Genomic DNA, 56,495 nt, shown 5'->3' on the forward strand with positions numbered 1-56,495 from the left:
CCCTTTTGTGTTCCCCCCCCCCGCCGGTGACGCGGATCAGGCGCTCAGGTCGACGTCCTTGCTCTCCTTGACGAACCGGGCGAGGACCACGGCACTCAGGGCGCAGCCGGCGACCAGGTACACGATCACGCTGCCGATGGTGCCGGAGCCGGCGTACAGCGAGGCCACGATGACCGGGGTGAAGCCGGCACCGAGGAGGCTGCCGATCTGGTAGCCGAGGGAGGCGCCGGTGTAGCGGGCGCGGGTGCCGAACTGCTCGGCGAGGAACGCCGGCATGGGGCCGAACGTCAGCGACTGCAGGACCGAGCAGGCGATCACGAAGGCCAGCACGACCAGCAGGAAGTTGCCGGACGACGCGAGCTGGAACAGCGGCCACGCCAGGACGACCATGCCGACGAAGCCGGTCATCATGACGGGCTTGCGCCCGTAGGTGTCCGACAGCCGGGCGGCGCCGAGGATGCCGAAGATCGCGACGAACTGGCAGATCGCGAAGGCGGTGAGGCCCTGCGACCGGGACACGCCGTTCCCGGCGGCGTAGGTGATCACGAACGTCGAGAACAGGGCCTGGATCACGAACGGCGCGGTGCACACCAGTCCGGCGAGGATCAGGGTGCGCGGCGCGCGCAGGATCGTCACCAGCGGGATGGTCTCCTTGGTCCGGTCCTTCTTCGCCTCGGCGGCGCGCAGCGCCTCCTCGAAGACGGGGCTCTCGGCGATGCGGGCCCGCACGAACAGGCCGACGGCAAGCAGGACGGCCGAGAACAGGAACGGGACGCGCCAGCCCCACGAGAGGAAGTCGTCCTCCGGCAGGAGGGCGGCGAGCGAGAGGGCGACGGTGCCGAGCACGGCGCCGGTGGGGCCACCGGCGTTGGTGAACGCCGCCGCGAAGCCACGGTTGCGGCCCTTGACGTGCTCGAGCGACATCAGGGCCGCCCCGCCCCACTCGCCGCCGATCGCGACGCCCTGCACCGCACGCAGCAGGATCAGCATCACGGCGCCCCAGGTGGGTATCGCCGGGACGAGGCCGATCAGGAAGGACGCCACCCCCATGATCGTCATCGACAGCATGAGCATCTTCTTGCGGCCGATGCGATCGCCGAAGTGACCGAAGACGATGCCGCCGAGCGGGCGGGAGATGTAGCCGATGGCGAAGGTCGCGTAGGAGGCGATCAGCGCGAGGCCGGGGCTGAGGTTTGCGAAGAACACGGGGCCGAACACGAGCGAGGAGGCGGTCGCGTACAGGATGAAGTCGTAGAACTCGACGGTGCTCCCGAGGTAGCTCGAGAACACGACGCGACGGATGTCCTTGTTCCGCTGCGCCGGCGCGACGATGGCGGCGTGCTCTGGGTCTGCGAGGGTCATGGTGGGTCCTTACTCTGCGAGGACGATGCTAGATCCGGTCGGCGGGGCCGCTCAGAAGGGGTAGACGGGCACGTCGCGGCTGACGGTGATCCAGCGCGACTCGGTGAACGCCTCGATGCTGTTGGCGGCACCGCCGAATCGGGCGCCGTTGCCCGAGGCGCCGAGGCCGCCGAACGGGATGTTCGCCTCGTCGCCGACGGTCTGGTCGTTGATGTGGGCGATGCCGGTGGGGATCCGCTCGGCGAGGGCGAGGCCCTTGCCGACGTCGCGGGTGAAGATGCCGAGCGACAGCCCGTACTCGGTGTCGGTGGCCAGGGCCACGGCCTCGTCGAGGGTCGAGAACTTCACGACGGGAGCGACGGGCCCGAACACCTCCCGGGCGTAGGCGGGGGCGCCGGCGGGGACGTCGGCGAGGACGGTGGGCCGGTAGAACAGACCCTCGTAGGTGCCGCCCGCCACGAGGCGGGCGCCGGCGTCCACGGACGCGGTGACCAGAGCGTGGATCTTCTCGAGCTGACCGTGGTCGATGATCGGTCCGAGGGCGACCTGCTCGGTGACCGGGTCGCCGACGGGCAGCGCCTCGGCCTTGGCGGCGAGCTGCGCGACGTACTCGTCGTAGACGGACTCGTGCACGATGTGCCGGCCGGTGGTCATGCACACCTGGCCCTGGTGCAGGAAGGAACCGGCGGCACCGGCGGCCACCGTGGCGGCGAGGTCGGCGTCGTCGAGGACGACGATCGCGGAGTTGCCGCCGAGTTCGAGGTGGACCTTCTTGAGGTTGCGGGACGCGGCGGCGCCGACGGCGCGGCCGGCCGGGGTGGAGCCGGTGAAGGAGATGACCGGTACCCGCGGGTCGTCGACGAGGGCGGCGCCGACGTCGGCGCCGGCGGGCAGCACGGACAGTACTCCGGCGGGCAGGCCGGCCTGCTCGAAGATGCGGGCGAGGGCCACGCCGCCGCAGACGGCGGTACGCGGGTCGGGCTTGAGGATCACGGCGTTGCCGAGGGCGAGCGCCGGCGCGACGGATCGGATGGCGAGGATCAGCGGGAAGTTGAACGGCGCGATGACACCGACGACACCGACGGGCACCCGCTTCGACATGCTCAGGCGCGGCGCCTCGCTGGGCAGGATCTCGCCGAGCGCGTGCGAGGGCAGGGCCGCGCCCTCGAAGCACTCCTGCGCCGCGACGTGCGTCTCGAGCTGTGCCTTGGGGCGCAGGGAGCCGGACTCGCGCATGATCCAGTGCTCGACCTCGTCGGCGTGCTGCTGCCACAGGTCGCCGGCGCGGCGCAGCACGGCGGCGCGTTCGGTGTGCGGGCGGGCCGCCCAATCGCGCTGGGCCGCGACGGCACGGTCGACGGCGCGTTCGAGGTCGCCCTCGTCGGCGAGGCCGACGCTGCCGAGCGTCGCGCCGGTCGCCGGTTCGACGACCTTGCTCTCACCGGCGCCGCCGGGGATCCAGTCTCCGGCGAAGATCTTTCCCTGCCAGATGGATTCGTCGAGAAGTGCCATCACGAACTCCTTGTGTACGGGTGCCGGACCGGCCGGCGGGCGAAGCGGGGGCACGCGGCGGTCGCGGCCGTGAATGAGGGGACCGCCGAGGCGGCCGTGGGTGAGGGGACCGCCGAGGCGGCCGGACGAGGCGGGCTGGACGCTCGCTCGGTGTCGGGGAGCGAGCCCTCCGTTGGCCCCTGAAGTATGGGTCACGTCACAATGGCGTGAAAAGCAGAATTAGCCGGTGATATTCCACAGGTCTGCTCAACAATGGTGGCATGCGGGACCGCGGGCGGCACCGAAGCCGGTCGCCACCCGCGGATCCGGTGAACCTGCAGGTCAGGGGGTCGGCACGACGGCGTCGAGAATGCCCCACGTGCGCAGGATCTCGGACGGGTCGTCCTGTCCGGGCACGGGAGGTGCCGTCGGCACGCCCGCCGGGGTGCGCGAGAAGCGGGGCGCGGGTGCAGGTTCGGGGTGACCGTCCCGGTACAGGAAGGTGCCCCGTGCGGTGAGGTGCGCGTCGGCGGGCGCCTCGGTCATCGAAAGGATCGGGGCGACACAGGCATCCGTGTCCCGGAAGACCGCCGACCACGCGTCGCGCGGGCGGGTGGCGAACGCGGCGGCGATCCGCTCGCGCAGCTCCGGCCAGCGCCGGCGGTCCCACTGCCCCGGTAGCTCGCCGTCCGTATCGAGGCCGAGCCCCGCGAGAAGCTGGGCGTAGAAGGGTGGTTCGAGGGCCGCGACCGCGACGTGCCGGCCGTCGGAGGTCTCGTACACGTCGACGAACGGGGCGCCGGAGTCGATGAGGTTGGTGCCGCGCTCGTCGTGCCACGCGCCCCCGGCGAGCATCGAATACGGGTTGGCCATCAGGTGCGCGACGCCGTCGACGATCGCGGCATCGACGACCTGACCACACCCGGAGCGCTGCGCCTCCCACAGCGCGGCGAGGATGCCCGACACGAGATACATTGCACCGCCTCCGAAGTCGCCGACCAGGCTGAGCGGCAGCTGCGGGGGCCCGCCGGCCCGGCCGATCGCGTGCAGCGATCCGACCAGGGCCTGATAGGTGGGGTCGTGCCCGGCGCGCTGCGCGAGCGGCCCGTCCTGACCCCAGCCGGTCATCCGGCCGTACACCAGCTTCGGGTTGCGCGCCCAGCAGTCCTCGGGGCCCAGGCCCAGGCGTTCGGTGACGCCGGGCCGGTAGCCCTCGATCAGCACGTCGGCCTTCTCGACCAGCGCGAGCACCGTCGCGAGCCCGTCCGGGTCCTTCAGGTCGGCACCGATCATCCGCTTGCCGCGCTGGAGGGTGTCCAGCCGCGGATCGATCGGCATGGTGAACCCGGCGCCGGCGCGCTCGACGCGCACGACGTCGGCGCCCTGATCGGCGAGGAACATCGCGGCGAACGGCGCCGGTCCCAGCCCGGCCAGTTCCACGACCTTCAGGCCGGCCAGCGGGCCCGTCCGGTGTTCGGTCATCGTGATCTTCTCCTGCAGGTTCTCGGCGTCGCTAGACGCCGACGAGCTCGCCGACGGTGACGGTCTGCTTGCCCTCGGTGATGTGCGAGGCGATGAACTCCTCGTTCAGTTCGATGCCGAAGCCCGGGCCCTCGTTCGGGTAGAGCTTGCCGTCGGCGAAGATCGGCACGTTCAGGGCGATGTCCTGCGTGATCTTCTGCTCGGCGTTCTCCCACTGGTTGTTGATGATCAGCGGACCGAGGTTCTCGTGGGTGAACTGCGACGCCCAGTTGTTGGCGATCATCAGGTGCGCCGAGGGGCTGGCCTCGAGGCCCGAGCCGATCATGCAGCCACTCATGACGGCCATGTCGGCGAGGCGGGCCATCGTCAGCCAGCGCTGCGCCTTGAGCAGGCCACCGGCCTTCTGCATCTTGATGAACAGGCCGTCGGCGGCGCGACGTTCGATGATCTCCCGGATGTTGTGCAGCTCCTGCGCCGACTCGTCGGCGAAGATCGGCGTGTCGATGCGGCTGCGCAGGCGCGCCATGCCTTCGATGTCCCAGTGCGGGACGGGCTGCTCGATGCACTCCATGCCGTACCGGTCGAGCCGGCGCATCGTCTTCAGCGCCTGGTCGTAGTTCCAGAAGCCGTTGGCGTCGACCACGATCCGGGCGGAGTCACCCAGCGCGGCACGGACCTCGCGGACGTTGTCCACGTCGTGGTCGGAGTTGCCGTCGGACTTGAGTTTGATCAGGCAGAAGCCCTTCTCGTGGGCCTGCACGGCCTCGGCGACCACCTGGTCGACCGGGCCGGCGGAGGCGACCCAGCCCTGCACGGAGGCATCGGCGTTCTTCCCGCCGAGCAGCTGGTACACCGGCACGCCCAGGGCCTTGCCCTTGAGGTCGTGCAGCGCGAAGTCGACGAGAGCCTTGGCCTGGTTGTTGTCGCGGACGAAGGTGTCCATCTGCCCGACGATCTTCTCGATGTTGAGCGGATCCTGGCCGATCAGGAACGCCGGGGCGATGTGGTTCGCGATCATCGCCGTCATCGATTCCTGGGTCTCGCCCCGGTACCAGGTGGAGGTGTCGCCGCTGTCGCCGTAGCCGACGATCCCCTCGTCGGTGTGCAGCTTCAGCACGACGGAATGGATGTGGGTGATCCTGGTCCCCGGCATGAGGAACGGCTTGACCAGCGGTGTGGAGACCGGGATCAGTTCGACCTTGGTGATGATCATGCGACGTGCTCCTGAGCGGAAGAAGGGATGACGGTGGCGCCGGCGTCGGCCAGGGCCGTGAGTTCGGCGGTGTCGAGGCCGGCCTCCCGGAGGATCTCGACGGTGTGCTCGCCGATGAGCGGGGCGCGGCGCTCGACCGCGCCCGGGGTGCGGGAGAGCTTGGCGGGGATGCCGGGGACGGTGACGGCACGGCCGTTGTGCGGGTGCGTGACGGTCGGCAGCATGTCGCGGGCCCGGAAGTGGGGGTCCGCGAAGATGTCCGCGGCGTCGAGGATCGGGCCGAGCGGCACCTTGCCCCCGAGCAGCTCGATGAGTTCGGCGACGGTGCGGGTGCGGGTCCAGGCGTTGACCACCTCGTAGACGGCGTCGCGGTTGAGCCACCGGTCGTGGTCGGTGGCGAACCGCGGGTCGTCGACGAGTTCCGGCTGCCCCATGACGGCGGCGAGCTTGGCCCACTGCGGGTTGTGCGGGGCGCCGAGCGCGACGACGCCGTCCTTTGCCTGCACCGTGTCGAACGGCGCGAAACCCTGCAGCTGGTTGCCGAGCGGGCCGGGGACCTGCCCGGTGTGGCCGTAGGTGTTGACCACGACCTCGGAGATCGCGAGGACGGCGTCGGCCATGGCGACGTCGACGTACTGGCCCTGCCCGGTGCGCTCGGCGTCGCGCAGGGCGGTGAGGATCCCGAAGGCGGCGAACAGGCCCGGAACCGTGTCGCCGACACCGGAACCCACCCGGACGGGGTGCTCGGCGTCGGTACCGGTGATGGACATGAGCCCACCCATGGCCTGCGCGACGATGTCGAACGCCGGCCAGTCCCGGTAGGGGCTGTGCCCGCCGGTCTTGTCGCCGAATCCGCGGATCGAGGCGTACACCAGGCGGGGATTGCGCGCGGCGAGGGTGTCGTAGTCGAGGCCGAAGCGGTCCATGACGCCGGCGCTGAAGTTCTCGACGAGGATGTCGGCGTCGTCGATCAGGCGCAGCAGCACGTCGCGGGCGTCGGGCTTCTTCAGGTCCAGCACGATCGACCGCTTGTTGCGGTTGGCCGACTGGAACACTCCGCCGTAGTCGCGCGGCTCGTCGTCGGAGGCGAACGGGCCGGTGTAGCGGAGGAAGTCGCCGCGCGGCGGCTCCACCTTGATCACGTCGGCCCCCTGGTCGGCGAGCAGCGACGTGCAGAACGGCCCGGCGAGGGCCTGGGTCAGGTCGATGACCCGCACCCCGTCGAGGGCGCGGCGCCGGCTGGTGCTCATGCGGTGGCCTCCCGTCCGAGCAGCGCGCGGCCGATGACGACCTTCTGGATCTGCGGGGTGCCCTCGCCGATCTCGAGTCCGGAGACGTCGCGCAGCATGGCCTGCAGCGGCAGTTCCTCGGCGAAGCCGCTGTGACCGTGGGCGACGATGCAGTCGCGGATGGTCTGCAGCGAGACGTCGGTGGCGTAGAGCTTGGTCATCGCGGCCTCCTTCGTGAAGGGTCTGCCGGCGTCGGCGAGAGAGAGGGCGCGGTAGGTGAGCCAGCGGGCCGCCTCGAGCTTGGTGGCGTTCTCGGCGATCGGGAAGGACACGCCCTGGAACGAGGCGACCGGCTTGCCGAACGCCTTGCGGGACTTGACGTAGTCGATGGTGATGTCGAGGGCCTTGCGGGCGACTCCGGTCGACATCAGGCCGATGACCGAACGGGTGTAGTCGAATTCGCTCATGACGAGCCGGAATCCGTTGCCGACGCCACCGATGACGTACTCGTCCGGGACGAAGACGTCGTCGAGGAACACGCCGGCCCGGCCGAGCGGCTTCCAGCCGGCGTCGGGGAACTTCTGCATGCTCACGCCCTCGGAGTCGAGGGGCACGAGGAAGGCGGTGACGCCGGATTCCTCCGGGGTGGCGCCGCGGGCCTTGACGAAGGTGATCATCGCCTTGGCGTGCGGGGCGAAGGTGATGGACGTCTTCTCGCCGTTGAGCTTCCAGCCGCCGTCGACCTTCTCGGCCTTGGCGCGCATGGCCATCGCGTCCGAGCCGCTGCCCGGCTCGGTCAGGCCGAGGGCGACGACGTGGCGGCCCTCGACGATGCCGCGCACCCAGTCCTTGGCGACATCGGGGGCGAGGAAGCGCTCGAGCAGCGGGCCGGTGAGGTTGTTCGTGTAGGCGAGCTGGCTGAGGTAGAAGTTCGCGTAGGCCAGTTCCTCGTGGGCGATGCCGAGGTGCGTCTTGGTGAGCACCTCACCGATGCGACCCTGGCCGCCGTTCTCCTCGGAGACGCCGAGGCCGAGGAGGCCCTGTGCGGCCATCTTCTCGGCGAGGTCCCACGGGAACTCCTCGCGGTGGGCGCGTTCGAGATAGCTCTCGGCGTGCGGTGCCGCGAACTCGCGGACCCACTGGGCGAACTCCTCGTGTTCTGGCGCGAAGAGGACCGGCGGATGCAGGGCGTCCGTGGCAGACATTATCGATCTCCTCGAAGTGGTTGTGAATCAGCGCTTCTCATCGGCGCCGGGAACGGAACCCGGACCGCGCGCTGCCGATCAGCGCGTCGGAACCCAGTATGTCCGCAGTCACAACCTCAGAAAAGAACAGGAATCTGCTGATTGATATGAGAAATACTCAAGAATGGTCGGCAAGCGCCGCTCACAGCGCGCCCACGCGGGCCGTTGCGAACGAAATGAACTCGCGCACCACCCGGCTGAGCACCACGTCGGGTCGCCAGGCGATGACCAGCCGCACCGGATCGAGCTCGGGGACGTCGATCGGCAACAGCACGATCTTCAGTCCGCCGTAGGTGCGGTTGAGCTGCGGCTGGTGCAGCATGATCGTCCAGCCCAGGCCCCGGCCGACGTACGCCCGCACGGTCTCGTAGTTCGCCGACCGGTACTCGATCCGGGGCGTGAACCCGGCCCGCGCACACACCTGCATCGCGTGTGTCGAGGCCGGCGCCGCGTCAAGTAACACCATCGGTTCGTCCCGCACCGAGGCCAGCTCCACCGGGCCGGGCGTGGCCGCCAGCCGGTGCCCCGCCGGCACGACCAGCGCCGGCCGCCTCGTCATCAGCGTGGCGGTGCGCCATGCGGGTGGCAGCTCCAGGTCGTAGGTGATCACCGCGTCCAGCGCCCCGCCCTCGAGTCGCTCGGCCAGCTCGTCGGCCATCGCCTCCCGGAACTCGAGCGACACCCGCGGGTGAAGCTCGGTGAACTCGGACAGCAGCGGCGGCAGGATCGTCGGCCCGACCGTCGTGTAACAGCCGACGGCGAGCCGGCCGGCGAGCTCGCCGCCTGCCCCGAGCATCTCGTCCTCGATCTCGCTCGCCTGCTGCAGCAGGGCCCGCGCCCGGGCCAGCAGCGACTCCCCCGCCGGCGTGAGGTGCACGCCGTGGGCACGGCGGCGTACGCACAGCTGCGCCGACAGCGCCTTCTCGAGTTCGGTGACAGCCAGCGACACCGCCGACTGCGACACCAGCAGCCGGTCGGCCGCCGCGCTGATCGTCCCGGTCTCGGCGACGGCGACGAAGGCGACCAGTTGCCGCATGGTGAAGGCCGGCGCCCGGTCGCTGCTCATGAATCGATCATATGGGCGGTCCGCGCCGCGCCCGTCGCGGCGGTCAGGCGTCGGGGGCGGTCGTCAGCGGCACGTCGCCGCCCGGCCGCCGGCGGGGCTCCGCGACCCGGTGCAGCCCCCGGCCCAGCTTGCCGACCCCGGTGCTGCCCGCCCCGACGGCCCGGCCGCCGAGGGTGCGGGCGCTGTCGCCGAGGGTGCGGGCGCTGTCGCCGAGGGCACCGCCGACGGCCCGGACCGGTTTGCCCAGCTCCGCCAGGTTCTCGGCCACCGACGGATCCTCGGCCTCGAGGGCGCGCTCCGCGGCGCTGCCGAGCGCCGCCGCGACGTCGTCCAGGTCCGCCCGGAGCCGGGCGATGTCCTTCTTCACCCGGGCGGTCGACAGCCACCGCACCAGCTCGAACGGCGTGAGCGCCGCGTAGCTCGCCAGCCGTGCGCGGGCGCGCAGCAGCAGCCCGACGTCCCGCTCGACGCGCCCGGCGAGCGTCGTGCCGACCGCCGCGCGTTCGTGCCCGAGCCGGTCCGGTTCGGTGGTGCGGATCCGTTCGAGCCGCAGCCGCTGCCACAGGTTCAGCGAGTCCTCGACGAGGACGAGCAGCTGCAACGTCTCGCCGAGCCGGTCGGTCTCCACGGCCTGCTGAAGGCAGGCCACCCGGTCCTGCGCCGGCGCGTCGACGGCGAGCCCGTCGAGCACTTCTCCGGTGTGGGCACGCAGCCGCCCGGCCCGATCGGCGAGTACGTCGCCGAGGCCGCGCACGGATTCCCAGTCGGTGGCGCGCAGCTGCCCGGTGGCGTCCAGGAGCCCCGCCACCCGGGTCAGCGCGTTGTGGTGGTCGACGGCGTCCCCGCCTTCGGGCGCGCCGACCAGCTCGAAGATCTCCTCGGAGAACTCGTGCACCCGCGCGACGGCGGCCTCGACCGAGACGATCGCGTCCCGCAGCGCGCGGGCGACGGCTTCGTCGGCGGGACCCGGTTCCTCGATGTGCGCGTCGTCGGCCATGGCTCCATGGTGCTACGCGCGCACGACGGGCGCAGCAGGATGCCCCGTGCCGAGCAGGTGACGGATGCCGAAGCCGGTGACCAGGGCGGTCACGAACGCCATCAGCAGGCCGCCGAGCGCGCCGATCGCCACGGTGAGCCACAGCGGCTGGCCGGGCTGCCACAGCGGCGTGCACACCACGAGGAACAGCGTGAGACCGGCCAGCCACGCACCGGCCGTCCACACGATCCAGCGCCCGGCGCGCGGGAGGTGCCGGCGCAGCTCGAGCCACTGCGCGACCCCGATCGAACCCAGCAACGCCACGCCGAAGACGACACCGAGCGCGATCGGGATCGCCACCGGCCACGCGGACCACGTCTCGTAGAACGTCGAGGGCGACATCCCCAGCAGGTAGGCGCACGCGGCGGCGACACCCGTGCCCAGCACCCAGCGCCGGACCGACATCGCGGGCAGCCGGTGCCGCAGCACCCGCGCCTGCGACCAGCCCAGCACCGATCCCTCGACGACACCGGCCGCCATCAGCGCCGGCAACGCCGCGGCACTGTCGAACAGCAGGGCTCCGACGACCGCGGGAACGAGGAATCCGACGAACTCCCCCGCCGTCGCCGACACCGTCCAGTCCCGCAGCAGGCTCATCGGCCGAGCCCCAGCCGTGCCGCCAGCTCCGGACCGCCGACCTGCCGGACGAAGTCCGGGTCCCCGCACACCACCAGCTGGTCGCGGGCCCGGGACAACCCCACGTACAGGCGCTCGCGCGAGCGCTCCTGGGGCAGCGTCTCGTTCACCGCGAGCACCACCGCCCGGCGCTCGAGTCCCTTGAAGCCGAGGACATGCCCGTAGAAGACCTGTTCGGTGTCCCAGAAGCTGTCCCAGTACGCCGAGTTGCCCTCGGACTGGCGCGCCACCTGCTCCGGGTGCCGGCTGCCCGTCGCGAGCAGCGCGACGTCGCCGGGCCGCCAGCCCTCCTCGAGCAGGGCGTCGATCCGGTCGTCGGCCACGGCGAGCGCCTCGTCGCCGCGGCACGCGACGAACTGCACGTCGGGGCCGTCGCCGCCGAGCAGCCGCATCCGCTGCCCGACGAGCGGGCCGAAGGTCCCCGCGATCTGCCGGGTGTTGCGCAGGTTGTGGTCGAGCACCAGCGGAACCAGCGGCACCGGGGGCCGGCCCTCCCGGTCGAACACCCGCTGCGCCTCGTCGGTGAACACGTAGATGCCGCTGGTCTCCTCGTCGCGCAGGGCGGCCATGATCGGATCCCACCAGGCGTCGGCGAAGTCCTGCGCCTCGTCGACGACGACCGCGTCGAAGCGTTGTCCCTCCGGCAGGGACCGGGCCAGCTCGGTCATCTGGACGGGCAGGTCGTGTTCCCAGAAGCGCACGGTGTCGGCGGTGCGCAGGGCCTCGTCGGGCCCCTCGGCGGCCCCCCACCGCCGGCCGAGGGCGTGGAACTCGCCGACGTATGCGGGCCGCTTCTTCCGGTTCCACGTCGCGGTGATCCGCTGCAGGTACGACGCGAGGCCGTGCGAATAGCAGATCAACGCGACCCGCTGGTGCTGCTCGGCGAGGCGCCGGGCCTGCTCGAGGGCGAGGAACGTCTTGCCGGTGCCGGCGCCGCCGCGCACCTCGACGCGGGTCAGCAGGCGGGTCGCGTCGAGGATGACGGCCTGCTGCTCGGTGAGCCGGTCCGCGGCGTCCTCGTTGGCGACGGCACGCGACACCACGTCGCGCTGCGGCAGGCCACGGCCCGCGAGCACCTCGGCGAACTGGTCGACGCCGTCGGCGACGAGGGCCGGCCGGTCGAGTTCCTGCTTGTCGAGCACCGCGCGCAGCCGTTCGGCGATGCTGCCGAGGTCGTTGCGGTCGATCACCTTCCAGCGGGGGCACTCGGGCAGGGCGAAGTCGGCGCGGACCTCGGTGTTGGGCAGGACGACGAAGTGGTCCCAGCGCAGCCGGCCCTGCGTCCAGCGGGGGTCGGCCTCGACGTAGCGGCGCAGCGCGTAGCAGGACTGCATCACCTGCCGGACCGGATCGATCGACCGGTCCTTGCCCTGCCGGGCCTGCACCCACTGGAAGCCGTCGTGCCACACCTGGCCGCCCTTGACCTCGAGGCACACGATGCCGTGGCCCTCGAGGGCTACGACGAAGTCGATCTCGTGGTCCTTGAGATGGTCGGTGACGCGCAGGCCCGCGGCGACGAGATCACCGTCGCCGAGCTGCCGGCCGAGCGCCTCCCAGACGACGCGTTCGGCGTCGTTCGCCAACAGCGGATGCTCGGGTCTGCGGATCGGCATGCGCTCAGCTTGGCACGCGCACCCATGCCTGCTCGAGCAATGCGGTCACCTCGGCCTCGTGCCGCGCCCGGTAGGCGCTGAGCACCCGACGCGGCCGGGTCTCGTCGCCCAGGCCGACGGCGGCGGCGAAGGCCGGCGCGACGCCCTCGTCCGGCACGATCTCCGGGGCCGAGTGGCCGATGAGGGCGAGCGCCTTGCGCAGCGGTTCCGCGTTGTCGGCGACGGTGCGCAGCGGCAGCACGTCGAACCGGCCGCCGGGGTGGAACTCGAGGAACATCTCGTTGCCCTCCTCCACCCCGAGGTCCTCGAGGAACCGTCGCACGCTGCCGAGATGGGGGGACGCGCCCGTCCAGCGCACGACCTGGGTGCCCAGCCGGGACGACAGGGAGACCTCGCGTCCCGGGGCGCAGCCGATGATCCCCGCGACCGCGGACGGCACCGGGAAGTCGGCACCGCGCAGGTGGTCACGCGTGGCGGTGACCCGCAGCCGCCACACGTCGCCGAGGCGGTAGAGGCGGCGGGTGCGGTGCGGCGGCTTGATGCTCACGTGGGTACGGCGGCGCCGGCGCACCCGGCCGTCGACGATCTCGAAGTCACCGCTGCCGGCGAAGATGCGGGCGCTGGTCGGCGACACCCCGAAACGCTCGACCAGCCGGTCGACGACGCGGTCCAGGTCGGCGGATCCGCCGTCGGCGTCGACGATCCGGGCGATGCGGCCGCGCACCGCGCCCGCCTCGTCGGTCTCCCATTCGCTGAGTGACCACCTGCCGTCCTCGGAGAGCGTGAACCGTTCGTCGGCGCCGATCGCGTCGATCACGGCGGCGGGACCGGCGGGGGTGCCCATGCGGTCGACGAGCTCCGCGGCCGGCAGCGGATCCCCGATCACCTCGAGAACCGCCGCGGCATGATCGGCGAACGCGGACCGCCGGGTCAGAGCGCGGCCCTCGAACATCGGTACACCGCACCGGCGCAGCCACGCGGCGAACTCCGCGGCGGGCAGGTCCCACACGACAGCGACGGCCGCGGGTTCGACGACCCCGTTCGGGGATTCGAACTCGGCGAGCAGCGCGTGGGTGCGCCGCTCGGCCTCGGCGAGACCGGGCACGGCGACCCACCCGTCGACCACCTCGAAGCGGTCGTCGAGGCGGGCGAGAGCCCGCCACAGCGGCACGTCGAGTCCCGGGACGGGCTGGGCCAGCTCCGGCCGCAGCCCCAGCATCCGGTCGAGGGCGGCGACGGGGCGCACGTCCACGCGCAGCGCCGCGAGCAGGTCGCCGACGGCGGTACCGAACGCGAAGGTCGACGGGGCGCCCGGGTCGGGCGGCTCGTCGCCGAGGACGCGGCGGCGGATCGCGTCGCGCTCGGGCGCGGACAGCCCGGCGACGTACGCGGCGAGTTCGTCGAGTGCGCGGTGGGGCGCCGGCACGGGCAGGTCACGTGCGGTCAGGGCGGCGATGCGCGCGGCGACCTGCTGGATCTCCTCGGGGGTGCCGTCCTCGAGCTCGACCCGCACCAACGGCCGGTCGGGGTCGGCGCGCAGCCCGCGCCACCGCGCGAGCGCGACGAGGTCGTCGATCAGCAGCGACAGCGCAGGCGGGAGCGTGGGGGCGTCGGTCGCCCCCCGCAGCGACGCCGGGTCCCGCAGGATCGCGAGGACGAGGACGGCCTGCACGATCTGGTGCACGGTCTCCGGGCCCGCACCGCGCACGGAGAACAGGGCGGCGGGCGTGTAGCCGAGCAGGCCGGCGGTGGTCGCCGCGCGGGGCAGCCGCGCGACGGTGGCGGCGGCACGGGTGCCGAGCCCGAGCGCCGCGACGGGGACGTCGACGGTGTCGGCGATTCCCGTGGAGAACGCGAGATCGGGGTGCTCGGTGACGTAGATGCGGGCCAGTTCCCCACAGATCGCCACGACGTCGGCGGAGGCGGCGGTCTCTGCCGGGGACCGGCGTTCCCACCAGCGCTCGTCGGGCACGAGGGCGGCCAGTTGCGCGTTGCGGGCCGAGCCGTACCGGTCGAGCCACGGCATCAGGTCGAGCCAGACGTACTCGCTGAGCATCCCGGGGGACAGTGCAGTCGACCACAGCGACACGACCCGGTGCTCCTCTTCGATGCGCGACAGGCGACCGCGGTCTCGTGCGGGACGCCCGTCGGGGACTCTACCGGCCGGGGGTCCGGCCGACGTACGACGACCGGATCAGCCGAGTTCGTCGGCGCGCCGGACCAGCATGTCCCGCAGGCGGGCCGTGTCCCGGTCGTCGAACCCGATGTCGGCGACGCGGTCGAGGCCGCCGGCGATCCCGCGCCGGATCCCGTCGAGCATCCGGACGACGGCGCGTTCGGGCACGCCGAGCCGGCCGCCGGACTCGACGAAGTGGCGGCGGGTGAGCTTGTTGGCCTTGCCGTACAGGTCGAGGGCCATCGGGTCGCGCCAACCGAGGTAGGGCTGGGTGCACAGGAGGTCGTAGGCCGGGGTGACGGCCCACAGCCCGGCCTCGGTCAGGTGGATGGAGAAGTTCTTCCCGTGCAGGTCACCGTTGCCGACGGCGTACGAGTAGGCCACGAGCCGCAGCAGTTCGAGGGTGGCGACGCGGGCCGATCCGCCGCCGCGCTCGCACGCGGCGGCCAGCGCCTCGACGACGCGTTCGGTCTTCAGCCGGTACTTGGCCGCCGGGTAGACACCGAGGACCTGGCAGGCGTCCTCCTGCGCGGTGCGGTGGACGGTGTGGCCGGGACCGATCCAGCGGTCGAAGCGGGCGACGAGCAGTCCCGCGTTGCCCCTGCGGTCGTAGACGAGCTGATGCCCGGCGACGGCGAGGCCGCAGGCGGTCGCGAGACCCATGAAGAAGTGCTCGTTCTCGACCAGGCGGGGATAGCCGCGGGGTGGTGCGAGTTTGAGGATGGCGGGGCCCTGCACCGTCGCGACGGGGGCGGAGTACATCTGGGCCGACACCTTCGCCTGCACTCCCGGCAGGGAGGTCGGGTCGAGGACGACGGACTCGTGGCCGGAGATCCGGTCGAACAGCTCGTGCAGGTCCTCACGCCGGACGGCATCCGGGTCGAGCAGGAGCGTCGACGTCGGTGGCCGGGCGCCGGCGGGGAGCACCCGCACATCGCCGATGGTGTCCGCGCCGACCGCCATGAGGATGGTGAGGTGGTCGTCTTCGGAGGTCTTGGTGGCGGCGACGGCGCCGCGGAGCCGGATGCCCTCCGGCAGCAGGCCGGCGAAGAACGGGGGCACGCTGCCGCCGCCGGCGCGGACCTCCTCCCCGGTCTTCGGCACCGTCCACGCGAGGGCGGGAGCGGCCGGATCGTCGAGGTAGTCCTGCACGTACCGGAACACGACATCGTGGCCGTCCCGGCTGAGGTGCCCGGCCAGGCGGTCGCCCTTGTACACGTCGGCGCTGTCGACGGCGACCAGACGTTCGACCACCGCGCTCACCCGGCCCGGTCGCCGCGCGTCGTGAGGGTCAGGTCGCAGCCCAGCGCGTCGGCGATCGCCACGACGAGGTCGAGTTGCACGGTGGCGCGACCGGACTCGAGCGACTGGACGCTCGAGCGCGACACACCGGCGAGGTCGGCGAGCTCGGACTGGGTGAGGCCGAGCCGGTGCCGCCGGTCCACGAAGTGGTCACCGAGACCGCCGCGTCCCGTGCGGGTGCGACGACGAGGCGTGGCCACGGCACCTCCTCTCTGTGCTTGCGACGGCATGCTTTGCATCGAGTGTGCCGTCGTCACGCCCCGTTGTCCAGGCTTGTGCCTGCTATTGCAAGCTCAACAGGGGTGAGGCGCCTCGAGTGCCTTGGGTACGGGGCTTCGGCAGGCTCTCGCAAGCCCAAGGGACCCGACCTGTCAGTGCGCGGCCTGTCAGTGCGCGAGGCGATCCGGCTCGACCTCCAGCTGCGCCGCGGGCCGAAGCCGCAGCAGCACCAGGCCCGCGACCGACGCCACGATCAGTGAGCCGACGGCACCGTGCACGTGCAGCGCGTTGACGGCGATCCCGGCGCCGACCAGACCCACCAGCAGCGCACACCACAGAACGACTTTCGCGACCACCATGACCCAAGCACCTTCCCGAGGCCCCCGTCCGACAGTGAAGAATAGTGCGCTGGGTCACACGATCGCGGGAGGGGCGCGGCGTGTCCGCTCGCCGTCGGCACAGGGCACACGCCGCGCCGCGGCACAGGGCACACGCCGCGCCGCGGCACAGGGCACACGCCGCGCCGCGGCACAGGGCACACGCCGCGCCGCGGCACAGGGCACACGCCGCGCCGCGGCACAGGGCACACTGTTGCGCATGAACTCGGAGGAGATCCTGCGCCCTCTCGAGGGCATCCGCGTCCTCGAACTCGGCAACTACATCGCCGCACCCACCGCGGGCCGGCTGCTCGCCGACTTCGGCGCCGAGGTCATCAAGGTCGAACGTCCCCGCACCGGCGACGAACTGCGCAATTGGCGCCTGTACGCCGGGGACACGTCGATGCTGTACCGCACGGTGAACCGCAACAAGAAGTCCATCGTGGTGGACCTGCGTACCGACGCCGGCCGGGCCGTGATCCTCGATCTGGTGCGCCACTGCGACGTGCTGCTCGAGAACTTCCGGCCGGGCACACTGGAGAAGTGGGGCATGGGCCCCGAGGTGCTGTCGGAGATCAAGCCCGACCTGGTGATCACCCGGATCTCCGCGTTCGGCCAGACGGGTCCCCTCGCGGATCGCCCCGGATTCGCGGCCGTCGCCGAGGCCGTGGGCGGGTTCCGCGAACTCGTCGGGGATCCGGACCGGCCGCCGGTGCGGGTGGGGGTGTCGATCGGCGACTCCATCGCCGGGCTGTACGCGGCCTTCGGCTCGGTCACGGCGCTGCTGCAGCGGCAGCTGATCGGGTCGCTGCCGATGGTGAACCGGGTCGTCGACGTCGCACTGAACGAGTCGATGCTGTCGATGATGGAATCGCTGATTCCCGACTACCTCGCCTACGGCGTCCGGCGCGAACGGGTCGGCGGCCGCATGGAGGGCATCGCCCCCTCGAACGCCTACCCCTGCTCGGACGGCACCTCCGTGATCATCGCCGGCAACGCGGACGCCATCTTCCAGCGCTACATGCGCACCATCGAGCGGCCCGACCTCGCCGACGATCCCGGCCTGACCACCAACCACGGGCGGTGGGCCCGGCGGGAGGAACTCGACGCCGCGATCGCCGACTGGACGCGGCGCCGGCCGCGCGACGACGTGCTCGGGATCCTCGAGGCCGCGGGGGTGCCGTGCGGGCCGATCTACACGGCGGCCGACATCGTCGACGACGAGCAGTACCGGGCCCGGAACATGATCCAGCACTTCGCCGTCGACGTCGGCGAGGACGAGCCGAAGCAGGTCGGGTTCCCGGGCATCGTGCCCGTGCTCGGCGGCCGGTCGCTGCCCATCCGCAACGTCGGGCCGGACCTGGGCGAACACACCCGCGAGATCCTCGGCGGCCTGCTCGGCCGGACCGAGGCCGAGATCGACGAGCTCCTGGAGGTGGTGTCGTGAGCGGTGGTGTCGTGAGGGCCGGGGCACCGCAACTGCGCGACGTGACCCTGCGCGACGGGCTGCAACTGACCGGCAAGGTGCTGCCCACCGAGCGCCGGGCACAGATCGTCCGTGCCCTGCTGAGCGCCGGCGTGCCGCAGCTCGAGATCGGCTCGATGGCCCGACCCGATCTGGTGCCCCCGATGGCCGGCACCGTCGAACTGATCGGGATGCTCACCCCCGAGGAACTCGACCGCTGCTACATCTGGGTGGCCACGCCGCGGCACGTGGAGAAGGCGGCCGCCGCCGGCGCCCGGCACTTCCAGTACTGCCTGTCGGTGTCGGACGCACACAACCGCGCCAACATCGGCCGGGACACCGACGCGAGCCTCGCCGCGATGCCCACCGCGGTGGAGCACGCCCACGCTGCCGGCGGCAGCATCCAGCTCTGTCTGGCCACGGCGTTCACCTGCCCGTTCGACGGGCCTGTCGACCCCGACCGGGTGCTCGAGATCGCGTGCGACCCCCGCGCCGACGGCGCCGCCGACATCGTCCTGGCGGACACCCTCGGCCAGGCCGTGCCGGCGCAGGTCGCGGCGCTGGTGTCCCGGGTGCGCGACGACTCCCCCGCCCGCCGCATCGTCTTCCACGGCCACGACACCTGGGGTCTGGGCGTCGCCAACAGCCTCGCGGCGATCGGGGCGGGCGCCGCGGTGGTGGACGGTTCGCTCGGCGGCCTCGGCGGCTGCCCGTTCGCCCCCGGCGCGAGCGGCAACACCGCGAGCGAGGACCTGCTCTTCGCCACCCGGCCCCCCTGGCTGACCCCGGCGGTGTTCGCCGACCTGGTCCGGCTCGGGGAAACCGTCGTCGCCGAACTGGGCGAGCCGAACCGCTCCCGCGCTGCGCAGGGGGCCCGATCCGAGGCCGCGGCGTTCGAATGGGTGGTGAACCGGTGAGGGTGCTGATCGCCCCGGACAGTTTCAAGGGCACGTACCGGGCTGCGGAGGTCGCCGAGGAGGTGGCGGCCGGCGCGGAATCCGCCGGGCTCGAGGCGATCCGGATGCCGGTGGCCGACGGCGGCGACGGCACCCTCGAAGTGCTCACCGGCCCGCTCGGCCTCGAGCTGATCGAGATGGAATCCGTGAACCCCTGGCGCGCACCGTGCTCGGGATCGTTCGGACTCGGCGAGGACGGCACCGCGGTCGTCGAACTCGCCACCTTCAGCGGAATCACCACACCGCACAAGGGCTTCCGTGATCCGATGACGGCGGACACCTACGGCACCGGGCTGGCGATGGTCGAGGCACTGCGGCGCGGCGCCACGCACATCGTCGTCGCGGCCGGCGGGTCGGCCACGACCGACGGCGGGCTCGGCGCGATCACCGCCATCATGGAGGCCGGCGGCCTGGGCACCGCCACCGTCACGGTGCTGACGGACGTGACCACCCGCTACGCCGACGCCGCCGTGGTGTTCGGCCCGCAGAAGGGCGCCGACGAGACGGCCGTGGAGCGGCTCACGCGGCGCCTCGAGGACGCGGCCGTGACGCTTCCGCGTGATCCGCGCGAGGTCGACGGCACCGGCGCGGCCGGCGGTTTCGCCGGCGGCATGTGGGCGCAGTTCGCCGCGGACCTGCGCTCGGGAGCCGAATTCGTGCTCGACGCCGTCGGTTTCGAGGCGGCCCTCGCCGGCGCCGACCTCGTCGTCATCGGCGAGGGCCGCCTCGACGGACAGTCCCGCGCCGGAAAGATCGTCTCGGCGATCCTCGCCCGGGTCCACACGGTTCCGGTCGTGGCGGTGGTGGGATCCGTCGGCGACGACCTCGGTGACTACCGTGACCGATTCGCGGAGATCATGGTCGCCACCGATCTCGACGCCATGCGCGCGGCCGGCGCCCGGCTCGCACGCCTCGCCTGAATCGAACGATATTCCCGGGGAACGTCATTCGCACGGCGGTGCGGTGACGGTCGTCGTCGGCGGCGTCGGGCCGGGGCGGGGGCCGAGATCGGGGTCGGACGCCCGCACCGACCAGCCCGCGGGACGGACCTCGGGCGCCTGCGCGGCCGGAGTGTCGCGCCCCGGGCACGGAACCGCGGACGGCGTCCCGGTCTCCGGCGAGAGACTGGTCTGCGGTGCGGGCACGGACCGGACGGCGTCGGCCGGGCGCGGCGGCTCGGACGGTCCGGCCCCACCGATGGCGACGGCCAGCCCGCCGCCGAGCAGCACGGCCAGCGCGACGAGGGCCGACACCAGCACCGCCACCCGGCGGCCCGGAGAAGGCGCCGGGGCCGGCGGCCGATCGGTGTGTGCGGCCACGAGCGCGGCTCCGGTGGCCCGGTGCCACGGCACGCCGTGCGGGGTCACGAACGGCACCCCGAGGACCGCGGACAACTCCCGGGCGACCGCGGCGTCGCCGGGTCGCAGGTCCAGGAAGGCCAGCGCCTCCGGCGCCACCCCGGCCCGCGCCACGGCCTCGTCCGCGGCCTCCGGCAAGGCCGGGGCGATCCCACCGAAGTCGTCCTCCGCCACGGCGACCGACGCGAGGACCGCCCCCGAACGGATGTCGGCGACCGACGCGGTCGTGGCCGCATCGTCGCGGCCGATCAGTGCCACCACCCGTACACCCTCGAGTTCCGGGGTCGCGGCGAGGAAGGCCAGCCGGGCCTCGTCGACCCCCACGGACTGCACCGGCACAGCGGTCTCCCCGGAGTCCGGCACGACCGCCTCGGACGCCACCAGTCCGGCCCGGGCGAACGGCACCCCGGCCCGCGCGGCGCGCTCGGTCATCACCGCGAGCGCCCGGCGCACCGCCTCGGCGTCCGTGCGTTCGCCGGCGGCCCACCGCTGCGTGTCGAACGGGCCGAGCGCCGGAACGTCGGCATCCACGAGCACCGCACAGACCTCACCGGCATCGATCGCAACGCCGAGCACCGCACGCATCACTGCCCTTCCGCCGACGGGACGATGCCCGAGCGTAACGCACCGTGGCGGAAGGACGTGGCGTCCGAAACCGCTGCCGCTACTCCTTCTCCCCCGCCGTGCGCGTCGTGAACGGCAGCACGAGCCGGGACCGGTGGGCGGCGTCCCGGTAGATCTTGTGGGTGACCGGGCGGCCCACCGGCAGGTGGAACGCATCCGGCGGGAGCAGCGCGTTGTGCTCGTCGGCCAGCGGCTCCCCGTTGGACAGCTCCACGGTCAGCTTGTGACCCGGCTGGAAGGTGTTCGCGAACGGGTAGAGGCGCAGCACGTACTCCTCGATCTTCCCGGGCTCGACCGGCACAGCGCGGGTGTGCGGGTGGTACGGGTTGCCCTCGGTGGTGCGCTCGTCCAGCTCGCGGTGCGAGGCCTTCAGGTAGCCGGTGGTGATCAGCTGGCGCTTGCCGCCCGGGGCGTAGTCCCACAGGCGCAGGATGAAGTTCGAGTCCGGCTGGTCGATTTCCGCGAAGATGTGCGCGGCACCGGTGCCGATCATTTCCGTGGGCTCCTCGAACACCGGGGTCTCCCACTTCAGGATCTCGACCTTGTCGGTGACGGTCAGCGGGGCCTGATAGAAGCCGTCCGGGGCGGCGTACTGCGCACCCATCGGCTCCGGCTCGGTGGACAGCTTGCCGCGCGGACGCAGGTACAGGGACTTGTACTCGATGGCCTTCGGCGGCCACTGGCTGCCGGTCACCCGCTCACGCGAGCCCTCCACGAAGACGTTCACGGCGGGCTCGTCCATGATCCCGTTGTCGATGCCCTTGATCCAGTAGTCGTACCAGCGGAACATCTTGTCGTGCTCCTCGATGAAGGGGCGCGACTGCATGGGCGGGTACGGGCCGATGTCCAGCTTCTTCGGACCCTTCAGCGCGTCGAAGAGTTCGATCGTGCCGTCCATCGTCCAGCCGCGGCCCTGGTCGATCTGCAGATAGACCGGGATGTCGATGTTCGGGGCCAGCGTGATGGGGTTGCGCTCCTCGTACCACTCGCCGTCCAGCTCGTTCATCACGATGTCGAACCAGGCCTCGTGGTGCTTCGGGTAGTTCAGCACGTGGACCAGGTTCGGCCAGGCGGCCACATCCGGATCCTCGAGGCGCGTGGCGACGCGCTCCCTGATCTCCTCCGGGGAGTACGTCTCGAGCATGCGGGACTTGACGTTGTCGGTGAAGGCCCAGCCGGAGTCGCCGCCGCGGCCCTCGCGGGCGGCACGCGGCATGAACCACATGATGCCGCCGTGGTAGGTGGTCTCGTAGAAGTCGTAGTGGCCGCCGCTGACGAAGATCGCCTTCAGATGCGGCGGACGCTCCGCGGCGGCGAGCACCTGCATCGACCCGAAATAGGAGATGCCGATCATGCCGACGTTGCCGTCGCACCACGGCTGCTCGGCGACCCACTCGATGAAGTCGTAGGCGTCCTGCCCCAGCGGCACGCCACCGGCGTTGTAGTTGCCGATGTGTTCGCCCTCGGAGGCGCCGGAGCCGCGCAGGTCGCCGATCACGTGGACGTAGCCCTCCGCGACGACGCGGGCGATGTCCCCGGCTTCGATGCAGCCGTCCCACATCGGGCTGGGGCGACGCTGCGGCGGCGTCGTGAGGGCGAGTGCCTGCAGCTCCTTGCCGTAGGGGCTCAGCGCGACCAGTGCCGGTCGAGGCTTGTCGTCGACACCCTGGTAGGCGTCTGCCGCCAGCTCGATCCCATCCCGCATCGGGACCCGGAGATCCTTGTGGATGTGGATGGTCTGCCCACCCGCGTCGAATTCTTCGAAATCGGCCATGAGTCTGCGACTCCTATCCTCTGTCAAGACTTCTGGGTGAACTGTGTGCGGTAGCCGTGCAGCGACGTGAAGAACGGGGACGGTTCGAGCGTCGGGTCCCCCTCGTAGCCGAGTTCCTCCGCCACCGGTGCGAACGGCGAGTACGCCGAGTCCGTCTCCTGCAGACCGCCGCACAGGCACCGATGGGCCGCGCCGCGGACGCCGCCCTCGATGTCCACACTCTCGCGGAGTGCCTCGGCAGCCTGGTCCCGATCGAGTTCGACGCCGTACGCGACACCGTCCGCCCGACGGTACGGATGCCCCAGGTACAGGTGGTTCGGGCGGATCTCGTCCCGCAGGTACTGCAGGCTCGACCGGTACGCGTCCGGATCCTCGTAGCCGGGGAAGCCGTTGGCCGCTCCGTGGACCTGCACGGCGTCGCCGACGAACACGGAGTTCTGCCCCTCGACGACGTACGCGACCGATCCGGCGGTGTGCCCGGGGATGGAATGCACCGAGACGGTGACGACGCCGCCGAGGGACAGCTTTTCGCCGCCCCGCACCAGCATCGTCGGCTCCATCTCCCCGGAGATGACGGCTTCCGCGGTGGCGGCCTGCTTCGCAGCGCCCTCGGGGTCGTGCAGGTACTGCCCACGTGCCGACAGGTACTCGTCGACGTGGGCCTGCCGCGAGCGCAACAGGTGCGCGTCGGCCTCGTGGATCACGACCCGGGCCCGTCTGCCGGTGAGTTCCCACAGGGCGTGTGCCCCACCGATGTGGTCGATGTGGCCGTGGGTCAACAGGATCCAGCGCACGTCCTCGATCCTGTGCCCGAGGGCCTCGAGCGCAGGAGCCATGCCCTCGGCGGGCGACGAGGCGATCCCGGTGTCGACGATCGCCGGCTCCGGGGCGTCGATGAAGAAGCTGTAGAGACCGAATCGACCCCACGGCGAGACGAGCGGATGAATCTTCACGTCCTGCACCACGTCACTCCCCCCGGCCGGGTCGGGCCTGCCGAAGGAACTCCGCCGTCTCCGCGAACGCCCGGTGGAACTCCGGGATCCACGAGAAGTTCTGGACGAAACCGTGATTGGCGCCGACATAGCGGCTGACCGTCGCGTCGACCCCGGCCTCGCCGAGCCGCGTGCCGTAGAGCTCGCCCTCGTCACGCATGGGGTCGAACTCGGCGGTGATGATCAGCGCCGGGGGCAGCCCGGTGAGATCCTCGCGCTTGATCGGGGAGACGAGCGGGTCGGCCGGGTCGGCACCGCTGTCGACGTAGAAGGAGTTGAAGCCCTTCAGTCCGGCCGTCTCCACGCCGTACCCTTCGGCGTTCTCCCGCAGGGAGGCGTAGCGGTCGACGGCGAAGTCCAGGTCCAGCGACGGGTAGTACAGGACCTGGTGCGTGATGCGGTCGAATCCCTCGTCGTGGGCCATCGCGGCGACGGCGGCGACGAAGGTGCCGCCCGAACTGTCACCGGCCAGCGCAAGGGTCTCACCGTTCCACTTCAGGGCCTCGCCGTTCTCCGCGGCCCACCGGACCACCCCGAGGCAGTCCTGGAGGCCGGCCGGGAACGCCGCCTCGGGTGCCCGGCGGTAGCCGACGGAGACGACCTTCAGCCCAGTCTCATTGGCCAGGTTCCGCGCGACGTGGTCGTGCGTGTCGAGGCTTCCGAGGAAGAACGCGCCGCCGTGGAAGTACACCAGCAGTCCGTACGAGTCGGCGTCGACCGGGGTGTAGATCCGGACCGGCACGTCCCCCGACGGGGTCTGCGCGGTCGTGTCCTCGACGGCATGGAGGGGCAGGCGCTCCTCGACGGGAGCAACCTGCGACTCCTCCGCTGCACGCATGGCTGCGGGGTCGAGCGGGCCCTCGGGCGGGGCCGGCAGGTTCGCCAGGACCTGTGCGATCTGGGGATGCAGTGCCATGACGTCAGACCTGAGGCTGGGAGACGGGCGCCTGGGACGACGGCTTCTGCCCGGGGAAGACGTCGTTGACCTCGTCCTCGGTCCATCCCTGACGCGAGATGCGCTGCAGCTCGTCCGTCACCGGCTTGCGGGTTGCCTGGTACGACGCGAGCGCCTCCTTGACGGAGTCGGCCTCCCGCAGGGCGTCGGCGAGACCGCCGGCGTCCAGGATTGCCGAGTTCGCGCCCTGGCCCTGGTGGTGCAGCATCGAGTGGGCTGCGTCGCCCACGAGGACGACCGAGTCCGAATGCCACGTGTCGACCGGGTCGATGTCGTAGACCGCGCGGATGTTCACGGTGTCCATGTCGAGGTCGCGCGTGATGTTCACGATCCGTTCGTCGAAGCCTTCGACGGTCCTCAGGAGATCGTCCTTGGTGATCTGCGGCGCCCAGGTGCTGTCCGGGCACAGGGCAGTGATGTCGAAGGACACCTGACCCCGGTGGCGCAGCGGCAGCAGGTAGACCTTCGTTCCCTTGCCGATGTACATCCGGAGGTTGTCGTCGGTGACCATCCCGTGGGCGTCGTCGACGGAGATCACTGCGCGGTAGGCGTGCTCACCGGAGAACCGTGGGTCCTTGTCGCTGAACAGCTGCCGGCGCACCACCGACTTGATGCCGTCGGCGCCGACGACCAGGTCGGCCTCGACGGTCGTGCCGTTCGTGAAGGTGAGGACGGAACGGTCGCCTCGGTCCTCGACGGTCTGCAGCTTGTGACCGAGGTGCACCATGCCGTCGGGGAGCACGCCCAGGAGAGCGTCGATGAAGTCACCGCGGTGGATCAGGTAGGTCTTCGTCTGGTCGGCGGAGGCCGGCCAGGTGTCCTTCATGATCGGATCACCGGTGGCGGTGAGGATCTCGAAGTAGTCACTCGGCGAGCTGACGTTCGCGATCGCGTCGAAGATCCCCCACTCGCGGAAGCGGTCCATGCTGGACGGACGCAGACCGATGCCGGCGCCGACCTCCCGGACCTCGGTGGCCTGCTCGTACACGTTGACATCGGCGCCGAGCAGGCTCAGTGCCTTGGCCGCCGCCGCGCCGGCGTATCCCGCGCCGACGATGGCGACGCGGAGGTTCTTCAGGTCTGAAGGCTGCATGGGTCTCTTCTCTCTGGGTCGGGCGTACGGGAGCGCCCTGGGAGTGGATGCGCTGGGTTGTCCTGGGGCGATCAGGACTGGATCGTGAGGAAGTCGGCCGGGTTCTCGACGAACAGCTTGGTGATCGTGGCCTCGTCCAGACCGGCCTCCCGCAGGTCCGGAATGAGGTCCTCGAAGAGGTAGTTCACGGTGTGGCCCTTGACACCCGGCCACCCGAGCGGGCTGCAGTTGGCATCGACGCCGGCGAGTGCCTGGTCGAGGTGGCCCTCCCCGAGGAACCGGAGGAAGTGGTCCAGGCGTTCCTTGCGCGGCCGGGCCCAGAACGGCGGGTCCTCGAGTTCGGTCTCGTATCCGAAGGTGTCGAAGCCGACGCGGCCACCCTGTTCGGCGATCCAGGTGTCGCGCGTCTTCTCGGCGTTCACGCCGTCGTCGGCGTGCCCGAACAGCACGCGGTCCAGCGGGAGGCCCTCTTCGTTGAAGATGGTGATGGCGTTCTCGGCGTCGATCGCCAGGTGGGTCAGGATCGGCACGCCGGTGGTCAGCGCGGCGCGAGCGGCAGCACGGTAGATGCGCTTGTCCAGCTCCGTCATCCGGCCACCGCGGCTCACCCCGACCTTGATGACGCCGGCGCGGCTGCCGGTGTCGCCGATGCCGACGGTGATCTCGTGCACGAACTGCCGGGTCAGGTAGTCCACGCTCGCCCGTTCGAAGAACGGCAGGGCGGTGTCGCCGCCGACGAATCCGGTGCAGGCGATGATGTTCACGCCGGTCTTGGCGGACAGCGACTTGTAGTAGTCGATGTCACGGCCGTTGCAGATGCCGGTGACGTCGACGAAGGTCCCGCCCCCGTACTCGTGGAACTTGCGCAGCTTCGGGACGGTCTCCTCGTACCGCTCCTCGGGGGTCTTCCACCATCGGGTGTCCAGTTCGGAGCCGGGCATGCCGTACCCGATGTGTTCGTGGATGGCGACGATGCCCAGTTCCTCGGTCGCGATCGGACCCAGAACGGTGTTCACTCTCGACACAACAACTCCCCTTCGGGAAAATCTCTTCGACGGTTTCGGGTGGGGCGTCAGCGCACGGCCAGCAGGTCGCGCGGATTGCCGGTGAGGATGCGCTGGATGTCCTCGTCGCCGAGTCCCTGCGCGGTGAGCAGGGGCACGAACGTCGAGAGCACGTAGCTGAACGGCAGGTCGCGGCCGGGCCGGCCCGTGTCTCCGCCGGGTTCGCCCGTGTCTCCGCCGGGTTCGCCCGTGTCTCCGCCGGGTTCGCCCGTGTCTCCGCCGGGTTCGCCCTTCGACACGCCGGTCGCGTTGCACGAGAGCAGGATTCGGTTTCCGTACCCGGCCTCGATCAATTCGCGGATCACGGCGGCGCGCTCCTCGTCGGCGACGTGGACGTCGTCGGCCGTGCCCACGTGGTCGAGGGCGACGAAGGCCCCGCGGCGGGCGATCTCGAGCGGTGCGCCGGCGGCGATCGCGTCCTTGCGGTCGAGACCGCCGACGACGACGCGGTCCGCCGGCAGCTTCTCGTCCAGGATGATCCCGAGGTCGTGGACGGCGTCGTTCCCGTAGCGGATCGAGGCCGCGACGCCCGTGGCCAGGGCGGTGCGGGCCGCGCCGCGGAACAGGCTCTCCTCGGTGGCGGTCATGCCGTCGGGATTCGCGGCGGTGGTCACCAGGCCTGCGGCGCCGCGGCGCTCGACGCGGGGAACCACCATGCCCTCGGTGATCTCCCTGGTGAACAGGTCGGCGAACTTCTCCGCGGGCCACGGGGTGGGCGGGTTGGTCTGCGGCGTGAGGAAGTAGCCGCCGAGCAGGTTCTCCGGGCCCATGCCCGTGGACGCGACGATGTGCACGCCGGTCGTGCGGGAGAGTGCCTCGTACAGCTTCACGTCGCGACCGTGGAACATGCCGGTGCTGTCGACGATCGTCCGTCCGCCGTGTTCGCGGAAGTCGGTCAGCTTCGCGGCCAGGGTCTCGAAGATCTCGGCGCGGTCCATGGTGATGTCGAATGCGTGCTCCGCGCCCGGAACCACCGACAACAGCGCCTCGTGAACCGAGACAACCCCCAACTCGTCGGCGGGAACGGGGCCGAGGACGGTGTGGACGGTGTTGCCCTCGGCAGTGTGGGCGCCAGTCATCGGCACTTCCTTTCGTCAGCGTCGCGTCAGCACGACGTGGTGCGTATCACAGTAGATGTTCGCATTACATCATGTCAAGTGAAGATTCATCGCGACACGTGACTGTGCTGACAGGTCAGTGGCTGTACTGCGGCTAGAATCCGAGCCCATGTCGCTCCGTGCCGCACAGAAGCAGATGACCTACGAGCTCTTCCTCACGAAGGCACTCGAGCTGTTCGGAACCAAGGGCTACGCCGCGACCACGATCGACGACATCGCCACCGCCGCCGGCTCGACCCGGACGACCTTCTACCTGCACTTCTCGTCCAAGGCGGAGGTGATGAGCGCGCTGCTGACGAAGGTCGACGCGATCCTCACGACGGCCGACGACCCCACGCTGACCGCAGTGGTCGCCTCCGGCTCGCGCGACCGGATCCAGGAGTGGCTGGACCGCAAGTTCTCGCAATGGGACGAGATCAAGCCCTACCTCACCGCGTCCTACCAGGCCGCCCATGAGCCGGACGTCGCGGCCAGGACCGAGCAGTGGTTCGAGGACGCGGTCGGTCAGATGACCGAGGGGCTGGACCGCGCTAACCGATTCCCGCCGGACCGTCGCCGGATCCGCTGCGTGCTCGCGTTCGGCCAGCTCGAGTACCTCTCGCGCCGCTACTTCTCGGTCGGCTGGCGGACCCCCCGCGAGGTCTGCCTCGACGAACTCACCGGTTCCTGGTGCCACCTGCTCGCATCGGACGACTGAGGCTCAGCATCGGCACGAGGAAGTCCGTCCCTGACGATCACCCTTCACGGGCCGCCGAGGACGTCGGTGCCGCCGGCTCGAAGGCGGACGCGTCGACCAGGATCTCCCGCAACCAGCCGATGAACTCCTGATCTGCCAGGCGCGGGTTCCACACCATGTCGACACCCAACGGCGAGACCGGCAGCGGGAACTCCTCGATGCGGAGGTTCACCCGTTCCCGCATCGCGACAGCGACCCGGAAGGTGTGCACCGCCACCCCACCGGCCGTTGCCACCAGATGCGGGATGAGCAGGTGGTCCGAGATCAATTGCCCGATCCGGTAATGGACGTCGTGCGCGTCCATCGCGGCGTACGGTGCCACCCGGTGCCGGGAGTCGTAGGTGACGTGGGGCAGCGAGGTGAGCAGGTCCAGCGCAGACGCCTCGGGATCGCTGTCCGGGTGGGCGATCACCACCCAGCGGTTCTCGTAGAGCCGGTGGCGCGGGTACGGCGAGGAGAACGCCTCGGACACGAGTACGACGTCCACCCCGTCGTCGGTGAAATCGCTCGGATGCGGCTCGACGAAGTTGCGCATCCGGAGGGTCGCATTCGGTGCCCGCTCGGCGATCAGTCGCGCCAGATTCGGCCCGACCACGAACGCGGTGCTGGTGGTCATCGCCACCGTGATGGTGCGGCTGTCGCGAGCAGGGTCGAAGCCCGGGAAGTCCACCACGCGCGCGGTCTGCCGCAGCACGTCACGCAGCGGAGCGATCAGTTCCAGGGCGCGCGGGGTGAGCACCAGGCCGCTCCCCTGCCGCGTCACCAGATCGTCACCGATCAGCCGGCGCATGCGGCCCAGGGCATGGCTCATCGCGGGCTGGGTCATGCCCACCCGGGCCGCGGCGCGGGTGACCGACCCCTCCTCGAGCAGTGCCAGCAGCGGCACCAGCAGATTGAGGTTGACCGAGGCGAGCCGTCCCAGGTCCGGATCGCTCGGGTGGTCGAGCGGTTGGTTCATCCACACGAACTCTACGTATCCGTTGGCCGAAACTACGGCGACAGTCGAAACTTGTGCGTCACGCGTCGGCCGAGGCCATGCGGCGCAGCTTCGGGATCGGGATCCGGTGATTGACGGCTACCGCGACGCCGCGCCCGTCGTCGTGCGTCCAGCGCATCACCGACGGTCCGTGCGGGCTGTCACCGACGAGGAACTCGGGTTCGCCGGCCGCCGGCAGGTGGCCGGTCGCCTTGAGGTTCAACCCGAACTGCTCGGTCCAGAAGTACGGATCGAGGTCCAGTTCGGGCGCGGCGTCGCCGGCCAGGAGCGCGACGGCCGCGACCTTGGCCTGCTCGATCGCGCTGCTCCACAGCGGAATCCGGCGCACACCCCCACGCGTCGGGATCGCCGCGACGTCACCGGCCGCGACGATGCCGGGCGCGACGATGCCGGGCGCGACTCGCCCGCGCGAGTCCGCCTCGAGGCGGCCGTCGACCATCAGGCCGCTGGTGGCCAGCCACTCCGTGTTGGGAATGTCGCCGATCGCGGTGACGATCAGGTCGGCCTCGACCCGCGAGCCGTCGCTCAGGACCACGGCACGCGCGCCGTCGATTCCGGCGGCGGTACCGTCGACCAGTTTCAGCCCCTGGGCGACCGCAGCCGCGGTGAACGCTTCGGACAGGCACGGCCCCAGATGCGGGAGCATCGGCCTACCGTCGGCCACAAGCGTGACCTCGCACCCCGCCGACAGCGCCGCGGACGCGATCTCCATCCCCAGTGGGCCGGCGCCGACGACCACGACAGACGGCCGCGCCGCCAGCCGTTCCCGCAACGCGAGGGCATCGTCGAGGGTGCGCAAGGTCAGCTCCGGACTGTCGGGACCACCGAGGCGCCGGGCCCGGGAACCCGTTGCTATCACCAGTCCGTCGAAGCTCAGCTCCGATCCGTCGGCGAGACGCACGCGGCGGGACTCGACGTCGAGGCCGACCGCTGCGACCCCGAGCACCTCGGTGGCCCCGTGCGTGGGCGGCGCCAGTTCGTGGGAACCACCGTCGACCAGGAGCGCCTTCGAGAGCGCGGGCCGCGAATAGGCCGCCCGCGGTTCCTCCCCCACGATGGTCAGGTCGCCGTCGAAACCCGCGGCGCGGAGGCTGTCACAGGCCGTCTGGCCGGCAATCCCATTGCCGACGACCACGATTCGTCGGGGAGCTTCGGTGCTGTTCATGTGGGTTCCGTTCCTGCGGCTGTCGGTGTCAGGCCAGTTTGAGGGCGGCCACGGGGCAGACCCGGACGGCGGCACCAGCGGCGGCGAGTTCGGTGCTGCCCTCGGGGAGCTCGCCGACGTCGATGATCAGTTCGCCCTCGTCGTCGAGGTGCATCAGTGCGGGAGCGGCCTCTTCGCACAGTCCGTGGCCTTCACAACGGGGCCTGTCGAGCACGATCTTCATGCGGGAACCACCTTCAGGATCTCGAGTTCGTCGATGGAACGGGTGATGTTGCTGGGCACGCGAACCGGCTCGGCGGCCACGAGCCGCTGCGCGTGATTCGCCAGTGCCGCGATGACGGCGTGAGCTTCGAGCCGGGCCAGGCCCTGACCGGCGCAGCCGTGCGGACCGTAGCCGAAGGACAGATGGTCGACCGGGTTCCGTTCGACCAGGAAGTCGTCCGGATTCTCGTAGTGCCTCGGGTCGCGGTTGCCCGCACCGAAGAGGATCGCCACCTGGGATCCGGCCGGCACCAGGGTGCCGTCGATCTCCACGTCCTCGGTGACCGAGCGGCCCCAGGCATGGATCGGAGCCCAGAAGCGGAGTGCCTCGTTGAAGGCTGCCGGCACCAGGGCGGGATTCCGGCGGACCAGGTCGAACTGGTCGGGGAAGGCCGAGAAGAGCGCGACGATGTTGCCGAGCGCGGTGATCGTGGTGTCCACCCCCGCACCGAGGTACTGGTGGATGATGTGGCCGGCGGTGTCGGGGGGAATGACGCCCCGGGCCTCGGCATCGAAGATCCCGCGACCCACCGACCCCGGTGCCAGATCCTCGGCCCGGACCCCGGCGCACCATTCGTAGAGTTCACCCGCGATCGGGAAGTTCTCGGCCGTCCGCTGGTTCATCGGGCCGATGACCTCGATCGCGGCCTGTCCCCAGCGCAGCATGTTGTCGCGCGCCGCGCCGGTGAAGCCGATCAGGTCGGCGACGACCTCGAGCGGAAAGGCGCGGGCCAGCGCATCGATGGCCTCGAACGATCCCTCGGCCACCAGGTCCGCGACCAGCGCATCGGCCTTGGCCTCGATCTGGCCCTTGAGTCCCCGCAGCGCCCGCGGGGTGAGGTTCTCGGTGAGGGCCGCGCGCAGTTCGGTGTGGATCGGCGGGTCGGAGGCCAGTGACGTGCCCTGGAGCGCCTCGTTGACCATCGGATTGAAGCCGATCGTCCGGGACGAGAAGGTGCCGGGGTCGGCCAGGGCGTCGCGGATGACGTCGTACCGGGTGAGGGCATAGACGTCGTTGGCGGGCAGATGCACCACCGCGCCGAGATCGCGGAGTTCGGCGTACGTCGGATAGGGGTCGGTCAGGACCTCGTCGGCGAAGAGGTCGATATCGGAACTCGCGGGAGTGCTGCTGGTCATGCACCCATTGAAGTGACTCCACTCACATAAATCCAACTCATATTGTGCATACGAGTACATGCACTCAATTGATGTGACGTCCGGCGGTGTTCGGCAGCAGCGGGCCAGGTCCGCCTCGATACCGTCGACCGGCAGGAGAGGGCGTTGAGGCGGGGACGGCCTCTACGATCGGATGAACCGGCCGACGACGGTGGCGACCGTGGCGGGATCGGTCTTGTGGGCCATGTGGGCATGCCCGTCGAGCATCTGGATCCGGGCGTCGGGAATTGCACCCGCTGCGCGGTGAGTTGCCTCGTTCAGCCGAGAAGGGCTTTCGGTGCCCGCCAGCAGGAGCGTCGGGGCCGCGATCCCGTCGAACCGGCCGGGCCGATACACCCAGTCCTCCTCGGCTCTGCACTCCCTGGGCACGGTGGGCGCAGCGGCGAGGAGGGCCGGCCATTGCGGACCCGATCGCATTGTGTCGCATTCCTCTTCGGTCAACTCCAGGATCTCGACGAGGAGTGCACGGAGCGCTGTTTCCATGTCGCCGGCAGCCACCGCCTCCTCGATCGCGTCGATCAATCCCGCGGGATAGGCAATCCCCAGGCTCGGCTCGTAGAGCACGAGGTGATCGACGTTGCGCGCGAGGGCAGCTCCACCCATCGCGCAGTTGGCCCCATAGGAGTGACCCCACACCGCGACAGTCCCGCCGGTGCGGGCCACGACGGCGTCCACGACCGCAACCACGTCCTCGAAATCACGCTCGATGGCGTATCCCGGTGTGTCGCCGCTCGCACCGAAGCCTCGGCGGTCCATCGCGAACGTGGTGACGCCGGCGCGCAGCTCGTCCACCAAGGGGCCGAACGTGGTGTGGTCGCGGAGGGACCCGTGCACCATGACGAGCGGCGGCCCGTCGCCGTCGACCCACACGGCCAGCGGTGTCCCATCGGTGGATCGAACGTCGAATCGGGTTGCACTGACTTCGGCAGCCCTCCCGTGACTCATGACCGTCTCACCTGCCGCCCTGTGCGGCGGCCGTGCGCCGGTCGAGCTCGGTGGCGAACGACGACGCGGCGTCGGCGAATTCGTCGGGCCGCTCGGCGTAGGTGACGTGGCCGCTGCCCTCCAGCTCGACGAAGCGAGCGTCGGGGAGCGCCGCGGCCAGTTGCCGGGCGATCGACCGCAGCGACGGGTGGCTTTCGCTTCCGGCGACGACGAGCGTGGGCACTGTCACGGCGGCCAGGTCCCCGGCCGTGACCTCGAGCGACGGGGACCGCAGGTCGGTGAAGCCGATGTCGGCGTTGGCCCGATAGCGGTTCCTTCGCTCGTCGTCGATCATCGACCACAGCCCCGGGCAGACGACGGAGAAGAACGCGTCGACCCCGGCGGCCGGTCCACCGACGGCGGTGGCCTGCTCGACGCGGGGCACCACGTCGCGGAGGACGACCCGGCCGGCAGCCGGATCGAGGCTGAACAGCGGCGGCTCGCTGAACACCGCGCCGCGGAGCAGGTGGCCGTAGCGCAACGCGACCTCGACGGCGACGGCGGCGCCGCCGCTCGATCCCACCAGCAGGCAGGGGGCAAGTTCCAGGGCTTCGATCAGCGCGGCGGCGTCGTCCGCGTGCAGGGAGTCGCTGATCGTGGCGTCGCCGCGGGAACTTCGGCTGTGGCCCCGGCGGTCGTAGCGCACGCACGTGTAGCGGTCCGACAACCGCCGTGCCTGGTCTGCCCAGACCTCGGCGTCGCCGCACATACCGTGCACGAACAGGATCGCCCGCCCTGACCCGGTGCGCTCGAAATAGATTCTGGCGTCGTTGATGTCGATCGTCGGCATGGCTGCCTCCCTCGTCGTCGGTCCCTGTCAGCGAGTGTGAGCCGGTCGCCGCCGGCGCACATCGGGCGTTCGCCCCATTTCCGACGCCGGTCAGGGTGAGAGGAGGCCGTGCTCCATCGCGAACAGCGTCGCGCCCGCACGCGTGGTGACCCCGGCCTTGGTGTAGATGTGCTCGATGTGGTGCCCCACCGTCTTGGGCGAGATGACGAGGGCGCTCGCCACTTCCTTGTTGGTGCGGCCGCGGGCGATGAGCGCCAGCACGTCGACCTCGCGCTCGGTGAGACCCGCGGGACGGGAGACCCGCGGCGGGCGGCTCACCTGACCGGCAGCATCGAGCACCGCGTCGACCTCGACCCGGGTGAAGCGGCCCGCGTCGACCTCGTCGAGCAGCTGCGACGCCGCCTCGGCCGGGGTCAGCGCCGGCCGGTGCGGCCGGTTCTCGGTCATCGCGTGGTAGGCATCGGCGGCGCCCAGCAGCCGGGCACCAAGGCCGAGCTGGTCTCCCGAGGCCCCGCGGTGGTAACCGGAGCCGTCGGCTCGCTCGTGGTGGCGTGCCGCCAGGTCGGCGAGGGGGGCCAGCAGCGCGCAGCGGTGCAGGACCCGCTCGCTGAGGTAGGGGTGCAGCCGAACCCGTTCCCACTGCTCGGCGCTGAGCGGACCCCGGCGATCCCAGATCCCGTTGGGGATACCGACACGTCCGACGTCGTGGACCAGCCCGGCTCGACCCAGCGTCGTCGCGTCGGCAGCGGCAAGGCCGGCAGCTTCGGCGGCGGCAACGGCCAGCCGCGAGACACCGGTCGAGTGGCCTCGAAGGTACGGCGACTTCAGATCGGCGAAATCGGCCACCGCGGTCAGAGCCACGTCGAGGTTGCCCGACTCGATCGTCAGGGCCGGTGCCGGCTCGGCATCGAGGACCGCCGCGCACGGGTCGTCACCGATTCCGGCGAGCCAGTGTTCCCCGTCGGCGACCACGGCGTCGACCACGGCCGGGTCGTACGCGCGGCCCCTGCGGTGCGACAGCACGTCGGTGGCTGTCGCCCAGCCCGCCCGGCGCGCCCACAGCTCGGCGTCTCGGGCGACCGTCACGATCCGCACCGCCACCGGCACCTCGTCGGCCGCCAGGCCGGCCGGGTAGCCCTTGCCGTCCCAGCGCTCGTACGCATGCGCGAGCGACCGACGGACGGATTCGGCCATCCCGAGGCGGGTGGCCAGGCGGGCGCCCGCCTCACAATGTTGCGACAGGCTGCGCCGATTCATGTCCGGGTCGCTCAGTGCCCGCACAATCCGCCCCACGCGGCGGTGCAACGGGAGATCGTTCGCCAGATGGCGCACGAAGTAGCGCATACCCTCACCGGGCTCGGCCATCAGCATCGGCGCCATCGCCGCGTCGAATCCGATGTCGTCGCCGCCGGCCAGTACCGCGGTCTCCGACGCATCCGACGTGCATCCCAGAAACCGAAGCAGCGCAACGTAATACACGCAGGACCGCGCCGGCGCAGCCAACCCGAGTGCCTCCGACACGGCCAGTGACAGCCCGCACGTGCGCAACCCGTGCTCCATCGGTTGCCCCGTGCCCAGATCCGTCGCCAACGACAACGCAATCGTCAACTCCGCCACGCGTCCGGACCGGGCATGGTCGCTCACAACCACCACTATCCCAGCCGGAACTCCCCGGTAGTCGCGATTCGACCGTCGATCCTGCGGCGGTCCGCGGGCCGGCCCGTCTCGTGAGGCAGGTTCGGGGACATGACGATTCTTCCTGGCCGATTCGCCCCGACCGAGGGAGGTTGCTGCGCGACGGGTCAGTCGCGCAGGAATTCGAGGACGGATTCCGTCCGGCCGAGGATCGCGTGCCCGGCCTCGGGTAGCACCTCGACGCTCGCGTGCGGGACGCACCGATGCACGCGATCGGCGGTGCCCTCGGAGTCGAACAGGACGTCACGGCCACCGACGATCACGAGCGCGGGCATGGTCAGCCGCCGCAGCGCGTCGTCCGAGAACACGGGCAACCGCTCCGTACGCGGCTTGAAATGGGCGAACGTCAGCACCACCTCGTCGAGGACGGGACGCGTCTCGGGAGTGTCCAGGCCGGTGACGGCGGCCGCCGAACGGAGTGCCCCCCGGCGCCCGAAAAGACGCAGGAACATCGCCTTGACCAGCCAGCCCATTCGCTGCCGGCCCAGGCCACCGGGGCACAGCAGGACCAGCCGCGTCACCCGTTCCGGGCGACGGGTGGCGTAGTCCACCGCCATCCAGCCGCCGAGGGACACGCCGACGATCGCCGCGCTCGTGATCCCCAGACCTTCGAGCACGTCATCGAGCCACAGCGCGTACGCGTCGGAGGCCAGGGGCGGCCGGGACGGCGCGCTCTCCCCCGGTTCACCGACGAGGTCGACGGCGAAGGTTCGGAAATGCCGCGCCCAGGAGGTGATGTCGTCGCGCCACATCGTCGCGTTCGCGCCCGAGCCGTGCAGCAGCAGCAGGGGCGGCGCGTCGTCCGGACCGGAGACGACCACGAAGGTCTCCCCCTGGCGGGTGGGTACCCGCACATGCTCGGCCGGAATCGGCCAGTCCCGCAGGGCATCACGATAGCGCCGCCGGACCTCGCGGGCGCCGGCCTCGGACGTGTAGATCGTGCTCATGACTCGAGCACCCCGTCGATGTAGTCGAACAGCCGGGCGGTGTCGGCCAGCCCGCCGAGGATGACGATCTTCATCCTCGCCCTCCTCTCGTCGTACACCGTCTCGATCCGCAGTGGCTCGTCGCCCGAACGGCGGTTGCCCGCCGCGCTCGTCACGAGAGTGGTCAGGCGGTGGGCCGTCTCGGCGCCGACCGCGTCGATCTCCACGATGCTCGACACGTCGGTGTGCCGCCGGCGTCCGTCCGTCTCGCGTGACGACGGCGGCATCGGACGGCCGGTGAAGGCCTCGAGGTCCTGCTGCGCGATGCGGTACTGCTTGCCGATGCGGACCGCGGGGAGCCGCCCGGAGCGCACGTAGCTGCGGATGGTGCGCACGTGCAGACCCAGGCTTTCGGCCACCTCGTCCACCGAATAGAGACGTTCACTCACATAACTACCCTAAACTTCCCTCACTATCCGAGCAATAGGGATGTTCAAGTACATATAAGGAACTTCTTCCCCGCTCCTCGCCTCCCGCGCCCTCCCTTCCGTCGTCGCCCACCGGCGAGCACGGGGAGTTCACTACGGCCGGTCCGGGTAGCACCCCACGGTCAGCCCCACCGTCGCGGCGAGATAGCTGCCGAACGCGATGGAGGAACCGTCCGCGGCGAACATCCGGATCTGGAGCCCGGTCTCGACCGGCAGCGACCGGGCACCGTGGAAACCGGTGCCCGCCAACGATTCCTCGAACACCCGCGCCGCCCGCTCCAGCTGACCCGGCGGCACCGGCCGATCGGAGAGGTGGATCGGGAGGAACACCGTGGTGCCCTCCGATCCGTCGGGCATTTCGCAGTAGGCCGTCGTGGCCGGGTCCGATTGCCGGAACTGCATCTCCGGGAAAGCGTCCGACAGGGCGGCCATCGCGTCGTGCTCGACCCGGGTGTAGTACTCGACGGCACCGGCGCGGTCCGCGGCCACCGGCTCGGGCACGGCGACGGGGATCGGTCCGCCCGCGCACCCCGCGAGCGACAGGGCCAGCACCGGCACACCGACGCGCAGAACCTTCATCGCACCACTCGATCCGTGAGGCCGCCGACGACCGCGGCGACGTTGTACAGGCTCATCGTTCCGTCGCTCAGGTACTCGCTGTGCCCGGTCGAGCCGAGCCGCGGCCGGCCGGACGCGTCCGCCCCGGCGTCGCTCGACAGGTGGGTCACGCCGTCGAGGAAACTCGGATCGCCGTCGAACGTGCCGACGTCACCGACCGGGTCGCGGTCGGCCTCCACGAGGTACGTCGCGCCCGGCGGCACACCGAGTTCGGCGACGTCGTCGGTGCCGATTCCCGGGGCGCCGAGGAACACGGCGGCGTCCACCCCGACACCCTGCTGCAGCGCCAGGCCGGTGGCGAGCGCACCGTACGAGTGACCGACGGCGGTGACGTGCGGGTCCCGCTCGGCGTACAGACCGTCGAGAAAGCCGGCGAGCCGCGGGGCGGCACGGACCGCCGCGAGGTCCGACACCGGGCTCAGCTCGGTGTGGGCGAGGCCCCAGCCCCATTGCGGCACCTGGTAGTTCAGCCACGTCACGGCGGCGACCGACTCGGCGGCGCGGCCGGCCTCCTGCAGGTGGCGCATGGTCTCCTCCCGCAGCGTCGCCATCCGGGTGTCGTATCCGGTGAGGTTGCCCTGCACCGTGGAGCCGGCGCCGGGGGTGAACACGGTGACGTGGTCGGCGGTGTCGACGTCCCCGACCGCCACCGCGGCCATCGCTTCCCGGCCCGAGAGATCGAGGCCCAGCAGCCGCCTTTCCTCGCGGGCCAGCGTCGTCTCGATGGCGTCGAGCGCGGCGATCTTGTTGCGGGTCTGGGCGAGTCCGGCGTCGGCGTTGCTCGCCAGTCCGCCGAGCGGATCGGCGTCGAGCTGGGCCTGCAATCGGGCGGCGACCTCCTCGAGCCGGCGCCGTTCCCCCGTCAGTTGCGCGCGGTTGGCCAGGTCGCGGACCGCGGCCGGCACGCCGTCGAGGTTGCCGATCAGCTCGGGCGCCAGGGTGACGACCTTCGTGCGCTCGCCGTGGTCGAGTCCGGCCCACCACGCGGCCACCCGGGCCGCCGCCGTCCCGGGCGCCGGCACCGCCGGGGCGGACGCGGGCACAGCGCGCACGCCCCCGAAACCGAGCGGACGCGAAGGGCTTTCGTCCGGCACGCGGCCGAGGTCGGCTGCGGCCCGCCGATCCAGCGCCTCGGCCCGGTCGAGGACCGCGCGGATGCGGGCCTGTGCCTCGTGCCGCTCCGGGTCGGTGCCCGGTCCGCCCGCGACGGTTCCGTCGTCCCGCACGGTCAACGCCCGGTCCCGCGCCCAGCGGGTCGCGTCGTCGAGTTCCGCGCGCAGTGCCCGCAGCCGCGGCGCGCACCACGCCGCGCAGCGGCTCACCTCCCGATACGCGTCGGACCGTCGCACGATCCCGCCGGTGACGTCACCGAGCCGCTGCTCGGCGGCGGCGTGCGCGAGCCCCGACCACTGTCCGTCGAACCGTCCCGACGCGGTGATCTGCGCGCCGATCCGCTCGAGTTCCCCCGCATGCCGGTCCAGCATCGCGCCGAGACCGTCCAGCGCATCCGGGTCCCACCGCTGCAACTGCCGAAGATCCATTCGATCCACCCCCTCGGCGCGGCAGCGTAATCCACTGCGCGCCTGCCGCGGCGGGGTGCACTGCCGCCGGCGTGAAACTGTGGAAGAACGGGCCGGTTGTGGACAACTCACGTCCGGAGACGAGTGCCCCGGGTCGCGACGACCGGGGAAGGCTGCAGCACGAGTTCCGCCTCCGGCGCGCGCGGCACCGGGGGCGGAAGGAGACGGGCGAGGGGTCCCGTCGCGTCAGATGTCGGAGATCGCCTCGAGCGGCGGCGTCCGTGCGGCACGGACGCCGGGCCACAGGGCGGCGAGCACACCGACCACGCCGGATCCGACGAGCATGGCGATCACCTGCCCCCACGGGACGGCGATCTTGTCGAGGCCCTGGTCGGCCAGCGTCCGGACGAAGCCCCAGCCGAACGCCAGGCCCAGCACCAGACCGACGACCGCGCCGAACACCGCGATGAGCATCGACTCGATGTAGATGGTGCGGCGGACCTGGACCCGCTGCATGCCGACCGCGCGGAGCATGCCGATCTCCCGGCGCCGCTCCACCACCGACAGGGCGAGGGTGTTGACGATGCCCAGGACCGCGATGACCACCGCCAGCGCCAGGAGCCCGTAGAGCACGGCGAGCAGCGTGTCGATCTGGGCGGCCTGCTGGCCCTTGAACTGCTCCCGATCGAGCACCTGGACCACGACGAACTGCTTGGTGGCGTCCTCGAGCGCCGTGCGGATCGCCTCCGGATCGCTGCCGGCCGCGGTGTTCACGAACACCACGAAGTCCGAGCGCGACGCAGGCGAGGTGAACTGCTGGTAGACCTCCTCGGAGACGACCCACGAGCCGAGCAACTGGTTGTCGGCGAAGATGCCGCTCACCGTCGTGCCGACGTCCTCGCCGTCGCGGCTGGTGAGGGTGACCGGGTCGCCGACCTTCCAGCCCTTCTCGTCCGCCGTGGTCTGCGACACCAGCAGGTCGGTGCCGGCGACGTCGTCCCGGCCCTCGGTGACGTCGACCTCGAGCACGTCGCCGAGGGGGCCGGACAGCGCGACGCCGAACGTGTCCTCGTCGCCGATGCGCGCCGGGACGCCGTGCATCGCGATGGTCTCCTCCACGCCCTCTGCCCGCGCCGCTGCGGCGGCGGCCCCCACGGGCACCCCGATCATCTGCGGTCCGGTGAGCATGAAGTCGGACTTGACGCCGGTGTCGACGAGCGAGTTGACGCTCTCCTTGGCGGACGCGCCGAACACCCCGATCACCGACACCAGCATCAGACCCAGCGTGAGCGCGAAGGCGGTGGCGGCGGTACGGCGGGGGTTGCGCACCGCGTTGGTGCGGGCGAGCCGGCCCACGGCCCCGAACGGGCGGGCGAACACCGCGCCGAGCCCCGCGACGAAGGGCCGCGACAGCGCGGGCGCCGCGAGCAGGACCGCGATGATCAGGGCGAAGGCCCCGACGCCGACGGTGGAGGCCGCGCCACCGCCGGTGCCCTGGGCGCCGACGACGACGGTGACGGCACCGGCCACGGCGGCGACGGCTCCGATGACGGTCCGCAGCCGCAGCGACTCGACGGTCGCGGTGGACTCCTCCCGCATGGCCGCGACGGGCGGGACCTTGCTCGCGCGGCGGGCCGGCGCGTAGGCGCTGACCACGGTGACGACGACGCCGATGAGCAGGGCCACGAGCACAGTGCGCGGCGCGAGCTGCAGCGGGCCCGAGGGCAGGCCGACGTCGAACGCGTTGAGCGCGGAGCGCAGCCCGTAGGCCAGGGCCACGCCGCCGGCGATGCCGAGGGCACTGCCCACGATCCCGACGACCAGTGCCTCGAGGTTCACCGACCGGCCCACCTGGCTGCGGCTCGCCCCGATCGCCCGCAGCAACGCGAGCTCCCGCAGTCGCTGCGCCACGATCATCGAGAAGGTGTTGTAGATGATGAAGGTGCCCACCAGCAGCGCGATCGCGCCGAACGCGAGCAGGAAGTAGTTCAGGAAGCTCAGCGCCTCCTCGATCTCGGTCTTGATCTCCTCGCTGACCTCGGCGCCCGTCTGGACCTTCTGGCCGGGCACGGCGGCGGCGATGCGGTCCCGCAGCTCGTCCGCGGGCACACCGTCACCGGCGACGTCGATGTACTGCACGTGCGTGCCGTCGGTGAACAGGGTGCGGGCCTGGTTCTCGGTGAACATCGCCCCGACGTAGCCGCCGGTGTCGGTCTCGACGTCGTAGATGCCGCTGACCGTGACCGGGACGATCCCGGCCGAGGCGGCGAGGATCTTCGTCGGGTCCCCGACGGACAATCCGGCACGTTCGGCGGCGCTCGAGTTGAGCGCGATCTCGCCGTCGACGGTGGGCGGTTGTCCGGCGACGAACTCGTTGGGGTCGCCGAGCTGCTGGTCGGGGGGCAGGTAGGCGGTGCCCTCGCTGGGGGCGCCGCCAGTCTGGATGGCCGCGCCCTCGGAGTCGAGGACGATGACCGGCCCACCGAACGCCGGCACCACGGTACGCACGCCGGGGACCGCGGCGACGACGGCGACGTCGGAGTCGGGGACGCCGCTCGCGCCCTGCTGTTCGCTGCTGACGCGGACGTCGACGCCCTTGGCGGCGTCGGCGAAGATGCTGTCGAACGTGCGCTGCAGGGTGTCGGTGAAGACGAAGGAGCCGGTGACGAACGCGGTGCCGAGCACCACGGACAGGACGGTCAGCAGCAGCCGCACCTTGTGGGCGGCGAGATTGCGCAGGGCAACCCTGCGGATGGGATTCGCACTCATGATCGGCTCGCCCTACTTCGCCGTGGGAACGGCGACGGCGTCGAACTGCTTCATCCGGTCGAGCACCGAGTCGGCGGTCGGGTCACGCATCTCGTCGACGATGCGCCCGTCCGCGAGGAACACCACCCGATCCGCGTAGCTCGCCGCACGCGGATCGTGGGTGACGATCACGACCGTCTGCCCGAACTCGTCGACCGCGGCCCGCAGGATCGACATCACCTCGCCCGAGGAACGGGAGTCGAGGTTGCCGGTGGGCTCGTCGCCGAAGATGATCTCGGGCCGGCCGGCGAGCGCGCGGGCGCACGCCACGCGCTGCTGCTGACCGCCGGACAACTCCCCGGGCCGGTGGTCGAGCCGGTCGCCGAGTCCCAGGCGGTTCACGACGGTGTCCAGCCATTCGCGGTCGACCTTGCGGCCGGCGATGTCGACGGGCAGCGTGATGTTCTCGAGTGCGGTGAGCGTGGGCACCAGGTTGAACGCCTGGAAGACGAAGCCGATGCGATCGCGCCGCAGCTGCGTCATCTGTTTGTCCGACAGGTCGGTCAGGTCCGTGTCGCCGAGGACCACCGAACCGGACGTGGCGGTGTCGAGGCCGGCGAGGCAGTGCATCAGCGTCGACTTCCCCGAACCCGAGGGACCCATGATGGCGGTGAACTCCCCCGCCGCGAACTCCGCGTTCACCCCGTCGAGGGCGTGGACGGCGGTCTCACCGGTTCCGTAGATCTTTCTCAGGTCGATTGCGCGCGCGGCAGTGGCGGTGTGGGCTGGCATGCCCACCATCTTCCTGACTTTTCCGACAGGGCACCATCGGGGACGTCCCGGATTCCGCGCCGGACGGTTCTCAGGGTGCGCCTGGTGACGTCCCGGTGAGGTTCTCCTGCGTCGCCGCCGGGCGCTACCGTCGAGACCATGCGGATAGGAGCACACGTCCGGCAGGACGACGATCCGATCGGCTGCGGCGAACGCGTCGGCGCAGACCTGGTGCAACTGTTCCTCGGCGATCCCCAGCAGTGGACGAAGCCGGGCCCGCACCCCCGGGAGGAACAGATCCGCGATTCCGACGTCGCGGTGGTGGTGCACTCCCCCTACGTGATCAACGTGGCCAGCACGAACAACCGGCTGCGGATGCCGTCGCGCAAGGCCGTGGCCGAGCACGCCGAGGCGGCCGCCCGGATCGGCGCCTTCGGCCTGGTGGTGCACGGCGGCCACGTCCGGTCCGGCGAGGAGGTCGCCGCGGGCGTGGAGAACTGGCGCAAGCTGTTCGAGCGACAGGAGGACAAGGGCGGGTTCGCGGTGCCCGTCCTGATCGAGAACACCGCCGGGGGCGAGTTCGCGATGGCCCGGCACGTGGATGCGATCGCGCGGTTGTGGGATGCCGTCGGCGACTACGACGTGGGCTTCTGCCTCGACACCTGCCACGCGTGGGCGGGCGGCGAGGACCTCGTCGATGTCGTCGAGCGGGTACGGGCCGCGACCGGCCGGATCGATCTGGTGCACCTGAACAATTCCCGCGACGGCTTCGGCTCCGGCCGGGACCGGCACGCCAACATCGCCGCCGGCACGATCGCTCCCGACCTGCTGGTGGCGGTGTGCCGGGCCGCGGACGCGCCGATCGTCCTCGAGACCCCGGCGGAAGGGATCGCCGAGGACGTCGCCTACCTGCGCGAACTGCTCGGGTGAGACACGCCTCCCGGAGACCGGGCCGTCACAGCCGTAACATCTTGCTCATGAAGCACGCCCGGATCGCCTTCGCCGTCACCGCCGCCGCGCTGGTACTTGCGGGCTGCTCGGACGCCGACAGCCCGGCACCGTCCGCGTCGGCGAGCACCGCCACCTCCACGATCTCCTCCGGGTCGGGGTCCGCCGACTCGTCGCCGACCCCCGAGCCCGCGCCGACCGACGCGGCGGACAAGACGTCGCCCGCCTCGGCCGGCGCGAAGCTGACCGTCACCGACATCCGCACCGGCCGGCACGAGAACTTCGACCGGGTGGTGTACGAGATGGGCGGCACCGGCATCCCGGGGTGGCGCGTCGGATACGTCGACCGGGCGGTGCAGGACGGCAGCGGCAACGACGTGGCCGTCGCCGGCGGCGCGATCCTGCAGGTGCTCATCGACGGGTCCGCCTATCCGTTCGACAGCGGCGTCGAACCCTACTCCGGCCCCAACCCGGTGCTCGCGCAGCCGGGCGGCTCGGTCGTCGAGGTCAACGGCTCCGGCGTCTTCGAAGGCGTGACCCAGTCGTTCGTCGGCGTCGCGGAGCCGAACACGCCGTTCGCCGTGTACGCGCTGACGAACCCGACGCGGCTGGTCGTCGACGTCGCTCGCTGATCGCGCGGCTCAGGCCCGGCCGGGCGGGAAACCGCCGGTCGCGACGGGACCCCAGTCGTCGACGGTGATGCGGATCAGCGACTTGCCCTGCTTACGCATCGCCTCCCGGTACTCGTCCCAGTCGGAGTGCTCCCCGGCGACGACGCGGAAGTACTCGACGAGCGGCTCGACCGAGTCCGGCAGGTCGATCACCTCGGCAGTGCCGTCGATCTGGACGTAGGGACCGTTCCAGTCGTCGGAGTGGATCAGGATCGACACGGCGGGGCGGCGGCGGATGTTGACGACCTTCGCGCGTTCCGGGTAGGTCGCGATCACGATGCGGCCGGCGTCGTCCACCCCGCAGGTGACCGGGGACATCTGCAGCCGGCCGTCGGACCGGGTGGTGACCAGGGTGCCGCGGTGGCGCGGGCGGACGAATTCGAGCAGCCGGTCGCGGTCCACGCGGTCCGCCGTTGCGATCTTCGGTGCCATCCTCCGACCCTACGTGCGCGGCCGTGACGACGGGCCCTGTCGGAGGTCACGTGCAGAATCCGGTGGGCGGGTTCGACGCGGACGAGCAGACTCGGTGGCGACCTCGCGAGCCCGCAGCAGTCCGCGCATCTACGCTTGACCTCGAGTCCACTCGAGGTTCTACGGTCGGGCGACCGACTTCAGGAGGCTCCCGCATGAGCATGGAAGTGACCGCGTGGAACGCGATGTACAACGCGATGCACGCGCAGAGCGACCGGCGTCCGTTCTCGCGCGCCAGCCTGCGCCGGATCGCCGAGTTCGCCCGCCCCCACCGCCGCAACATCGGCATGTACCTGCTGCTGAGCGTGCTGATTGCCGCGCTCGGCGTGGCCACCCCGGTCCTCGCCGGCCGGGTGATCGACGCCATCGTCGACCGCGCCGACTTCTCGGTGATCACGTGGCTGGCGGTGCTGATCGCCGCCATCGCCGTCGTCGAGGCCGGGCTCGGCATCCTGAACCGCTGGCTGTCCGCGAGCATCGGCGAGGACCTCATCCTCGACCTGCGCACCACCGTGTTCGACCACGTGCAGCGCATGCCCATCGCGTTCTTCACCCGCACCCGCACCGGCGCCCTCGTCAGCCGGCTCAACAGCGACGTCATCGGCGCCCAACGGGCGTTCAGCGACACCCTGTCCGGAGTGGTCGGCAACATCGTCACCCTCGCGATCACGCTCGTGGTGATGATCGGGATCTCCTGGCAGATCACACTGCTCGCGCTGTTGCTGCTGCCGATCTTCGTGGTGCCCGCCCGGCACATGGGCGTACGGCTGGCGCGCCTGAATCGTGAGGCAGCCAACCATAATTCGGTGATGAGCACCCAGATGACGGAGCGGTTCTCCGCGCCCGGCGCGACGCTGGTGAAGCTGTTCGGCCGTCCGGCGCAGGAGTCGTCGGAGTTCGCCGTCCGCGCCCGCCGGGTGCGCGACATCGGGGTGAAGACGGCGATGCTGCAGTCGGTGTTCGTCACCGCCCTGACCCTCGTGTCCGCCCTCGCGCTGGCCCTCGTCTACGGCCTCGGCGGCTTCTATGCGCTGCGCGGGCAACTCGAGCCGGGTGCCGTCGTGGCGATGGCGATGCTGCTGACGCGCCTGTACTCGCCGCTGACGGCACTCGCGAGCGCCCGCGTCGACGTGATGAGCGCGATGGTGAGCTTCGAGCGGGTCTTCGAGGTGCTCGACCTGCGGCCGCTGATCGAGGAGGCGCCCGACGCCCGCCCCGTCCCCGACGGCCCGGTCGCCGTCGAGTTCCGGCACGTGGACTTCGCATACCCCGCCGCCGACAAGGTCTCGCTGGCGTCGCTGGAGGAGGTGGCCACGCTCGACACCCGCGGCGGCGCACCGGTCCTGCACGACGTGAGCTTCCGGGCCGAGCCCGGGCAGATGGTGGCCCTGGTGGGCTCCTCCGGCGCCGGCAAGTCCACGATCGCGCAACTGGTGCCGCGGCTCTACGACACCGACACCGGATCCGTGCTGCTCGGCGGGGTCGACGTGCGCCGGCTCACCACCGCGTCGATCCGCGGAACCGTCGGCATGGTCACCCAAGACGGGCACCTGTTCCACGAGAGCGTGCGGGCGAATCTGCTCCTGGCCCGCCCGGAGGCAACCGAGCACGAGCTGTGGGAGGTGCTGGGCCGGGCCCGGCTCACCGAGCTGATCCGCTCCCTGCCCGACGGCCTGGACACCGTCGTCGGCGAGCGCGGATACCGGCTCTCCGGCGGTGAGCGCCAGCGGCTGACCATCGCGCGACTGCTGCTCGCCCACCCGCGGGTGGTCATCCTCGACGAGGCCACCGCGCACCTGGACTCGACGTCGGAGGCCGCGGTGCAGGAGGCGCTCACGGAGGCGCTGGCCGGACGGACCTCCGTGGTGATCGCGCACCGGTTGTCCACGGTCCGCGCGGCGGATCTGATTCTCGTGGTCGAGGACGGACGCATCGTCGAGCGCGGCACCCATTCCGAGCTGCTCGCCGCCGACGGGCGTTACGGCGAGCTGTACCGCACCCAGTTCGCCGATTCAGGACCGCGGGTGTCCGCAATGGCTCCCACACTGGGCGCATGACGACGAACGAGACCGACCTGCTGCTCCTGCTTCTCGACAATCAGCGCACCGCGTTCCGCAACGCGCTGTCCGGCCTGACCGAGGACCAGGCGCGCAGCGTGCCCAGCGCCTCCGCGATGAGCCTGGCGTCGCTGTTGAACCATGTGATCGACGGCGAGGTCGCCGCCGCCGACCGCATCTCCGGGACGCAGAGCCGCGAGCCGGACCCGGTGGCGGCGTGGACGGCCGGGTGGGCGGTGCGCGACGACGAGACCGTCGCGGATCGGCTCGCCCGGCTCGACACGGTCGCGGCACGCTTCGCCGACGTGCTGCGGGCGGACCCGGCCCTGGACCGGGTGGTGGACCTGCCGGCGGACATCGCCCGATGGCTGGACCAGGGCGTGCCGCTCACCGTGCGGTTCCTGGTCCTGCATCAGATCGAGGAATGGGCCCGGCACGCCGGCCACGCCGACATCATCCGCGAATCCGTCGACGGCGCCACCGCCGACGTCCTGGCCGGCAGGGTCCGGTAGCCGGCGCCGGCGAACCCGGACGACGCCCCGCCGGCGCGATAGGCTCCCCGTAGGCACCACTGCCAGGGCGGCCCGGCGCCGTCGCCGCGAGATCCTGGAGGCCGTCGCGTGACCGGACAACAGACCAGCACGGGAGCCGCGGGCGCCGCCCAGCACCCGATGTTCGAGAAGGTGGCGCGGGTCGGACAGGCCGCGAGCGGGGTCGTGCACCTGCTGATCGCCTACATCGTCATCCGGGTCGCGTTCGGCGATCCGGCCAGTGCCGATCAGTCCGGTGCCCTCGGCGAGCTCGCCGCCCAGCCCGGCGGCAGGATCGTCCTGTGGGTCCTGGCCGTGACGCTCACGGCACTGGCACTGTGGCGTCTGGTCGAGGCCGCTGTGGGCAAACGCTCGGACGTCGAGAAACCGTCGGCCCTGGACCGGGTCAAGACCGTCGGCGTCGCCGTGGCCTACCTGGCGCTGGCCCTGACCGCGTTCCAGTTCGCGCGGGGCAGCGGCAAGTCGAGCGGTGAACAGAATGCCGGACTCAGTGCCCGGTTGATGCAGTCCGGAGGCGGCAAGGTCCTGCTCGTCGCGGCCGGGCTGGTGATCATCGGTATCGGCGCCTACCACGTCTACAAGGGCGCGGCGAAGAAGTTCCTCGACGACCTGCACCGGGAGCGGTTGCCCCGGTACGCCGAGCCGCTCGGCGCCGTCGGGTACGTCGCGAAGGGCCTGGCGATCGCCGGCGCCGGCGTCCTGGTCCTCGTCGCGACGTTCACCGCCGATCCGTCCAAGGCGACGGGACTGGACGGTGCCCTCAAGACGCTGGGCACCGCCCCGTTCGGTCAGATCCTGCTCGTCGCGGCCGGCCTCGGTATCGCCGCGTACGGCGTGTACTGCTTTGTCCTCGCGCGGTACGGGAGGATGTGAGCCCCGCGGGCGCGCTGGTCGCGCCCGCGATCGCCGCCCGCGCGCTCAGTCGCGCCCGCGGTAGCCGCCGCTGTGGCCGCCCGAGCCGTGTCCACCGGACTGCCCGCGCTCGCCGGAGCGTTCACGGAATCCGCGGTTCGGCTTGTCACCGAACCGGTCGCCGCGCCCACCGAAGTCCTTGCTGCGGCCGCCGCGATCGCCCCAGTCCTTCTTGCCGCCGTACTCCTTGCGCTCACCCTGGCGGCGCTCGCCACGGTCGTCGCGTTGACGGTAAGTCGACGGCCGACCCGACGGTGCGCCGCTGTCGGGCTGCAGCTGGATGAGCACCCCGGAAATGCGGGTGCCGCGCAACGCCTCGAGCGTCTCCGGCGACAGGTCCTTCGGCAGCTCGACGAGGCTGTGGTCCGGGCGGATGCTGATGTGTCCGAAGTCGCTGCGGCGCAGGCCGCCCTCGTTGGCGATGGCGCCGACGATCGCGCCGGGCACCACCCGGTGCCGCTTACCCACGGCGATGCGGTAGGTGGCCATCTCCTGCCCGTCGCGCCCGACGCGTGACGCACCGTCGTCGTCGAACCGGCGCGGAGGCCGCTCCCGCGGCTCGCGTTCCCGCCGCGGCGGCGCCACGGGCTCGGGTTCGGCCTCCATGAGGAAGGACTCCCCGTCGCGGGAGAGCACGGCCAGCGCCGCCGCGATGTCGGCGAGGGGGACGTCGTGCTCGCGCTCGTAGTCCTCGACGAACGTGCGGAACAACGACAGGTGATCCGACGCGAGCGCCTCGGTGATCGAATCGTTGAACTTCTCGACACGCTGGGCGTTGACATCCTCCACCGACGGCAGCTGGATCTCGGTGAGCGGCTGCCGGGTGGCCCGCTCGATCGCCTTGAGCAGGTGCCGCTCGCGGGGGGCGACGAACAGCAGGGCGTCGCCGGTGCGCCCGGCGCGGCCGGTGCGGCCGATGCGGTGCACGTAGGACTCGGTGTCGTGCGGGATGTCGTAGTTCACGACGTGGCTGATGCGGTCGACGTCCAGACCGCGGGCCGCCACGTCCGTCGCGACGAGGATGTCCAGCGCACCGCTCTTGAGCTGGCCGATAGTGCGTTCGCGCTGGGCCTGCACGATGTCGCCGTTGATCGCGGCGGCCGAGAAACCGCGGGCCCGCAGCCGCTCCGCGAGGTCCTCGGTGGCCTGCTTCGTACGGACGAAGAGGATCATCGCCTCGAACTGCTCGACCTCGAGGATCCGGGTCAGGGCGTCGAGCTTGCGCTGGTGCGACACGAGCACCCAGCGCTGGGTGATGTTCGCCGACGTCGTCGTCTTCGACTTGACCGTGATCTCGACCGGGTCGTGCAGGTACTGCTTGGACAGCCGGCGGATCGCGCCCGGCATGGTCGCCGAGAACAGCGCGACCTGCTTGGTCTCCGGGGTGTCGGCGAGGATCCGTTCGACGTCCTCCTGGAAGCCCATGGTGAGCATCTCGTCGGCCTCGTCGAGCACGAGGAACTCGAGCTCGGAGATGTCGAGGGTGCCCTTGGCGAGGTGATCGATCACACGTCCGGGGGTGCCCACGATGACGTGCGCGCCACGACGCAGCCCGGACAGCTGCACGCCGTAGCTCTGGCCACCGTAGATGGGCAGCACGTGCAGACCCGGGATGTGCGCCGAGTACTTGCCGAAAGCCTCCGCGACCTGCAGGGCGAGCTCACGGGTGGGAGCCAGGACCAGCGCCTGGGGCCGCTTCACCGAGGTGTCGATCCGCGACAGGATCGGCACCGCGAACGCGGCGGTCTTGCCGGTGCCGGTCTGCGCGAGACCGACGACGTCGCGCCCCTCCAGCAGCGGCGGGATGGTGGCCGCCTGGATCGGCGACGGGGTCTCGTAGCCCACATCCGAAAGCGCTTGCAGCACACGGGCGTCGATGTCGAGATCGGCGAACGTGGGGGTAGCGGTGTCGGCTTCGGGGTCTTGCACAGTATCACTCATTTGACCTGCAGTTTATCGGATGGACGGCCATGACCCTTCCACAGCGCCGGACAAGGGTCCCCGACCACCCTATCCGGACGCCGCATCCGGTGCCGTCGCCGCCACGTGGCGGGCCCACAGCCGCAGCGCCGGCCGCACCGGCGGGTACTCGAGCCCGTGCCGGCGCGCGAGGGCGGTGGCGGGCGCGGTCGGGTACGTGTCGGCGCTGAGGAAGCTCAGGGTCTCCTTCTCCGCCCCGGTCAGGCGGGCCGGCAGAGCCCGCAGCGCGGCGACGGGTATCCGCCGGCGCGGCGCGGCCACGCCGAGCTCGTCGGCGAGCAGCGCAACCAGCTCGGGCAGCGGCGGCGTGGCGTCGTCGAGGACCCAGTAGGCCTGCCCCGCCGTCACCGGGTCGCGCGGCATCAGCGCCAGGAAGCGCGCGAGGTGGTCGATGGTGACGACGGGCAGCACGGTGCGCCGCGAGCCGGGCACGGCGCGCAGCTGCCCGCGGGCGAGTTGCACGACCAGCTCCGCGAGACCCAGGTACTGATCGGCCTCCCCGGTCCGGGAGTCGCCGATCACCGTCCCGGGGTTGACGACCGTGAGGGGAACCCCCAGCTCCGCGGCGAGCGCACGCACCGCCGCGTCGGCCTCGATCTTCGACGCCTCGTACGCGCCGAACCTCCGGTAGATCCGGCGCCGGTGCCGGGGCGGCCACGGCGCCGGCACGGCCGGGTACGACGCGACGCGGTAGCCGCTGACGTGCACCAGCCGGCGCGCGCCGGCAGCTGCCGCGAATCGTGTGATCTTCTCGGCCAGCACCACATTCACCTCACGCGCCGCTCGGGCCGTCATCCCGAAGGCGAACGCGGCGGCGAGGTTGTAGACGTCGCGCACGTCCGCCGCTACGGGATCCAGGACAAGCTCGGCGGAGCCCGGGTCGAACACGTGGACCGAGAGCCGGTCCAGCGACACCCCGCCGGACGCGAGCCGGTCGCGCAGCCGCGCCCCCGACTCGGCGGTCCGCACCGCCGCGACGACGAGGTCGTCGCCGTCCGGGTCGGTGAGCAGTTCCCGCAGCAGGCCGCGGCCGATGAATCCCGTCGCGCCGAAGACCACCGCGGCGCTCATCGCGCGGCTCCGAGGAGGTCGAGCGCGACGGCACGGGCGTCCACCAGGGGGGCCACGTCGTGCCGGGCACGGGCGACGGTGGTCGCGCCCTCGACGAGGCTGACGATCACCCCGGCGAGCCGGGCGGCATCGGGTATCCCGTCGCGGGCGAGCACGCGCTCGAGGACCACCCGCCACGACTCGTAGACGCGGGCGCAGCTCTGCTGCAGAACGGGGTTGTCGGTGGCGGCGTCGACGGCGACGGAGGCGACGGCGCAGCCGGCCGCGAACCCGGAGCGCCCGAGCCGGGCGGCGAGGTCGTCGAACACCGCGGCGACGATCTCGGCGGCGGTCCGCCCCTCGGCCAGCAGCGCCTCGAGCAGGCCGGTGAACTCCGCCCCCACCCGGTCCAGCGCCGCCACGACGAGCTCGTCCTTGCCGCCGGGGAAATGGAAGTACACCGAGCCTCGGGGCGCACCGGAGTCGTCGGTGATGCGGGCGAGGCCGGTGCCGTGGTAGCCGCGGGTCTGGATCAGTTCCAGCGTGGTGTCGATCATGCGCGCCTTCGTGCGTGCTCCCTTGGTGGTCACGGCAGAATAATAGACCGGTCTACATATTTCTGTCGACACCGCCGGCCCTCCGCCGGACGGGTCACGTGCGACGGAAGGCACACTGAACCGGTTCCACTCTCGACAGACGAAAGGACCTTCCGGTGCCGGAGCTCGTCAGCATTCCCACCCACTGGTACAACATCGCGGGAGATCTGCCCGACGCCCCGCCGCCGCACCTGCATCCCGGCACCAGGGAACCGGTCACGGCCGCCGACCTCGAACCGCTGTTCGCCGCCGGCCTGATCGAGCAGGAGCTGTCCACCGAGACCGACATCGCGATCCCCGAACCCGTCCGGGAGGCGTACGCGACCTACCGCACCACGCCACTGCTGCGGGCCCGGTCCTTCGAGCGCGCACTCGGCACCCCCGCCCGCATCTACGTCAAGTACGAGGGCGTGAGCCCGGTGGGCAGCCACAAGACGAATTCGGCTCTGGCGCAGGCGTATTACAACTCTCTCGACGGTGTGAAGAAGCTGACGACCGAGACCGGCGCCGGCCAGTGGGGCAGCGCGCTCTCGTTCGCATGCGCCAAGTTCGGCATCGACCTCGAGGTGTGGCAGGTGCGCGCCTCGTACGAGTCCAAGCCGTACCGCCGGCACCTCATCGAGGTGTACGGCGGCACCGTGCACTCGAGCCCGTCGGAACTCACCGCGTCCGGCCGCAAGGTGCGCGCCGAACAGCCGGACACCCCCGGCTCGCTGGGGATCGCCGTGTCCGAGGCCGTGGAGGTCGCCGCCGGCGACCCCGCCGCCCGGTACGCGCTCGGCAGTGTGCTCAACCACGTCGTGCTGCACCAGACCGTGATCGGTCTCGAAGCCGTCGCCCAGCTGCGTGCCGCCGGCGAGGAGCAGGCCGACGTCGTGTTCGGCTGCGCCGGCGGCGGCTCCAACCTGGCCGGCCTGTCGTTCCCGTTCCTGCGCGAGGTGCTGCACGGTCGCGCCACGACGCGGGTGGTGGCCGCCGAGCCGGCCGCGTGCCCGTCCATCACGCAGGGCGAGTACCGCTACGACCACGGCGACATCGTGGGTCTCACCCCGCTGCTCAAGATGCACACCCTCGGTCAGGACTTCATCCCCGACCCCATCCACGCCGGCGGGCTGCGCTACCACGGCATGGCGCCGCTGCTGAGCCACACCGTCGAACTGGGATACGTGCAGGGCACGGCCGTCGCGCAGACCGATGCCTTCGCGGCGGCCGTCGAGTTCGCCCGCAGCGAGGGCATCGTGCCCGCCCCCGAGTCGGCCCACGCCCTCGCGGCGGCCGCCGAGTACGCGCGGACCGTGACCGGGCCCGAGGTGATCGTGATCGGGCTGTCCGGGCACGGGCAGCTCGACCTGCCGGCCTACGCCGCATACCTGCACGGCGAGCTCGGATAGCCCCGGAGCGTGTCTTCCTCCCCTGTGACGGAGAGGAAGACACGCCGAGGAAGTCTGTGATGCAACACACGCCCGGTCATCGGCGATACACCTGTGGAACCGCTCCACCGCGCCATGTCACCACCGGGAGGCCCCGATGCCCGACGCAGCCGACAACCTGGCCCTGCGCCTGCTCGACGCAGTGCACCGCACCCGAGGCGTAGATCCCGGGATCGTCACCGATCGCTACCGGGCCTACCGGGCCGCCCAGGGCGCGGACGCCGGCCGCGACGGGATCCGCGCGCTCCTGCGCACCTTCGAGGAGACCGGCGGCAGCGCCCAGTGGGCCGGCAAGGTCGGCCACTACCGTCGCCGCTACAGCCCCGACGAGGCACCCATCGCCGCCGACACCGTCGAACTGGCCGCCGAGGTCCTGTATCGGCACGGCGTCGACACCTTCGACGACCTCGCCGGCACGGACGACACCACCCTCGCCGACGAGTGGCAGCGGCGCGGCGGCGACGCCCTCACCTGGCAGCCGCTCCTCGACGCCCTGCGGCCCGCCCGAGCCCTGCACACCGTCGCCTGAGCCCTGCACGCCGTCGCCCGAGCGGGCCCGGATCCGGACGCAAACCTGCCCGGGCCGCCCACCGCCGGGCGCATACTCGACCTATGCGTTATTCCGGCCGTCCGGAGGCCGGGCGGCGGCTGGCCCGCTCGGTCGCCCACCTGCGCGACGCGAACCCCGTGGTCCTCGCCCTCCCACGCGGCGGCATCCCCGTCGCCCGCGAGGTGGCTCGCGCCCTCGACGCCCCGCTCGACGTGCTCGTCGTCCGCAAGCTGGGGGTGCCGTGGCAGCCGGAACTCGCGATGGGCGCCATCGCCGAGGGCGGCTTCCGCGTGCTCAACGAGGACGTCATCCGCATCGGCCGGGTGGCCGAGGACTCGATCGAACGGATCGAGGCCCGTGAACGCACCGAACTCGACCGTCGCGCCCGGCTGCTGCGCGGCGGCAAGGAGCGCACGTCGCTGTCGGGACGCACGGTCGTCCTCGTCGACGACGGCATGGCCACCGGCGCGACCGCCGCCGTCGCCTGCCTGGCCGCTCGGGAGTCCGGTGCCGAACGGGTGGTGCTGGCGGTGCCCGTGGCGTCCCCGGAGGCGGCGCGTCGCGTGGGCGCGGTGGCCGACGAGGTGGTGTGCCCGTTCACGCCCGCGGACCTGGGCAGCGTCGGCGCCGCATACGACGACTTCCATCAGCTCTCCGACGACGAGGCCGCCCGCCTGCTCGAACCCGCCTGAACACGCACCCGCGGACAGCAGTTGTCCGTGTCCGTCATTAACAGGTATCTTCACAGGTCAGAGCGAAAAGGCTACAAATCGGGCACCCCCGCTGCTGCGTTTTCCGTCCTCGTGTGATGCAATGCACATCCACCAGTGAAAAATTGATGGAGGGGTCACCGTGAGAGAGTTTGCCGTGCCACAGTCGTTCTCGATTCCCGAGGACGCATCGATGGCGGACGCCGTCTTCCGGCACGAGAAGGAGTCGCCGACCTGGGTGCCGTTCGAGCGCAGGATCGACGGCCGGTGGGTCAGCGTCACCGCCGCCGAGTTCGCCGCCCAGGTCCGCGGGGTGGCCAAGGGCCTGATGGCCTCCGGGATCGAACTCGGCGACCGGGTCGCGATCCTGTCGAGCACCCGCTACGAATGGGTCCTCATCGACTACGCGATCTGGGCCGCCGGCGGCTGCACCGTCGCGATCTACGAGACCTCCTCGGCCGACCAGGCCCAGTGGATCCTCGAGGACTCGGGAACCTCACTGCTGGTCGTCGAGAACGACGACCACGCGCGAACGGTCGCGGCTGTGGCCGAGGCCGCGCCGGCCCTGCGCGAGGTCCTGCAGATCGAGGGCGCACCGGGAACGAAGAGCGCTGTCGACGAACTGATCGCGCGCGGCGCCGCGATCACCGACGAGCAACTCGAGGAGCGGCGCCACCAGGTGCGTGCCGAGTCCCCCGCCACCCTGATCTACACCTCGGGCACCACCGGGCGCCCCAAGGGTGTGCAGCTGACCCACAGCAACCTGTGGGCCGAGGCAGCGGCCGTCAAGCTCGCCCTGCCGAACTCCATGGTGAGCGGCAAGCGGACCCTGCTGTTCCTGCCGCTCGCGCACGTGTTCGCCCGCGAGATCTCGTTCGGCGCGTTCGAGCACGGCGTCACCGTCGCGCACACCTCCGACCTGACCACGCTGCTCGACCAGCTCGGCGAGTTCAAGCCGAACTTCATCCTGTCGGTGCCCCGCGTGTTCGAGAAGGTCTACAACTCGGCCAAGCAGAAGGCGTACGACGGCGGCAAGGGCAAGATCTTCGAGAAGGCCTCCGATACCGCCATCGCGTACAGCGAGGCGCTGGACAAGGGCCGGCCCGGTCTGGGCCTGAAGATCAAGCACGCGGTGTTCGACAAGCTGGTGTACAGCAAGTTGCGCGCGGCCCTCGGTGGCGAGTGCGAGCAGGCGGTTTCCGGCGGCGCCGCCCTCGGCGCGCGCCTGGGCCACTTCTTCCGCGGCGTCGGCATCCCGATCTTCGAGGGCTACGGCCTGACCGAGACCACCGGTGGCGTCACCATCAACACCCCCGAGCACCAGCGGGTGGGCAGCGTCGGCCGGCCGGTCAACGGGCACGCCGCGCGGATCGCCGAGGACGGCGAGCTGCTGCTCAAGGGCCCCGCGGTGTTCGGCGGCTACTGGAAGAACGAGAAGGCCACCGCCGAATCGATCGTCGACGGCTGGTTCCACACCGGTGACATCGGCAAGATCGACGAGGACGGATTCGTCCACATCACCGGCCGCAAGAAGGAGCTCATCGTCACCGCCGGCGGCAAGAACGTCGCCCCGGCCGTGCTCGAGGACGCTCTGCGGGCGCACCCGCTGATCAGCCAGGTCATCGTCGTCGGCGACGCGAAGCCGTTCATCGGCGCGCTGGTCACCCTCGACCCCGAGGCCCTGCCCGGCTGGAAGGAGCGCCACGGCATCCCGGCCGACGCCCCGGTGTCCGAGCTGTTGAAGAACCCCGACCTGATCGCGGAGATCGACGCCGCGGTGGCCGAGGGCAACAAGAAGGTCTCCAACCCCGAGCAGATCAAGAAGTACCGGATCCTCGAAGTGGACTTC

51 protein-coding genes (1 of these 51 running past the window's edge) are annotated in these 56,495 nt (G+C 71.2%); 13 read left to right on the forward strand and 38 right to left on the reverse strand.

The features are described 5' to 3' along the window. Positions 1–36: 36 nt before the first annotated feature. From ACWPOB_RS05890 to ACWPOB_RS05955, 14 genes are all read right to left on the reverse strand, one after another. Positions 37–1,362: an MFS transporter gene (locus ACWPOB_RS05890; protein ID WP_100057831.1), complete on the reverse strand. Its 1,326-nt coding sequence runs from the start codon at positions 1,360–1,362 to the stop codon at positions 37–39. Positions 1,363–1,413: 51 nt separating this feature from the next. Continuing rightward, positions 1,414–2,874, reverse strand: a complete 1,461-nt coding sequence (locus ACWPOB_RS05895; RefSeq protein ID WP_455400207.1) for a benzaldehyde dehydrogenase — start codon at positions 2,872–2,874, stop codon at positions 1,414–1,416. Positions 2,875–3,195: 321 nt separating this feature from the next. Beyond that, the gene (locus ACWPOB_RS05900; RefSeq protein WP_455400208.1) at positions 3,196–4,335 is read right to left on the reverse strand and encodes a CaiB/BaiF CoA transferase family protein; all 1,140 of its coding nucleotides are present in this window, start codon (positions 4,333–4,335) and stop codon (positions 3,196–3,198) included. A gap of 31 nt (positions 4,336–4,366) precedes the next feature. Beyond that, complete coding sequence (locus tag ACWPOB_RS05905; RefSeq protein WP_006939130.1) at positions 4,367–5,548, reverse strand: mandelate racemase/muconate lactonizing enzyme family protein; 1,182 nt, start codon at positions 5,546–5,548, stop codon at positions 4,367–4,369. Further along, on the reverse strand, positions 5,545–6,798 hold the full coding sequence (locus ACWPOB_RS05910) for a CaiB/BaiF CoA transferase family protein (protein WP_100057863.1): 1,254 nt from the start codon (positions 6,796–6,798) through the stop codon (positions 5,545–5,547). The genes ACWPOB_RS05905 and ACWPOB_RS05910 overlap by 4 nt, the downstream gene beginning before the upstream one ends. Further along, on the reverse strand, positions 6,795–7,982 hold the full coding sequence (locus ACWPOB_RS05915) for an acyl-CoA dehydrogenase family protein (RefSeq protein ID WP_100057862.1): 1,188 nt from the start codon (positions 7,980–7,982) through the stop codon (positions 6,795–6,797). Before ACWPOB_RS05915 ends, ACWPOB_RS05910 begins: the two co-directional genes overlap by 4 nt. A 181-nt stretch (positions 7,983–8,163) precedes the next feature. Then, complete coding sequence (locus ACWPOB_RS05920; RefSeq protein WP_100057861.1) at positions 8,164–9,087, reverse strand: LysR substrate-binding domain-containing protein; 924 nt, start codon at positions 9,085–9,087, stop codon at positions 8,164–8,166. A 43-nt stretch (positions 9,088–9,130) separates the two neighbouring features. Beyond that, on the reverse strand, positions 9,131–10,084 hold the full coding sequence (locus ACWPOB_RS05925) for a hypothetical protein (protein ID WP_455400209.1): 954 nt from the start codon (positions 10,082–10,084) through the stop codon (positions 9,131–9,133). Positions 10,085–10,096: 12 nt separating this feature from the next. Beyond that, entirely contained in the window at positions 10,097–10,720 is a 624-nt protein-coding gene (locus ACWPOB_RS05930; RefSeq protein ID WP_100058481.1) for a hypothetical protein, read from the reverse strand. Next, on the reverse strand, positions 10,717–12,372 hold the full coding sequence (locus ACWPOB_RS05935) for an NERD domain-containing protein (protein ID WP_455400210.1): 1,656 nt from the start codon (positions 12,370–12,372) through the stop codon (positions 10,717–10,719). The genes ACWPOB_RS05930 and ACWPOB_RS05935 overlap by 4 nt, the downstream gene beginning before the upstream one ends. A gap of 4 nt (positions 12,373–12,376) precedes the next feature. Continuing rightward, complete coding sequence (locus ACWPOB_RS05940) at positions 12,377–14,461, reverse strand: hypothetical protein (RefSeq protein ID WP_455400211.1); 2,085 nt, start codon at positions 14,459–14,461, stop codon at positions 12,377–12,379. A gap of 105 nt (positions 14,462–14,566) precedes the next feature. Then, positions 14,567–15,802 (reverse strand): type II toxin-antitoxin system HipA family toxin, encoded by a 1,236-nt coding sequence (locus tag ACWPOB_RS05945; RefSeq protein WP_455400212.1) that lies wholly within the window; start codon positions 15,800–15,802, stop codon positions 14,567–14,569. A gap of 5 nt (positions 15,803–15,807) precedes the next feature. Further along, positions 15,808–16,050, reverse strand: a complete 243-nt coding sequence (locus ACWPOB_RS05950; RefSeq protein ID WP_100058431.1) for a helix-turn-helix transcriptional regulator — start codon at positions 16,048–16,050, stop codon at positions 15,808–15,810. A 186-nt stretch (positions 16,051–16,236) separates the two neighbouring features. Further along, positions 16,237–16,428, reverse strand: a complete 192-nt coding sequence (locus ACWPOB_RS05955) for a hypothetical protein (RefSeq protein WP_100058432.1) — start codon at positions 16,426–16,428, stop codon at positions 16,237–16,239. A 238-nt stretch (positions 16,429–16,666) separates the two neighbouring features. Here ACWPOB_RS05955 and ACWPOB_RS05960 point away from each other — a divergent pair, with 238 nt between their 5' ends. Genes ACWPOB_RS05960 through ACWPOB_RS05970 form a run of 3 tightly spaced genes read left to right on the forward strand, consistent with a single transcriptional unit; the run spans position 16,667 to position 19,787 of the window. Next, the gene (locus ACWPOB_RS05960; protein ID WP_455400213.1) at positions 16,667–17,893 is read left to right on the forward strand and encodes a CaiB/BaiF CoA transferase family protein; all 1,227 of its coding nucleotides are present in this window, start codon (positions 16,667–16,669) and stop codon (positions 17,891–17,893) included. Next, on the forward strand, positions 17,890–18,828 hold the full coding sequence (locus ACWPOB_RS05965) for a hydroxymethylglutaryl-CoA lyase (RefSeq protein ID WP_455400214.1): 939 nt from the start codon (positions 17,890–17,892) through the stop codon (positions 18,826–18,828). Before ACWPOB_RS05960 ends, ACWPOB_RS05965 begins: the two co-directional genes overlap by 4 nt. After that, positions 18,810–19,787, forward strand: a complete 978-nt coding sequence (locus tag ACWPOB_RS05970) for a glycerate kinase (RefSeq protein ID WP_455400215.1) — start codon at positions 18,810–18,812, stop codon at positions 19,785–19,787. The genes ACWPOB_RS05965 and ACWPOB_RS05970 overlap by 19 nt, the downstream gene beginning before the upstream one ends. 24 nt (positions 19,788–19,811) lie before the next feature. On the opposite strand, the gene ACWPOB_RS05975 is transcribed toward ACWPOB_RS05970, so the two are convergent. The 7 genes from ACWPOB_RS05975 to ACWPOB_RS06005 form a co-directional block, all read right to left on the reverse strand. Then, positions 19,812–20,810, reverse strand: a complete 999-nt coding sequence (locus ACWPOB_RS05975) for a hypothetical protein (protein ID WP_455400216.1) — start codon at positions 20,808–20,810, stop codon at positions 19,812–19,814. A 79-nt stretch (positions 20,811–20,889) separates the two neighbouring features. Continuing rightward, positions 20,890–22,623, reverse strand: a complete 1,734-nt coding sequence (locus ACWPOB_RS05980; protein ID WP_100056281.1) for a CocE/NonD family hydrolase — start codon at positions 22,621–22,623, stop codon at positions 20,890–20,892. A gap of 23 nt (positions 22,624–22,646) precedes the next feature. Continuing rightward, a complete protein-coding gene (locus tag ACWPOB_RS05985) occupies positions 22,647–23,588 on the reverse strand; it encodes an MBL fold metallo-hydrolase (RefSeq protein ID WP_455400217.1) in 942 nt (313 codons plus the stop codon). A 1-nt stretch (position 23,589) separates the two neighbouring features. Beyond that, on the reverse strand, positions 23,590–24,531 hold the full coding sequence (locus ACWPOB_RS05990) for an alpha/beta hydrolase (RefSeq protein ID WP_455400218.1): 942 nt from the start codon (positions 24,529–24,531) through the stop codon (positions 23,590–23,592). Between the two features lie 4 nt (positions 24,532–24,535). Continuing rightward, the gene (locus ACWPOB_RS05995; protein WP_455400219.1) at positions 24,536–25,663 is read right to left on the reverse strand and encodes an FAD-dependent monooxygenase; all 1,128 of its coding nucleotides are present in this window, start codon (positions 25,661–25,663) and stop codon (positions 24,536–24,538) included. A 71-nt stretch (positions 25,664–25,734) separates the two neighbouring features. Then, a complete protein-coding gene (locus ACWPOB_RS06000) occupies positions 25,735–26,688 on the reverse strand; it encodes a phosphotriesterase family protein (protein WP_100056284.1) in 954 nt (317 codons plus the stop codon). 47 nt (positions 26,689–26,735) lie between these two features. After that, positions 26,736–27,806 carry a phosphotriesterase family protein gene (locus tag ACWPOB_RS06005; RefSeq protein WP_455400220.1) on the reverse strand — a complete coding sequence of 357 codons (1,071 nt, stop codon included), beginning with the start codon at positions 27,804–27,806 and terminating at the stop codon, positions 26,736–26,738. A 148-nt stretch (positions 27,807–27,954) separates the two neighbouring features. Between ACWPOB_RS06005 and ACWPOB_RS06010 the strand changes: the two genes are divergently transcribed. Further along, positions 27,955–28,542, forward strand: a complete 588-nt coding sequence (locus ACWPOB_RS06010; protein ID WP_455400221.1) for a TetR/AcrR family transcriptional regulator — start codon at positions 27,955–27,957, stop codon at positions 28,540–28,542. Between the two features lie 37 nt (positions 28,543–28,579). Here ACWPOB_RS06010 and ACWPOB_RS06015 read toward each other — a convergent pair whose 3' ends face one another. From ACWPOB_RS06015 to ACWPOB_RS06075, 13 genes are all read right to left on the reverse strand, one after another. Next, the gene (locus ACWPOB_RS06015) at positions 28,580–29,539 is read right to left on the reverse strand and encodes a LysR family transcriptional regulator (RefSeq protein ID WP_455400222.1); all 960 of its coding nucleotides are present in this window, start codon (positions 29,537–29,539) and stop codon (positions 28,580–28,582) included. Between the two features lie 58 nt (positions 29,540–29,597). Further along, positions 29,598–30,743 carry an NAD(P)/FAD-dependent oxidoreductase gene (locus ACWPOB_RS06020; protein WP_455400223.1) on the reverse strand — a complete coding sequence of 382 codons (1,146 nt, stop codon included), beginning with the start codon at positions 30,741–30,743 and terminating at the stop codon, positions 29,598–29,600. 28 nt (positions 30,744–30,771) lie between these two features. After that, positions 30,772–30,966: a ferredoxin gene (locus ACWPOB_RS06025; protein WP_455400224.1), complete on the reverse strand. Its 195-nt coding sequence runs from the start codon at positions 30,964–30,966 to the stop codon at positions 30,772–30,774. Then, positions 30,963–32,141 carry a cytochrome P450 gene (locus tag ACWPOB_RS06030; RefSeq protein ID WP_100056287.1) on the reverse strand — a complete coding sequence of 393 codons (1,179 nt, stop codon included), beginning with the start codon at positions 32,139–32,141 and terminating at the stop codon, positions 30,963–30,965. The genes ACWPOB_RS06025 and ACWPOB_RS06030 overlap by 4 nt, the downstream gene beginning before the upstream one ends. 162 nt (positions 32,142–32,303) lie before the next feature. Then, complete coding sequence (locus ACWPOB_RS06035; protein ID WP_455400225.1) at positions 32,304–33,050, reverse strand: alpha/beta fold hydrolase; 747 nt, start codon at positions 33,048–33,050, stop codon at positions 32,304–32,306. 82 nt (positions 33,051–33,132) lie between these two features. Beyond that, positions 33,133–33,954, reverse strand: a complete 822-nt coding sequence (locus ACWPOB_RS06040) for an alpha/beta fold hydrolase (RefSeq protein WP_455400226.1) — start codon at positions 33,952–33,954, stop codon at positions 33,133–33,135. 90 nt (positions 33,955–34,044) lie between these two features. Continuing rightward, positions 34,045–35,598, reverse strand: a complete 1,554-nt coding sequence (locus ACWPOB_RS06045; RefSeq protein WP_455400227.1) for an HD domain-containing phosphohydrolase — start codon at positions 35,596–35,598, stop codon at positions 34,045–34,047. 158 nt (positions 35,599–35,756) lie between these two features. Continuing rightward, positions 35,757–36,596, reverse strand: a complete 840-nt coding sequence (locus ACWPOB_RS06050; RefSeq protein WP_100056291.1) for an alpha/beta fold hydrolase — start codon at positions 36,594–36,596, stop codon at positions 35,757–35,759. Beyond that, entirely contained in the window at positions 36,593–37,024 is a 432-nt protein-coding gene (locus tag ACWPOB_RS06055) for a helix-turn-helix domain-containing protein (RefSeq protein ID WP_100056292.1), read from the reverse strand. The genes ACWPOB_RS06050 and ACWPOB_RS06055 overlap by 4 nt, the downstream gene beginning before the upstream one ends. A 132-nt stretch (positions 37,025–37,156) precedes the next feature. After that, on the reverse strand, positions 37,157–37,642 hold the full coding sequence (locus ACWPOB_RS06060; RefSeq protein ID WP_455400228.1) for a hypothetical protein: 486 nt from the start codon (positions 37,640–37,642) through the stop codon (positions 37,157–37,159). Then, positions 37,639–39,222 (reverse strand): alpha/beta hydrolase, encoded by a 1,584-nt coding sequence (locus ACWPOB_RS06065; protein WP_455400229.1) that lies wholly within the window; start codon positions 39,220–39,222, stop codon positions 37,639–37,641. Before ACWPOB_RS06065 ends, ACWPOB_RS06060 begins: the two co-directional genes overlap by 4 nt. Positions 39,223–39,447: 225 nt before the next feature. Continuing rightward, positions 39,448–41,970: an ABC transporter permease gene (locus ACWPOB_RS06070; RefSeq protein ID WP_455400230.1), complete on the reverse strand. Its 2,523-nt coding sequence runs from the start codon at positions 41,968–41,970 to the stop codon at positions 39,448–39,450. A 12-nt stretch (positions 41,971–41,982) separates the two neighbouring features. Then, the gene (locus ACWPOB_RS06075) at positions 41,983–42,741 is read right to left on the reverse strand and encodes an ABC transporter ATP-binding protein (protein WP_029542537.1); all 759 of its coding nucleotides are present in this window, start codon (positions 42,739–42,741) and stop codon (positions 41,983–41,985) included. 138 nt (positions 42,742–42,879) lie between these two features. Between ACWPOB_RS06075 and ACWPOB_RS06080 the strand changes: the two genes are divergently transcribed. Next, positions 42,880–43,650, forward strand: a complete 771-nt coding sequence (locus ACWPOB_RS06080; protein WP_100058445.1) for a deoxyribonuclease IV — start codon at positions 42,880–42,882, stop codon at positions 43,648–43,650. 47 nt (positions 43,651–43,697) lie between these two features. After that, positions 43,698–44,300 carry an AMIN-like domain-containing (lipo)protein gene (locus ACWPOB_RS06085; protein ID WP_455400231.1) on the forward strand — a complete coding sequence of 201 codons (603 nt, stop codon included), beginning with the start codon at positions 43,698–43,700 and terminating at the stop codon, positions 44,298–44,300. Positions 44,301–44,309: 9 nt separating this feature from the next. Here the strand turns inward: ACWPOB_RS06085 and ACWPOB_RS06090 are convergent, their stop codons facing one another. Continuing rightward, entirely contained in the window at positions 44,310–44,771 is a 462-nt protein-coding gene (locus ACWPOB_RS06090) for a PPOX class F420-dependent oxidoreductase (RefSeq protein ID WP_455400232.1), read from the reverse strand. 194 nt (positions 44,772–44,965) lie between these two features. Here ACWPOB_RS06090 and ACWPOB_RS06095 point away from each other — a divergent pair, with 194 nt between their 5' ends. The 3 genes from ACWPOB_RS06095 to ACWPOB_RS06105 all read left to right on the forward strand — a co-directional run bounded on the left by ACWPOB_RS06095 (position 44,966) and on the right by ACWPOB_RS06105 (position 48,291). Next, positions 44,966–46,867 carry an ABC transporter ATP-binding protein gene (locus ACWPOB_RS06095; protein WP_455400233.1) on the forward strand — a complete coding sequence of 634 codons (1,902 nt, stop codon included), beginning with the start codon at positions 44,966–44,968 and terminating at the stop codon, positions 46,865–46,867. Continuing rightward, positions 46,864–47,379 carry a mycothiol transferase gene (locus ACWPOB_RS06100; protein WP_455400234.1) on the forward strand — a complete coding sequence of 172 codons (516 nt, stop codon included), beginning with the start codon at positions 46,864–46,866 and terminating at the stop codon, positions 47,377–47,379. The genes ACWPOB_RS06095 and ACWPOB_RS06100 overlap by 4 nt, the downstream gene beginning before the upstream one ends. Positions 47,380–47,487: 108 nt before the next feature. Further along, positions 47,488–48,291 carry a DUF1206 domain-containing protein gene (locus tag ACWPOB_RS06105; RefSeq protein ID WP_100058133.1) on the forward strand — a complete coding sequence of 268 codons (804 nt, stop codon included), beginning with the start codon at positions 47,488–47,490 and terminating at the stop codon, positions 48,289–48,291. 45 nt (positions 48,292–48,336) lie between these two features. On the opposite strand, the gene ACWPOB_RS06110 is transcribed toward ACWPOB_RS06105, so the two are convergent. The 3 genes from ACWPOB_RS06110 to ACWPOB_RS06120 form a co-directional block, all read right to left on the reverse strand. Then, positions 48,337–50,271 carry a DEAD/DEAH box helicase gene (locus ACWPOB_RS06110; protein ID WP_455400235.1) on the reverse strand — a complete coding sequence of 645 codons (1,935 nt, stop codon included), beginning with the start codon at positions 50,269–50,271 and terminating at the stop codon, positions 48,337–48,339. 69 nt (positions 50,272–50,340) lie between these two features. Next, on the reverse strand, positions 50,341–51,381 hold the full coding sequence (locus ACWPOB_RS06115) for an SDR family oxidoreductase (RefSeq protein ID WP_455400236.1): 1,041 nt from the start codon (positions 51,379–51,381) through the stop codon (positions 50,341–50,343). Beyond that, a complete protein-coding gene (locus ACWPOB_RS06120) occupies positions 51,378–51,950 on the reverse strand; it encodes a TetR/AcrR family transcriptional regulator (RefSeq protein WP_455400237.1) in 573 nt (190 codons plus the stop codon). Before ACWPOB_RS06120 ends, ACWPOB_RS06115 begins: the two co-directional genes overlap by 4 nt. A 122-nt stretch (positions 51,951–52,072) precedes the next feature. On the opposite strand from ACWPOB_RS06120, the gene ACWPOB_RS06125 reads away from it, so the two are divergent. The 4 genes from ACWPOB_RS06125 to ACWPOB_RS06140 form a co-directional block, all read left to right on the forward strand. Further along, positions 52,073–53,347 carry a TrpB-like pyridoxal phosphate-dependent enzyme gene (locus ACWPOB_RS06125; protein WP_006938673.1) on the forward strand — a complete coding sequence of 425 codons (1,275 nt, stop codon included), beginning with the start codon at positions 52,073–52,075 and terminating at the stop codon, positions 53,345–53,347. Between the two features lie 136 nt (positions 53,348–53,483). Then, the gene (locus tag ACWPOB_RS06130) at positions 53,484–53,915 is read left to right on the forward strand and encodes a hypothetical protein (RefSeq protein ID WP_455400238.1); all 432 of its coding nucleotides are present in this window, start codon (positions 53,484–53,486) and stop codon (positions 53,913–53,915) included. A gap of 83 nt (positions 53,916–53,998) precedes the next feature. Then, entirely contained in the window at positions 53,999–54,628 is a 630-nt protein-coding gene (locus ACWPOB_RS06135) for a phosphoribosyltransferase (protein WP_100057494.1), read from the forward strand. Between the two features lie 160 nt (positions 54,629–54,788). Then, on the forward strand, positions 54,789–56,495 hold the 5' portion of the coding sequence (locus tag ACWPOB_RS06140) for an AMP-dependent synthetase/ligase (protein WP_455400239.1). 96 nt of this gene lie beyond the right edge of the window; 1,707 of the gene's 1,803 nt are visible here — the first part of the coding sequence; its start codon is at positions 54,789–54,791; the stop codon falls past the right edge of the window.

It is taken from the genome of Rhodococcus sp. 2H158, assembly GCF_053764755.1.

What these genes read in the sequence shown, in the direction of transcription:
- ACWPOB_RS05975 (WP_455400216.1), bottom strand. Translation starts at nt 20,810, where the DNA reads ATGCGTGCGGTGCTCGGCGTTGCGATCGATGCCGGTGAGGTCTGTGCG.
- ACWPOB_RS05970 (WP_455400215.1), top strand. Translation starts at nt 18,810, where the DNA reads ATGGGTGGTGAACCGGTGAGGGTGCTGATCGCCCCGGACAGTTTCAAG.
- ACWPOB_RS06110 (WP_455400235.1), bottom strand. Translation starts at nt 50,271, where the DNA reads ATGAGTGATACTGTGCAAGACCCCGAAGCCGACACCGCTACCCCCACG.
- ACWPOB_RS06095 (WP_455400233.1), top strand. Translation starts at nt 44,966, where the DNA reads ATGAGCATGGAAGTGACCGCGTGGAACGCGATGTACAACGCGATGCAC.
- ACWPOB_RS06065 (WP_455400229.1), bottom strand. Translation starts at nt 39,222, where the DNA reads ATGGATCTTCGGCAGTTGCAGCGGTGGGACCCGGATGCGCTGGACGGT.
- ACWPOB_RS06080 (WP_100058445.1), top strand. Translation starts at nt 42,880, where the DNA reads ATGCGGATAGGAGCACACGTCCGGCAGGACGACGATCCGATCGGCTGC.
- ACWPOB_RS06010 (WP_455400221.1), top strand. Translation starts at nt 27,955, where the DNA reads ATGTCGCTCCGTGCCGCACAGAAGCAGATGACCTACGAGCTCTTCCTC.
- ACWPOB_RS05955 (WP_100058432.1), bottom strand. Translation starts at nt 16,428, where the DNA reads ATGGTGGTCGCGAAAGTCGTTCTGTGGTGTGCGCTGCTGGTGGGTCTG.
- ACWPOB_RS06100 (WP_455400234.1), top strand. Translation starts at nt 46,864, where the DNA reads ATGACGACGAACGAGACCGACCTGCTGCTCCTGCTTCTCGACAATCAG.
- ACWPOB_RS05900 (WP_455400208.1), bottom strand. Translation starts at nt 4,335, where the DNA reads ATGACCGAACACCGGACGGGCCCGCTGGCCGGCCTGAAGGTCGTGGAA.
- ACWPOB_RS05920 (WP_100057861.1), bottom strand. Translation starts at nt 9,087, where the DNA reads ATGAGCAGCGACCGGGCGCCGGCCTTCACCATGCGGCAACTGGTCGCC.
- ACWPOB_RS06025 (WP_455400224.1), bottom strand. Translation starts at nt 30,966, where the DNA reads ATGAAGATCGTGCTCGACAGGCCCCGTTGTGAAGGCCACGGACTGTGC.
- ACWPOB_RS06040 (WP_455400226.1), bottom strand. Translation starts at nt 33,954, where the DNA reads ATGCCGACGATCGACATCAACGACGCCAGAATCTATTTCGAGCGCACC.
- ACWPOB_RS06030 (WP_100056287.1), bottom strand. Translation starts at nt 32,141, where the DNA reads ATGACCAGCAGCACTCCCGCGAGTTCCGATATCGACCTCTTCGCCGAC.
- ACWPOB_RS06130 (WP_455400238.1), top strand. Translation starts at nt 53,484, where the DNA reads ATGCCCGACGCAGCCGACAACCTGGCCCTGCGCCTGCTCGACGCAGTG.
- ACWPOB_RS05890 (WP_100057831.1), bottom strand. Translation starts at nt 1,362, where the DNA reads ATGACCCTCGCAGACCCAGAGCACGCCGCCATCGTCGCGCCGGCGCAG.
- ACWPOB_RS06085 (WP_455400231.1), top strand. Translation starts at nt 43,698, where the DNA reads ATGAAGCACGCCCGGATCGCCTTCGCCGTCACCGCCGCCGCGCTGGTA.
- ACWPOB_RS05930 (WP_100058481.1), bottom strand. Translation starts at nt 10,720, where the DNA reads ATGAGCCTGCTGCGGGACTGGACGGTGTCGGCGACGGCGGGGGAGTTC.
- ACWPOB_RS06050 (WP_100056291.1), bottom strand. Translation starts at nt 36,596, where the DNA reads ATGAGCACGATCTACACGTCCGAGGCCGGCGCCCGCGAGGTCCGGCGG.
- ACWPOB_RS06070 (WP_455400230.1), bottom strand. Translation starts at nt 41,970, where the DNA reads ATGAGTGCGAATCCCATCCGCAGGGTTGCCCTGCGCAATCTCGCCGCC.
- ACWPOB_RS05910 (WP_100057863.1), bottom strand. Translation starts at nt 6,798, where the DNA reads ATGAGCACCAGCCGGCGCCGCGCCCTCGACGGGGTGCGGGTCATCGAC.
- ACWPOB_RS05905 (WP_006939130.1), bottom strand. Translation starts at nt 5,548, where the DNA reads ATGATCATCACCAAGGTCGAACTGATCCCGGTCTCCACACCGCTGGTC.
- ACWPOB_RS06115 (WP_455400236.1), bottom strand. Translation starts at nt 51,381, where the DNA reads ATGAGCGCCGCGGTGGTCTTCGGCGCGACGGGATTCATCGGCCGCGGC.
- ACWPOB_RS05895 (WP_455400207.1), bottom strand. Translation starts at nt 2,874, where the DNA reads ATGGCACTTCTCGACGAATCCATCTGGCAGGGAAAGATCTTCGCCGGA.
- ACWPOB_RS05915 (WP_100057862.1), bottom strand. Translation starts at nt 7,982, where the DNA reads ATGTCTGCCACGGACGCCCTGCATCCGCCGGTCCTCTTCGCGCCAGAA.
- ACWPOB_RS05935 (WP_455400210.1), bottom strand. Translation starts at nt 12,372, where the DNA reads ATGCCGATCCGCAGACCCGAGCATCCGCTGTTGGCGAACGACGCCGAA.
- ACWPOB_RS06075 (WP_029542537.1), bottom strand. Translation starts at nt 42,741, where the DNA reads ATGCCAGCCCACACCGCCACTGCCGCGCGCGCAATCGACCTGAGAAAG.
- ACWPOB_RS06135 (WP_100057494.1), top strand. Translation starts at nt 53,999, where the DNA reads ATGCGTTATTCCGGCCGTCCGGAGGCCGGGCGGCGGCTGGCCCGCTCG.
- ACWPOB_RS06020 (WP_455400223.1), bottom strand. Translation starts at nt 30,743, where the DNA reads ATGAACAGCACCGAAGCTCCCCGACGAATCGTGGTCGTCGGCAATGGG.
- ACWPOB_RS05960 (WP_455400213.1), top strand. Translation starts at nt 16,667, where the DNA reads ATGAACTCGGAGGAGATCCTGCGCCCTCTCGAGGGCATCCGCGTCCTC.
- ACWPOB_RS05925 (WP_455400209.1), bottom strand. Translation starts at nt 10,084, where the DNA reads ATGGCCGACGACGCGCACATCGAGGAACCGGGTCCCGCCGACGAAGCC.
- ACWPOB_RS06090 (WP_455400232.1), bottom strand. Translation starts at nt 44,771, where the DNA reads ATGGCACCGAAGATCGCAACGGCGGACCGCGTGGACCGCGACCGGCTG.
- ACWPOB_RS06005 (WP_455400220.1), bottom strand. Translation starts at nt 27,806, where the DNA reads ATGACTGGCGCCCACACTGCCGAGGGCAACACCGTCCACACCGTCCTC.
- ACWPOB_RS06060 (WP_455400228.1), bottom strand. Translation starts at nt 37,642, where the DNA reads ATGAAGGTTCTGCGCGTCGGTGTGCCGGTGCTGGCCCTGTCGCTCGCG.
- ACWPOB_RS05995 (WP_455400219.1), bottom strand. Translation starts at nt 25,663, where the DNA reads ATGCAGCCTTCAGACCTGAAGAACCTCCGCGTCGCCATCGTCGGCGCG.
- ACWPOB_RS05980 (WP_100056281.1), bottom strand. Translation starts at nt 22,623, where the DNA reads ATGGCCGATTTCGAAGAATTCGACGCGGGTGGGCAGACCATCCACATC.
- ACWPOB_RS05990 (WP_455400218.1), bottom strand. Translation starts at nt 24,531, where the DNA reads ATGGCACTGCATCCCCAGATCGCACAGGTCCTGGCGAACCTGCCGGCC.
- ACWPOB_RS06015 (WP_455400222.1), bottom strand. Translation starts at nt 29,539, where the DNA reads ATGAACCAACCGCTCGACCACCCGAGCGATCCGGACCTGGGACGGCTC.